A 48,428-nucleotide genomic window follows, 5' to 3' on the forward strand; every position below is an offset into this window, starting at 1 on the left:
GGCAAACAGCTGCTGCTGCTCACCGTGCTCGGCCCCGCCATCGCCTCCGCGTTCACCGTGGCCAGCCAGATCCCGAACATGATCGCCGAGCTCGTGCTCGGCGCGGTGCTCACCGCGATCGTGGTGCCGACGCTGGTGCGCGCGGAACAAGAGGACCCCGACCACGGGGAGGCCTTCGTCCGGCGACTAGTCACGGCCGCGTTCGTCGTGCTCGCCACCGCCGCGCTGCTGGCCACCGCCGCCGCGCCGCTGCTGACGACCTATGTCTTCCTGTCCGACGACGGCAAGGTCAACACCGGGCTGACCACCGCCCTGGCGTTCCTGCTGTTGCCCGCGATCCTCTTCTACGGCATGTCCGCGCTGCTGACGGCCATCCTGAACACGCGCCAGCAGTTCAAACCCGGTGCGTGGGCGCCGGTGCTGAACAACCTCGTGGTGCTCACCGTGCTCGGTCTCTATGTGCTGATGCCGGGGGAGATCAGCCTGAACCCGGTTCGAATGGGCGAGCCGAAACTGCTGGTGCTCGGCGGCGGCGTGACGCTCGGTGTGGTCGTGCAGGCGCTGAGCCTGGTACCGGCCATCCGCCGCGAGCACATCGACCTGCGCCCGCTCTGGGGAGTCGACGCGCGGCTCAAGCAGTTCGGCGGCATGGGCGCGGCCATCATCCTCTACGTCCTGATCAGCCAGGCCGGGTTCGTCTTCGCCACGCGCATCTCCTCGCACGCCGACGCCGCGGGCCCGGCGATCTACAACAACGCGTGGCTGCTGCTGCAACTGCCCTACGGCGTGCTCGGCGTGACCGTGCTGACCGCGATCATGCCGCGGCTGAGCCGCAACGCCGCCGCCGACGACACCCCGGCGGTGGTCGACGATCTGTCCGCCGCGACCCGGCTGACCATGATCGCCCTGCTGCCGGTGGTCACCTTCCTTACCCTGGCCGGTCCGCAAGTGGGGCAGGCGCTTTACGGCTACGGCAACTTCGGCGGCGACGACGCCTCCCGCCTGGGCCTCGCGGTCAGCTGGTCGGCCTTCTCGCTGATTCCCTACGCGCTGGTCCTTATTCATCTGCGCGTGTTCTACGCCAGGGAGCAAGCCTGGATCCCGACCTGGATCATCCTGGGGATCACCGCCGCCAAGATCCTGTTCTCGGCGATCGCGCCGATGGTCACCGACGCCGAGCACGTGGTGATCGCGCTCGGCGTCGCGAACGGCCTCGGCTTCGCGGTCGGCGCGGTGGTCGGCGGCTTCCTGCTGCATCGCAGCCTGGGCGATCTGCGCATGTCGAACGTGAGCAGGACGATCACCCGCGTGCTGTTCGCGTCGGTGGCCGGCGGCGCGGTCATGTGGATCGTGGATCGCGTGCTCGGACTCGACCGCCTGACCGCGACCTTCGGCGGGCCGGGCTCGCTCATCCGCGTCGCGATCACGGCGATCGTCATGTTCGCGGTGGCGTTCGGGCTGATGCGCCTGGCCGGTATCCCGGAGGTCGTCGCGATCACCGTCGCGATCTCCCGGCGCCTCGGCTGGACGCCGCCCGCGCCCGATCTCGATCTCGAAGGCCCGGTCGACGATCCCTATGCGACTCAGGTACTGCGCAGGCCAGGCCCCTATGTGGCCTACTCTGGGTACGACCCGTACATGGACGCGCAAACCATGGTCCTGCCCGTGATCCGAGCCGATGCCGTTGACATCACCGGCATGGGCGAGTTCCCGTACCCTGTTCGGCAGAGAAGCACAAGTGGCGAAATCGCCGGAACCTCGACATACCAGGGCGAAGGAGGACCGAGGGTGAGCGACGACGCGGTGGGCGGCGTCCCGGCCGCTGATTCTTCTGCGACCACGGCGGGCGGGCTGTCGACGGACGCTCCGCCGCCCGGTGGCGAGCCGGCGGATCCCGCGTACGCGAACCGCGAGACCGGCACCGGCCCACCGGATTCCGACGCGGTCGCGCCTGGTCAGGACGGGACACAGCAGGGACCGCAGGATCGTCAGGGCCCCGTGCCCGCCCGCGATCCGATGTACGACACCGGGATGATCCCGATCGGATCGCCCGAGATGCCGCCGCTCGGCGGCGAGAACCTCGGCTCGCGCCGCACGCCGCGCGGACCGAAGCTGATTCCCGGCGCGTCGGTGGCCGGCGGCCGTTACCGCCTGCTGGCCGGCCACGGCGGGGCGCGCGGCCTCAAGTTCTGGCAGGCGCTCGACATCAAGCTCGACCGCGAGGTCGCGCTGACGTTCGTCGACGCCGACCAGAAGGCGAGTGATAACTCCGGACACGATGGGCCGCAGGCCATTCTGTCCCGCACGCTGCGTCTCGGGCGGATCAACTCGCCGGGCCTGGCCCGCGTGCTCGACGTGGTGCGCGGCAGCTCCGGCGGCATCGTGGTCGCCGAGTGGACGCCGGGTCGCTCGCTGCGCGAGATGGCCGAGACGGTGCCGTCGCCGATCGGCGCCGCCCGCGCCATCCGCGCGCTGGCCTCGGCCGCCGAACTGGCCCACCGCGGCGGCGGATCGCTGTCCATCGACCACCCGGACCGGGTGCGCATCAGCGCGACCGGCGACGCGGTGCTCGCCTTCCCCGGCACGCTGTCCGACTCGGACGCGCAGTCCGACGTGCGCGGCCTCGGCGCCATGCTCTACGCGCTCATCACCGCCCGCTGGCCCATTCGCTCCGGTGGCGTCACCGGCACCGCCGCGACTGTCGGAGGATTGCGGCTCGCCGATTTCGGCCCGGACGGCACGCCGGTGGAGCCGCGCCAGATCAGGCCCGAGGTGCCCTTCGAGATCTCGGCGGTCGCGGTGCGGTCGCTGGAGTCGAACAAGGGTGTGCGCACCGCGGCGACCGTGCAGCACGTGCTCGAGCAGGCGTCGGTGGTCGACCAGAAGACCGACTTCATCCCGGTGCTGCGGCTCGGTCAGCGTCCGCAGGCGGCCCCCGACGAGTCGCTGGCCGACCCGGAACTGCTTGCGGCCGAACGGGAACGGTCCCACCGCATGATGTGGATCATGGTGGGCCTCGGCGTGCTGGCCGCGCTGGTGGTCGGCGTCGTGATCTGGTGGATGGTCAGCGTGTTCGCGCCCGGTGCCTCGGACGCGCCGCTCAACGAGCAGCGCAATATCGGCCTCACCACGAACAACAGCGCTCCGGCGACCCCGGGCGCCGCCGGGCCGACCGTCGCCTCGGGCGGCGTGCCGGTTCCGGTGACGGGCGTGACGGTGTTCTCGCCGGAGGGCACCCCCGACGGCGTCGGCAACGTGAACGCGGTGCTCGATCAGAATCCCGCCACGCAGTGGCGCACCGATCAGTACTACCAGCAGTTCCCGGCGCTCAAGCGCGGGGTCGGCCTGCTGACGACGCTGCCGAGCCCGGCCAAGCTGACGAACGTCTCGATCAACTCGCCGAGCCCGGGTACCGCGGTGGAGATCCGCACCTCGCCCACCGCGTCGCCCACGCTGGACCAGACCCAGCTGATCGGCTCGGGCAAGCTGGGCGACGGGATCACCGACATCCCGGTCCGCGCCGATCAAGCCGCTCGCTACGTGCTCGTCTGGATCACCGGACTCGGCAACTCCGGTGGTCAGTTCCAAACCTCGATTGCCGATATCCGTTTCGACGCCGCGCCTTAGCGCGATGTGATCTCGCGAGCTCATCGATGGCTCGCCGGGTACGGGCCGACCCCGACCCTCTCACCTGCCCGAAGCCGCCAATCCCCGTGCCGCGCGCCCGATTTCGGCCCGCCTCCGCGCACCGGCGGCGGAGCTTGCTGCGCGATCGCGAGTGACGATATGATCTCCTCGCGCTCTCAGCAGGGGAGCTTCCCGGGTTCTGGTTTTTTCGATCCTGGATGCTGCGAAATTTCGGTGACGGTCGTCCATGTCCGTCGCCACCGTGAGCGCTGTCCAAGGGGTTGGCATTGTCGTCGGAACTGAACGAGGATTTCCGCGGGGGGACATCGCGGCCTGTCGCGTACCGCGAACGCTCGTTCGTGGGCGAGGATCCCACCGATCTGGAGCTGCTGCAGGCGCACGTGCGCGGCCAGCGGCACGCGTTCGCCGAGCTGCTGCGCAGGCACAACGACCATCTGTGGCAGACCGCGCTGCGCACGTCCTATACGAGAGAAGACGCCGCCGACTCGCTGCAGGACGCGCTCCTCTCGGCGCACCGCACGGCCGCCAAGTTCCGCGGCGAGGCCGAGGTGCGCAGCTGGCTGCACGCGATCGTGGTGAACGCCTGCCTGGACCGCATCCGGCGCAACAAGATTCGCAAGACCGTCTCGCTCACGCCGGAGACGATGGCCGAGCCGCGCGACGACCGCGACGCGGTCGCGGAACTGGAGATGTCGCTGGTCGTCGACCAGGCGCTGTTCTCCCTGCCGCCCGATCAGCGGACCGCCCTCGTTGCCATCGATCTCGAGGGGTATAGCGTGGCCGAAGCCGCCGCTATGCTCGGAGTTCCGGAGGGCACGATCAAAAGCCGCTGTGCCCGCGGGCGGCAACGACTGCAAGAACGATTGGAATTTCTGCGTGATCCGGGGAACCGGAGGTAGTTGAGATGCGTCATTAATAGTGACGAGCCCGTAGACGATATCCATGCAGTCCCCACCCCTCGAGGGGATCCCGCGATGTCAGATGAGAACACTGGAGGTGCGATGGCAACCAGGTCCGTGCCGCAGCCTCCGTTCTCCGCGGAGCTGCTGGCCGACCTGCACGCCGACAACGTGTCGCCCGAACTGCGCGAGCAACTGTGGCCCGCGGTCCGGCGAGACGGCGACGCACTGCGTTTCGTCCACGCCCTGGACGATGTCAGCGCCGAACTGCGCGCCCTCGGCCGCAGCGACCGGATCATCCACGCGATGCCCGACGACATCGCCGCCCGCCTGGAAGAGTTCGTCGACGGTTTCGACCTGAACGAGGAGCCCACCGAGGCCGGCGCGACCATCTATCAGCTGCCGGTGTTCGCACAGCCCGAAAACGCCGAGGGCACCGCGGTTTCCAAGCCGCCTGCCGCCCCGATCTCGCTCGACGATCGCCGCCGCGGCAGGCTGCGCTACCTCACCGCCGCTGCCGCCGCGGTGGCGGTCGTCGCGTGCGCGTCGATCGCGCTCACCGCGGTCCGCGGCACCGACTCCGCCCCCGTCGCCCAACCGACCTCGGACGTCGCCCAATTCGGCGACGAGCTCAACGCCCCCGCGATGCTCAGCGCCCTCGGCCGCAACGACGCCACCGGCCTGCTCAGCAACCCGGCCGCCAGGGAACGCTGCGTGCGCGCCAACGGACTCGACCGAACCATCCTCGGCTCCAACAACATTCGCTACCAGGACCGGGACGCGGTGCTGATCCTGCTCACCGGCCCGCGCTCACCGAAGATCACCGCGCTGGTCGTCGGAACCGGCTGCACCACAGCGGATCCGCAACGCCTCACGGTGCAGGACATCGGCTGAGTGACCCACGTTACAACGGTTCCGACGCGCCCGGCACGAACCTGACGGTGGGGGAGCGAGCCCCACACGGGGCCCAGCAGCGCCAGGAACAATAGCCATTACCCTGTTGTTGACCGAGACGTCCAGTTGATTTCTCCCCGGAAGGGCCTCATGAGTGCGCCAGTTCGCGACCTGATCATCGTCGGCTCCGGACCCGCCGGCTACACGGCCGCCGTGTACGCGGCCAGGGCCGAGCTCCAGCCACTGGTGTTCGAAGGCACCCAGTTCGGCGGCGCCCTGATGACGACCACCGAGGTGGAGAACTTCCCCGGCTTCCGCGAGGGCATCATGGGCCCCGACCTGATGGAGGAGATGCGCGAGCAGGCCAAGCGCTTCGGGGCCGACATCCGCACCGAGGACGTGGACGCCCTCGACCTCAGCGGCCCGATCAAGACGGTCACCGTCGGCGACGAGACCTACCAGGCCTACGCCGTGATCCTCGCCATGGGCTCGGCCGCCCGCTACCTCGACGTGCCCGGTGAGCAGCGACTGCTCGGCCGCGGCGTCAGCGCCTGTGCCACCTGCGACGGCTTCTTCTTCAAGAACCAGGACATCGTCGTGGTCGGCGGCGGCGACTCCGCGATGGAGGAGGCCACGTTCCTCACCAAGTTCGCCGCCAGCGTCACCATCGTGCACCGCCGCGAGGAGTTCCGGGCCTCGCGCATCATGCTCGAGCGGGCCAAGGCCAACGAGAAGATCAAGTTCCGGCTCAACGCCGAGGTCGTCGAGGTCAAGGGCGACAGCAGCGTGACCAGCCTGGTGCTGCGCGACACCCGGACGGGGGAGACCTCCGAGCTGGCCGCGACCGGTCTGTTCGTCGCCATCGGCCACGATCCGCGCAGCGAACTGGTCCGCGACCAGGTCGAGCTGGACGACGAGGGCTACGTCCAGGTGGTGCATCCGTCGACCGCGACCAAGGTGCCCGGCGTCTTCGCCGCGGGCGACCTGGTCGACCACACCTACCGCCAGGCGATCACCGCGGCGGGCACCGGCTGCCGCGCGGCCATCGACGCCGAACGCTGGCTCGCCGAGCAGGGCGACATCAGCTCCAACACCTTGGATCACGCGGGCCACTCGGTCGCCGTGACCGCCAACTGAGTTCGTCACATCCCGTCGCGTGCGACGGGTCACGGGCCCGCGATCCATTCGCGGGCCCAGCAATTCAGCAAGGAGAACCCATGTCCGACAGTGCCAAGAACACGATCACCGTCACCGACGCGACCTTCGCCGACAACGTGCTGCTCAGCGAGAAGCCCGTCCTCGTCGACTTCTGGGCCACCTGGTGCGGCCCCTGCAAGATGGTCGCCCCGGTGCTGGAGGAGATCGCGGGCACCCACGCGGACAAGCTCACCGTCGCGAAGGTCGACGTCGACGCGAATCCCGAGACCGCCCGCGATTACAAGATCCTCTCGCTGCCAACTATGATGCTGTTCCGCGGCGGTAAGCCGGTGAAGCAGATCGTCGGCGCGAAGGGCAAAGCCGCCCTCCTGCGGGAACTCGACGGCGAGATCTGACACCTGTCGCGCTGATGCCATGGGCACCAAAGGACGTCGAGATCGATCGACGCGCCGTAGGATGCCTGGACCCGGGAATGCCGAATTCCCGTCCGGGTCTGAGACAATCGACCGACGCCGGTCGTGCGAAGGTGTATCCCATCGCATGAGTGGGTACCCGGATTGACGGAAGGAAAGGGCTCTCACGCATGCACCGACTTCGTCACGGCGATAGCGGTCCAGCCGTAGCAGAGGTTCGGAGCACCCTGGCAAGTCTCGGGTTCTTACACGCACACGTCGATACCGATCACGCCGACGCGCGCGAGTATTGGAAAGACACCGAGGCCACCTTCGACCACCGACTCGACTCGGCCGTCCGCGCGTTCCAGCAGCATCGCGGACTGCTCGTCGACGGCGTGGTCGGCCCGGCCACCTATCGGGCGCTGAAAGAGGCCTCCTACCGGCTCGGCGCGCGCACCCTGATCTATCAGCTCTCCGCGCCGCTGTACGGCGACGATGTCGCGACGCTGCAGCGCAAGCTGCAGGACCTCGGCTTCTACGTGCACCGCGTCGACGGCTACTTCGGCCCGCACACGCACGAGGGGCTCACCTCCTTCCAGCGGGAGATCGGCCTCTCCGCCGACGGCATCTGCGGGCCGGACACCCTGCGCTCGCTCGACCTGCTCGGGGCGCGCGTCACCGGCGGCAACCCGCACCGCATCGCCGAGGAGGAGGTGGTGCACCGGGCCGGGCCGCAGCTGACCGGCAAGCGCATCGTCATCGATCCCGGTCTCGGCGGCCCCGACAAGGGGCACCCCGTGCCGACCGAGTTCGGCGACGTGTACGAGTCGGAGATCCTGTGGGACTTGGCAAGTCGGCTCGAGGGCCGGATGGCCGCCACCGGCATGGAGACCTTCCTCTCGCGCCCATGGGGCGCCAACCCGACCGACGCCGAGCGCGCCGACACCTCCAACGCCTTCGACGCCGACCTGATGATCTCGCTGCGCTGCGCGACCAACCCGAGCCCGCTCGCCAACGGCGTCGCAGGCTTCTACTTCGGCAACTCGCACGGCTCGGCATCGATGATCGGCCAGGTGCTGGCCGGCTTCATCCAGCGCGAGGTCGTCGCGCGCACCTCGCTACAGGACTGCCGCACGCACGCGAGAACCTGGGATCTGTTGCGGCTCACCAAGATGCCGACCGTGCAGATCGACATCGGTTATCTGACAAACGATTACGACGCCGCCGTGCTCACCAACCCGCGGATGCGGGACGTGATCGCCGAGGCCATCCTGATCTCGGTCAAGCGGCTGTACCTGCTCGGGCAGGACGACCAGCCCACGGGCACATACACTTTCGCGGAACTGCTGGCGGAGGAACTCGCCGCCGCCGACCGTATGTAGCGCTGCATCTGTTCGACTGGAGATTCGAGCTCGCCTGCCGCCGACGTCATCGTCGGCGGCATCCGCAGACCTGGACAAGCCGACTCAGCGAACCCCGACCCGCGCCGGGGGAGTCATCGCCGCGGCCGCGAGCAGTTGATCCAGCGCACGCTCCACGTCTTCCTTCCACCCGTGATCGGAGTCGAGCTCCAGGCGCAGCCGCGGGAACCTATGGTGCGGTGCGATCACCTTGAACCCGACCTCCTCCAGGAAGTCGGCCTCGATCATGCAGGTCTCCGGCGAGCACTCGGTCGCCGAACCGGGCGCGTCGGCGCCGGGGTTCTTGGTCGGCGAGATGATCCGCTCCATCAACGTCATCGAGCCGAAGCGCTCCGAAAGGGCTTGGGAGGGCGGATCGGAACGGATCCCGAACGCCTCGAGCGCGCGCACGCCACGACGCACCAGATCGGCCACCACGGCCTGCATCAGCTGGTGGGCAACCTCGTTGTCCTGGTAAGGAAATTCGGCCTGCAGCGTGGTCAGCAGGACCGCGTCCGGGCTCACCGGTGAGGTGGGGAACAGCGACGCGCGCGGCACGGTGCTCGGCGGCGAATACAGCGCACACCCCGCCACATTGCCGTCGACGTTCGCCACCTGCCCGCAGGAGCCCCACTCCAGCAGCACCGTGGAGAGCCAGGCCTCCTTTTCGAAGACCGGATCGCTGAAGCCGCGGGAGTCCTCGGCGACGGCGGGGTCCATCTCCCAGAACACGCAGCGCCGAGAGTGCGCGGGGAGCTTGTCTAGCCCGCCGAGGGTAAGTGCTGTGACGCTGGTCGACACTGCTCTGCTCAGCCTCCAGCTGTCCGATTCGTCCACACTCATGTCCGTGCCTCGCCTGCGCTCGGCACGGGCCCGCACGGGGCGCCATGGCCTGCGGTTCGCTCGCTCATGATTGCACCTCGCTGAAGCTCGGCTTCGGCGCGACCGAGTAGTACTCGGCTGCGCCCATGGTCCGCTCGCTGCGCTCGCTCACACCGCATCACTATGTTCTTGCCAGCAAGAATAAGCGATCAAGAGAACCCGCCTCATTCCACGTCGCTGTGCTGTTGATTGAGAACTCGTGCCGGCCCGTCCGGGGAGATCATGCGCTCCGCTGATTCGCGGGAATCGCGCGTCCGTCACTGTGACGTTTCAGCCCCGGGGTCGTGCCTGTCGCCTTCACAAGTTTACTTTTGTCACTTCCGTCACAAACCGCGCTTGCTCTGCTCCATCAGGCCGACGATCCGCTCCAGATCATCCACCGAGCCGAACTCGACGACGATCCGGCCTTTTCGCTTACCCATGCTCACGATGACTCGGGTATCGAACGATCCGGACAGTCTGTCGGCCACATCTTGCAACCCCGGCATGTGGATCGGCTTGCGCTGCGGAGCCGGGGGAGCCGCCGGGTCCGTGGGCGGAGCGGACTCCTGGTTCGCCAGGATCACCGCCTCCTCCGTGCTGCGCACCGATAGCCCCTCGGCGACAACGCGCTTGGCCAACTCCTCCTGCGCCTCGGCGCCGCCGGTCAATCCCAGCAGTGCGCGCGCGTGTCCGGCCGACAACACACCCGCCGCCACCCGCCGCTGCACCGAGATCGGCAGCTTCAGCAGACGGATCATGTTGGTCACCGCGGACCGCGAACGACCGATGCGATCGGCGAGCACCTCATGCGTGACGCCGAACTCCTCCAGCAGCTGCTGATAGGCCGCCGCCTCTTCCAGCGGATTGAGCTGCACCCGGTGGATGTTCTCCAGCAGCGCATCGCGCAGCATCGACTCGTCGGCGGTGTCCCGAACTATCGCGGGGATCGCCGCGAGCCCGGCGAGTTGCGAAGCGCGCCACCGCCGCTCGCCCATGACGAGCTGATACTTGTCGACCCCCGGCTCGACCCGGCGCACCACGATCGGCTGCATCAGGCCGAATTCCTTGATCGAGTGCACCAGCTCGTCCAGCGCCTCGGCCTCGAACACCTGACGCGGCTGCTTCGGGTTCGGCTCGATCTGGTCCGGCGGAATCTCGCGGTACACCGCGCCGCCGACGGAGAGGTCGTCGTCCGTGGGGTCCGGAACCCGGTGCAGGTAGGCCGATGCGGGCTGCGGCCCGATCGGATCCAGACCGATGACGCTGGCCGCCTGACTGCTGAGCCCCGGCGCATCCGCCGGTCCCGTCGGGATCAACGCGGCGAGACCGCGTCCTAGCCCACCCTTCTTCGCCTGACTCATCGGTCCACAGACCCCTTCCTCGTTCCGCCACCACACCGGGTCTCGCCGACCCGGCACTCATCCAGCCAGATCACTCCGCGGCTTCGGCCGCGGCGTGTGCGAGCGCCGTTGCCTTGGCCGCCATTTCACGCCCGGCATCGAGGTAGCTCATCGCGCCTCGGGAGCCTGGATCATAATCGAGCACCGTCATGCCGTAGCCCGGCGCCTCCGACACCTTCACACTGCGCGGGATCACCGACCGCAGCACCACGTCGCCGAAGTGCCCGCGCACCTCCTCGGCCACCTGGTCGGCCAGCTTGGTCCGGCCGTCGTACATCGTGAGGATCACGGTCGACACGTGCAGGTCCGGATTCAGGTGCGCCTGCACCAGGCCGATATTGCGGAGCAGCTGCCCGACACCCTCCAGCGCGTAGTACTCGCACTGGATCGGGATCAGCACCTCCTTGGCCGCGACCATCGCGTTGACCGTCAGCAGGCCCAGCGATGGCGGGCAGTCGATCATCACGTAGTCGATGTCGTACCCGGCGATATTCGCCTCCTGGATGGCCGCTTTGAGCCGGCCCTCCCTGGCCACCATCGAGACCAGTTCGATCTCCGCGCCCGCCAGATCGATGGTCGCCGGGATGCACAGCAGCCGCTCATTGTGCGGGCTCTGCTGGATCGCGTCGCGGACCGACACCTCGCCGATGAGGAGTTCGTAGCTCGACGGAACACCCGAGTGGTGCTCGATGCCGAGCGCCGTGCTGGCGTTGCCCTGCGGGTCCAGATCGATCACGAGGACCGTCATCCCCTGATGCGCCAGGGCGGCCGCGAGATTCACCGCGGTGGTCGTCTTGCCGACGCCGCCCTTCTGATTGGCGATGGTGATGATGCGTTGCTCGTGCGGTTTCTGCACTGTCACCTTTCCTGGATGGAGGATCTGGCTGGCGCGTTGTGCCTCGGCCGCGATCGGAGTCTCGCTGGGGGAGATGTTCCCAAACGGTGTGCTTCCGAATGTCTCCGTGTCGAAATTGCTGGAGTCCAGCATTCCCGGCACGCGCGACGTAGTTTCCCGTGAAACATTCGCCGGACCGTTCGACATAGACAGCTCCTAACCCGAGAACTCAGATCACGTGCTCCCGACGAACGTCGGCGCCGTGTCATCAAACAGCTGGTGTCGGTACGAACATGATGCGCAACCGGGTTCGCGGCGCCCGATCGACCGAGCGGAGCTCTCGTCGCGACACCAATTCCACCGTGGCACCTACGCTCACGCCCGACGCCCACTAGCTTGCCAGCACCGAGCGCGATAAGAAAGCTGAATCGCGGCAACGCGCACAGGACACGCGAAACTGTTCACCTTCGCCGCGTTTGCGACCGATGTTTCACATGAAACCCGGGTCCGCGAAGGGGGTTCCGAGCATGCCTGCGACCCTTGATCCCCAAACACCCCACGGCTCAACGTTTCATGTGAAACCTCATGCGGAGATGTCTGGGGTGCACCCGATTCCCAGATCCTGACTCACACGTTTACGTCGCACGGCAGCACCGCATACTCGTCGGTCGGCGAATGTTTCACGGGAAACAAGACTTCCGCCACTCGCCGAGACTGGGCACCCTGGCGGCCCTACCGCGTACGTGCCCAATCCTCTGCAATTTCGGTTCCGCTCAGCAGCCCCACTACCGAATCGATCCGGCTTCGAGCGATTCAGTCGAAGCATCAAGCGGTGGAATCGAAGTCGGCTAAGGCGGGGGGCCTCACGGGGACCAGGAGAACGGAAGCGCCGTCCGCTCCGCTGAAACCAGAAGCCGTCAAATCGCGTCAGGGGAGCGACGACTAGAGACAGCCCGCGTTCCTATCGAGCGCCTGCGCAACGCGTCGTCCTCAACCGCGCGCCGAGATGGACCGCGTTGCGACGTCGTCGGCCGGTAGGGAGAGAGCGCTATCACTCCGCCCCCCGCTGGCAATGTTTCATGTGAAACAGCGGCCAGTGTCCGCGGTCGCGCGCTCCGCTCCAGAACTGTTCAGCCCTGCTTCGACAGCGGAGGGGTGGCCGGAACCATCCTTCGAGTCCACTGCAAAGCGAACCTACGTACGCCCCTGCGCTACTTCGACTTACGACCCCGCACGGACGCAGCCCCCGCACGCTTCGCCGCCTTGGCCTCCCGACGCGCGATCGCGTGCTCACTCCGCCGGCGGGGCGCGCGCTCAGCGCGCGGCAGCCGTTCGGCGCTGATGACCAGAGTGGGGGTGGGGACAAGGGTCGCACCGCATTCGACAACCATCGGGTTCCCCGCGCCGGCGCGTTCCAGCGCCTGGCCATCGCGCTCAAGTTCCTCGGCCGCGCTCACACCTTTGAGGGCGAGCATGCGGCCGTGGTCGCGTAGCAGGGGGAGGGACCACTGAGCGAGCTTGCCGAGCGGAGCCACGGCGCGAGAGGTGACCACATCCGCGCCGCCCGCCTCCTTCAGCACGCCGGACTGCTCCGCTCGCCCGCGCACGACGGTGACCTCGAGCCCGGCCGCGTCGATGAACTCGCTGAGGAAGATGGTGCGACGCAGCAGCGGCTCGACGAGGGTGATGCGGAGATCCGGGCGGGCGAGGGCGAGCGGGATTCCGGGGAGCCCCGCGCCGCTGCCGATGTCGACCACCGATGAGCCTTCGGCGATGAGTTCGCCGACGACCGCGCAGTTGAGAATGTGACGGTCCCAGAGCCGGGGGACTTCACGCGGCCCGATCAGTCCGCGCTCCACGCCGGCGGTGGCGAGCGCCATGCAGTACCGCCGGGCGAGATCCAGTCGATCGCCGAACACCGCCGAGGCCGCGGCCGGCGGTTCCAGCTCGGCGGGCAAAGCGGTGCTCTCACCCAGATCTCGTTCCACGTGAAACATCCTTCCGAACTCGAGTCGATCAGGAACCGGCGACATGCGGACAATCAGGTGCCGGACATGAACAAGGCCCCCGATCCGAAGACCAGAGGCCCTATCCAATCATTACCCGTCAGAGTGACGAAATACGCCGTGCCCCGACGAGGTTCGGTATTCGCTCAGGACGGAACGACCACGACGTGCCGGTTCGGCTCGACGCCCTCGCTCTCGCTGTTGACTCCGTCGATCGCCGCCACGGCGTCGTGCACGATCTTGCGCTCGAACGGCGTCATGGGGGACAGCGACTCCGGCGCACCCGACTCGAGCACCCGCTGCGCGGCGGCGGTGCCGAGCGCGCTCAAATCTTCCCGCCGCTTCGCGCGCCACCCGGCCACATCGAGCATCAGCCTGCTGCGCACGCCGGTGGCCTGCTGCACCGCCAGCCGGGTCAGTTCCTGGAGCGCGTCTAGCGTCTCGCCGTTGCGGCCCACCAGCTTCGACAGATCCCGCCCACCGTCGATGCTCACGATGGCGCGGTCGCCCTCGACGTCGAGGTCGATGTCGCCGTCGAAGTCCAGCACGTCGAGCAACTGCTCGAGGTAGTCGCCCGCGATCTCACCCTCTTCGATGAGGGCTTCTTCGGCATCGTTCACGACATCGTCGGCGTCCGTTTCGGCGTTCACCATCGTCGTCGCCACTGTGGCGTCCCCTCCGTCGGTCTCAACTGTCATTTGATTTCCTTCATCTGCTCATCGCGCTCGCCGTGCGCTGGCCGCCGGACGGTGCGCGATCAAGGGGTTGCTCAGCGTGGTGGCCGACCCCGGCCACCGGAATGCGATCAGCGGCGGCGCTTTTGGTTCGCTCGGCCTCGGTTGCCCGGTCGCTTCTGGCCACCCGGCCTGCGCTGCGCGGCGGCCTTGCCGGTGGTCTTGCCGGTCCCGTTCGTCGACGGGGGCGCGTCGACCGCGGCGTCCACCGCGTCGACCGCGCCGTCGACGGTGTCGCCCGCCGATTTCTTGCGCGTATTGACCGGCTTCGCACCGGGTTTCGGTGCGTTCTGCGCGCGCTGCTCGAGCTTGGCCTGCTTCTTCTCTTCCGCTTCGCGTTCCATGCGGCCGAAGACGAGATGCTGCTGCCCGTAGGTCCAGATGTTATTGGAAACCCAGTACAGGAGGATGGCGATCGGCAGGAACGGACCACCGACGAGCACGCCGAGCGGGAACACCCACAGCGCGAGCTTATTCATCATCGCGGCCTGCGGGTTGGCGGCCGCCTCGGGCGTCTGCCTGGCCACCGACGCCCGCGCGTTGAAGTGGGTCGCCAAGCCGGCGATGATCATCAGCGGGATCGCGACGGCGGCGATGCCCACCTTGCTCGGCAGGCCGAGGCCGTCGATGGCGAACGCCCGCAGCTCGGTGTCGGGGATGGTGATGAAGGCCGAGATCGGCGCGCCGAAGATACGAGCGCTCAGGAAGGACTGAACGTCGGCGGCGTTGAAGACGTAGTTCGGCGTGTTCGCGTTCTGCTCGATCGACAGGCCGAGCTGACCGAACCCGTGACCGGTCCGGTTGAACGAGCGCAGCACGTGGAACAGACCCAGGAACACCGGCACCTGCGCGAGGATCGGCAGGCAGCCCATGAGCGGGTTGAAGCCGTGATCCTTCTGCAGCTTCTGCATCTCGACCGCCATCTTCTGGCGATCGTTCTTGTACTTCTTCTGCAGCTCCTTGATCTGGGGCTGCAGCTCCTGCATCTGCTTGGTGGTGCGCACCTGCTTCACGAACGGCTTGTAGAGCAGCACGCGCAGCGTGAACACCAGGAACACGACGGCGAGCGCCCAGGCGATGCCGCTGTCTTTTCCGAGACCGGGCACCAGCGCGAACGCCCGGTGCCAGAACCACAAGATCCAGGACACCGGATAATAGATGAAGTCGAGCACGGCTCTATGCACTCCCGTCGTTCGTATCGCCGATCACCGCGCGCGGTGATCCTTTCCAAGCGTTCGGCTCCGACACCGGGTCGGCCTGCAGGTTGGCTTCCTGCGGCGCCGGATCGGTGGCTGCCACGGTCCCGGCCGCGGTGCGAACGGTGCTTCGCTTCCGCTCCGGAACGGGGTCCCACCCACCAGGGTGCCAGGGCGCGCATTTGGCCAGTCGCACGGCTGCCAATCCGAGGCCGACGAACAGCCCGCGCGTGCGCAATGCGGTGACCGCGTACTCGCTGCAGGTCGGGGTGAAACGGCACACCGGCATGCGGGTGGGGGAGACGTAGGTCCGATACAACTCGATCAGAAAGATCAGTGCGTTCGCCGGTAACCGACCGATCTGCGCGGTGCGGCTCATGCCGGTCCGACCGCTGCCGCGCCGACGCCGAGTTTGCGTAGGGCGGTGCGTAATTGGCGCAGCAGGTCCTCCGAGGAGGCGGCCGCGGCGCCGGGCAGGGCGCGGATCACGACGTCGACGTCGGCGGGCAGTTCGGGAACTATCTCTAGGCACATATGACGCAGGCGGCGGGCCACACGGTGTCGAATCACCGCGTTGCCCACCGCCTTGCTGACGATCAGCCCGAAGCGTGGCCCGCCTACGCGGACCAGCTTCTCGGCCGGATCACCATGTCGTCCATTCACGTCCACGATTCCGTCATACCCGTGGGTGAGCACGTGTACGACCAGATCTCGCCTCCCGATTCGCTGGCCGCGGCGCACCGTCCGGGAGAAGTCGGCACGATGATGCAACCGATACGGCTCAGGCAACACCCGAGCGTCCGCGAGCGAGGATCAGGCAGTGAGTTCGGCGCGGCCCTTGCGGCGACGCGCCGAAACGATGGCGCGACCCGCACGGGTACGCATCCGGAGACGGAAGCCGTGGACGCGCGCCCGACGACGGTTGTTCGGCTGGAACGTCCGCTTGCCCTTGGCCACGGTCAACACTCCTCGAGTCAGTGGGCACCGTCGGTGCCCGAAGTTGTTCGGTGAAACAGGTATTCGCGATGAATCGCAGGTCCGGTCATCATCGGCGCGTCGGTCTCGGCGCACAGTCGGTCAGGCTCGACGCTCCGTCGGTCTCGACACAACCCAGCCAGCACAGGACCGCCACCGCACCAAAGGGTGACTGTACGAGGGTACTGATCGCCTCGGAACGGGTCAAACTCGCCCCACCCGCGCGCCCCCGAACGCCCGACCAGCACGTTACCGGTTCGCCGATCCCGGAGCTGTGCACGTCACCGCGCGTGAGCTGTGCACATCACTGCCCAGGCCTGTGAGTATCGCAGTGAGTTCGTCCACACCCCTAGCCACGCCCGGGCGCATCGGCAACCTGCTTTGCCGAGGGGTTGCTGCACAACCGCAGGTCAGGGCGTTTTCGCGGGCGCGATCGAGCGTATTTCACAACTCCCCAGGGTTCTCCACATCTGTGGATAATTGTGTGGAAAGACCCCCGGAGTGGCATATTCGTAGGGCCGACGGTGCCATGTCGCCACCCGGAATGGGGATCCGGGCAGCGTCCGAACCGGTTACGGACGTACGCAGGATCACGGTACCGACCCGAGCACGGTCGTCACCGTCGCCTCCCCGCGTGCCCCGGCCGTCTGCTCCTATCGACCTACTTCCGGGGAGGAAACTGCATGGACGACGAGCAGAACGTGTTGGCCACGGTGTGGCCCGAGGTAGTCGCCGAGCTGACCACCGGCTCATCCGACGGCGCCATTCCGCCGGTGACCAGAGCACAGCAGGCCTGGCTGAAGCTGGTCAAGCCGCTGACGGTGGCCCAGGGGTTCGCCCTGCTGTCGGTGCCTTCCTCGTTGGCCCAGGAGGCCATCGAACGCGATCTGCGCGAGCCCATTCTGCGCTCCCTGGCCCGGCGGCTCGGTCCACAGGTGGAGGGACTCGGTGTGCGCATCGCCGCGCCGGCCGCCCCGGCCGCCGAGCGTTCCGGCAGTAACCCCCGGCACGCCCGGATGACGAGCAGGCCGGAGCGCCCGCGAGACAGCGGACCTCGAGACAACGGTCCCAGGGACAACGGTCCGCGCGACAACGGACGTGGCCAGGCCGGCTACCCCAGCGGGGAGTACCAGGACCGGGACGACTATCAGCAACCGCGCTACGCCCAGTCCGATGACTACCCGCCGTCCACCGACTACGCCCCGGCGCCGAGTTATAACGGCGGATCCGACTACACCGACACCGAGTACGCCCCGGAGTACGCCACCGGCGAGTACGACCGGCAGGACTACGCCCGCGACGAGTACTCCGGCCGCGACGAATTCCCCGCCCCGGCCGAACTGCAGCCCGTCCCGAGGCACGAACCGGCCCCCGCGCAGCGCCGTGAACAGGGCTTGTCCCCACGACGCGACTCGATTCCGCCGGGTCAGGAATCCTTGTTCACCCCCGACCCCGGCCCGGCGACCATGCGCGGCCCGGTCCGGGCGCCCGTCCGCGAGGCGGTCGAGCCCGACGACCAGGGCCTGGCGGCAGGCCACGAGGTCCGCGAGTCCGAAGGCCCGCGCACCGACCGCGACGACGAGCCCGTGGTCAACGCCCGCAACTCCTGGCCGACCTACTTCAGCAAGTCGCAGGAGACCTCGGCGCCGCCGAGCTCCTCGGCCAGCCTGAACGCGAAGTACACCTTCGAGACGTTCGTCATCGGCGCGTCCAACCGCTTCGCGCACGCCGCCGCGGTGGCCATCGCGGAGGCGCCCGCCCGCGCCTACAACCCGCTGTTCGTCTGGGGCGCTTCGGGTTTGGGAAAGACGCACCTGCTACACGCGGCGGGCCACTACGCCCAGCGGCTGTTTCCCGGCATGCGGGTGAAGTACGTCTCCACCGAGGAGTTCACCAACGACTTCATCAACAGCCTGCGCGACGACCGGAAGGTGGCGTTCAAACGCCGCTACCGCGAGACCGACATCCTGCTGGTCGACGACATCCAGTTCATCGAGGGTAAGGAAGGCATCCAGGAGGAGTTCTTCCACACCTTCAACACCCTGCACAACGCCAACAAACAGATCGTGGTCTCCTCCGATCGCCCGCCCAAGCAGCTCGCCACGCTGGAGGAGCGGTTGCGGACCCGGTTCGAGTGGGGCCTGATCACCGACGTGCAGCCGCCCGAGCTGGAGACGCGCATCGCCATCCTGCGCAAGAAGGCCAGGATGGACCGCCTCGACGTGCCGCACGACGTGATGGAGCTGATCGCCACCAGGGTCGAGCGCAATATCCGCGAGCTGGAGGGCGCGCTGATCCGGGTCACCGCGTTCGCGTCGCTGAACGGTCAGCCGCTGGATCTGCCGCTGGCCGAGGTGGTGCTGCGCGACCTCATGCCCGACACCGCCGCGCTGGAGATCAACGCGGCCACGATCATGGCCGTCACCGCCGAGTACTTCAACACCACGCTCGAGGAGCTGACCGGGCCGGGCAAGGCGCGGCCGCTGGCCCAAGCCAGGCAGATCGCCATGTACCTGTGCCGCGAGCTGACCGACCTGTCGCTGCCGAAGATCGGCCAGGCGTTCGGCCGCGACCACACCACGGTCATGTACGCGGAGAAAAAAGTCCGCAAAGAGATGACCGAGCGGCGCCGGGTCTACGACCAGGTTCAAGAACTCACAGCCCGAATCAAACAGCGCTCGCGCTGAGCTTTACTAACAGCCAAGCACCGCCCTGACCTGGGGCGGTGCTTTTTTCGGCCTGTGGATTCCTCGAGGAATTCATGTGGAGTCCTCGAGGAATCCACCGGTCTGTACACCGATTCGCTAACAGGTGTGGGGATGAAGGTGTGCAGCGTCCGCTAACAGGGCTTCATCCCCAGTTTCCCCAGGCGTGCTTGCGCACAGGCCGTGACCTGCACGCTCTCGGTCACCGGGGTGGGGATTCCTCGAGGAGTACATGTGGAGTCCTCGAGGAATCCTCGAGTTGTCCACGCATCGGTGCACAGGTGTGCACAACCCCGGGAAAACGGTGGAACAACTCGAGGAGCACTCGAGGATGGATGTTGAACAACTTCGGTACTCCACAGACGCCGCGCGTTCATCCTCGAGACACCCCGCGGTCATCCCCATGGCACCACGCCCCCTGAGCTGCGGATTCGGCGTCAGTACACAGATTCCACAGTGCCTACTACTACTTCAGTTCTTCTTCTAGAAGAACTCTCTTGAAAACAGGCTGTGTGGAAAGTCGGTCGGAGAGGTCACGCCGCGAACCGCTCCCGTCCACAGGCAAGGACACGAGCCGGAGTCGACGCGCATCGCCGACTCGAAGGCAACGCTCGTACGAACACCTGATCCGTCGATGACTCTGGGATGCGAATCCTCGAGGCCCCTACCTGGCCGCGCCTGGATGGCTCACGCCCCCAAGCCTTCTCGTGCCCGTCTAAGGGATCCGAACCGAATCTTCCGACTCGGACTCGAGACTCGGGGAGTCGGTCTAGCGGGTCGGGCTAGGCCACAGCCCTAGTCGCGGGTACGGTTTGGTGTCGGTCGCGTGTGCCACACTTTCCATGGCGGCCGATCCACTACCCTTCGCGAAACCAACGTTGAACGAGCCGACAGGCTTGGAGGACGAATGTCCGGCCACCGCATAACAGCTCACGGAACTGGGAGAGGACAGATCGGGCGATGGAGCTTGCAAGCATGAAGTTTCGGGTCGCCCGAGAGGACTTCGCGGAATCGGTTGCCTGGGTGGCGCGTAGCCTCCCGTCCCGGCCTCCCGTCCCGGTGCTCGGCGGCGTGCTGCTCGTCGCCGACGAGGGCGGGCTCACCGTCTCCGGCTTCGACTACGAGGTCTCCGCGCAGATGCGCGTGGCCGCCGAGGTCGCCGGCCCCGGCGAGGTGCTCGTCTCCGGCAGGCTGCTCGCCGACATCACCAAGTCGCTGTCGAACAAGCCGGTGGATGTGTCCGTCGACGGCACCCGCGTGCTGATCGCCTGCGGCAGTGCGAAGTTCTCCCTGCCGACCATGCCGGTCGAGGACTATCCCCAGCTGCCCGAGGTGCCGCAGCAGACCGGCGAGCTGAGCGTGGACGTGTTCGCCAACGCGGTCGGCCAGGTCGCCGTCGCGGCGGGCCGGGACGACACGCTGCCGATGCTCACCGGCATCCGCGTCGAGATCGAGGGCTCGAAGGTCGTGCTCGCGGCCACCGACCGTTTCCGCCTCGCGGTGCGCCACATCGAGTGGACCCCCGCCGACGCCGGCATCGAGACCGCCGTGCTCATCCCGGCCAGGACGCTGTCCGAGGCCGCCAAGACGCTCGGCGCCTCCGACGCTCCCGTGCAGCTCTCGCTCGGCACCGGCGCGGGCTCGGACGGCCTGCTCGGCATCGTGAACGCGGGCCGCAGGACCACCACCCGGCTGCTCGACGCCGAGTTCCCCAAGTTCCGTCAGCTGCTGCCGAAGGAACACACCTCGATCGCGACCCTTCAGGTGTCCGGGCTCACCGAGGCCATCAAGCGTGTGGCGCTGGTCGCCGAGCGCGGCGCCCAGGTGCGGCTGGAGTTCTCCACAGAGGGCCTGCAACTGTCCGCGGGCGGCGACGACGCGGGCCGGGCCGAGGAGTGGCTGGAGGCCGACTTCCGCGGCGAGTCGCTGACCATCGCGTTCAACCCCGGCTACCTGATCGACGGCCTGTCGGCGCTGCACGCCGACCGGGTCACCTTCGGGTTCACCACGCCGAGCCGCCCCGCCGTGTTGCTGCCCGCCGTCGACGACGAGCCGAAGGTGCTCGAGTCGGGTGCGTTCGCGGCGCTGGACAGCCCGTACACCTACCTGCTGATGCCGGTCCGGCTGCCGGGCTGAGCACCTGTGCACGACCGCGATCCGAGCTCGGCCCTCGCCTCGTTCGCCGCGAAATCGTCGGCGAGGCTGTGGTTTTCGGTGAAGAGGCCGCCGAGCTCGGGCGTACTTATGCACAGGTCTTCCACACGATGTGGGTTGATGCCGACCGGGCAGTCGGCGTGCACACAGCCTGGTATGGCAGAAGTCACGCAGGTAGGGGCCGGTTAGCGGATGTTCATCAGAACACTCTCGCTGCGTGACTTCCGCTCGTGGGAACACGCGGAGCTCGAGTTATCCCCAGGCCGAACGGTTTTCCTCGGCTCGAACGGCAACGGCAAGACCAACCTGCTCGAGGCGATCGGTTACCTCGCCACCCTCGGCTCGCACCGGGTCGCCTCCGACGCCCCGCTGATCAGGATCGGCGCCGACAAGGCGAGGATCGGCGCGTCGGTCGTCAACACCGGCCGCGAGTTACGGATCGACCTCGAGCTGAACCAGGGCAGCGCCAACCGCGCCCAGATCAATCGCTCCCCGGCGCGCAGGCCGCGGGAAATCCTCGGCATCCTGCAGACGGTGCTGTTCGCGCCGGAGGATCTCGCCCTGGTCCGCGGCGACCCGGGCGAGCGTCGCCGCTTCATGGACGAGTTGTGCACAGCCCGCCTGCCGCGACTCGCCGCCGTTCGCAGCGACTACGACCGCGTGCTGCGGCAGCGCTCTGCGTTGTTGAAATCCGCTGGGCGACAAGCCAGATCGAAGGCCGAGCTCGGCACGCTCGACGTATGGGATGGCCACCTGGCCACCCACGCGTCGGTGCTGCTGACCTACCGGCTGCGCCTGGTGCACGACCTGTACCCGTACCTGGCTCAGTCCTACGCCGCGATCGCACCCGAATCGCGGCCTGCCACCATCGCTTACCGCAGCGCGACGCTGCCGCCCGAATTCCTCGACCCCGCAAGGGAACCCCGGCCCGACGACACTGAGGCGCTCGAGGCCGTCATGCTGCGCGAACTCGCCGCGGCGCGGACCAAGGAGCTCGAGCGCGGCGTGTGCCTGGTCGGCCCGCACCGCGACGAACTCGAACTGAACCTCGGCGACGCGCCGGCCAAGGGCTTCGCCAGCCACGGTGAATCATGGTCCTTCGCCCTCGCGCTGCGCCTGGCTGCGTTCGAATTGTTGCGCGCCCACGGATCCGAGCCCGTGCTCTTGCTCGACGACGTCTTCGCCGAGCTGGACCGTCGTCGTCGCACCGCCCTCGCCGCCGTGGCCGCGGGCGCCGAACAGGTGCTGATCACCGCGGCCGTTCCGGAGGACGTCCCCGCCGAACTCGCCGCCGTCCCGCTGCGGGTGGAGACCAGTGGCGGCCCGGACGGCCGCACCTCGCGCATCGCCGAACCCGCCCAGCCTGCCTCCTGACGAATCGCGTTCGCACTGCGACGTATGCACAGAAAAGCATGGTTATCAACAGGACCTGTGGAGAACTGTCGCGTCATCGGCCGCGTGCGTGGCGGTCGTTCTGTCGGTGCGCTGTCGTAGAGTGACCCCCTGGCCGCGCGAGACGAGAGGAGCCTGGTGACCGATCAACAGGGCGCCGAACCGGCAGGAAAAGAGCCGGAACTGCGCGGTATCGATCTGGCCAGGCGGGCGCTCGAGGAGGCGCGCGCGGCGGCGAAGGCGAGCGGAAAGTCCGTGGGGCAGGGGCGATCCTCGCCGCAGCGCAAGGTGCGGACCGGGGCGCGTCGTCGCACCGGCTGGTCGGGCGCCGGGCCGGACGCGCGTGATCCGCAGCCGTTCGGAAAACTGACCGGGTCCCTCGCCAAGAGTCGCGGATGGTCGGCCAAAGTCGCCGAGGGGATGGTGTTCGGCCGCTGGGCCGGCGTCGTCGGCGAGGACATCGCCGCGCATGCCACGCCGTTGACCCTCAAGGACAACGTGCTGAGCATCGCCGCCGAATCCACCGCGTGGGCAACGCAATTGCGCATGCTGCAGAGCCAGATCCTGGCGAAGATCAACGCCGCGGTCGGGCCCGGCATCGTCACCTCGCTGAAGATCACCGGCCCGGCGGCGCCCAGCTGGCGCAAGGGCGAGCGGCACATCCGCGGCCGCGGTCCGCGCGACACCTACGGATAGGCCGGGGTTCCACGTGAAACCCGAAGCCGAGTCGCAGGATTCGTTCGTCGTTTACCGCCACCGCGGGGGTATGGGTAATTCATCGGCTACGCCGCCGACTCGGAAATGCGGGCATATCACCCGCGGCTGCGCGCGCCCGGAAGCGCCCCGCGATCCGTACCGCCCGATTCCTTCCAGAGGTGAGCTAAAGCCTCGGAGGGCAGAACAGACTCGTCGCGATCCGATTTCTCGCATTCACGGAGCCGTCAGGGGTGTCGTAGGTGCACTGTAAGTTGGGTGTACCAGTAGGATGGTGACGTAACTAGCGGCGATCACCTTCGGCGCGTTCCGTACAGCCCGCGTGGCCCGGTATCTCTCCAGCAGTCATGGGCAGGGATCAACGCGTGCTGTGCAGTGCCCCGCCAGGAGGATCAGCAAGTAAGGAGAGCTACCGACCAGTGGCTGCCAACGACTCCAACGCATCGGGCTCGACCAACGCTACCTCGGGCAAGGCGGACTACGGCGCTTCGTCCATCACGGTCCTCGAGGGGCTCGAGGCGGTCCGCAAGCGTCCCGGCATGTACATCGGTTCGACCGGTGAGCGTGGCCTGCACCACCTGATCTGGGAGGTCGTCGACAACTCCGTCGACGAGGCGATGGCCGGGTACGCGTCCAAGGTCGAGGTCACCCTGCTCGCCGACGGCGGCGTCGAGGTGGTCGACGACGGCCGCGGCATCCCGGTGGCCATGCACGCGCAGGGCATGCCGACCATCGAGGTCGTCATGACCCAGCTGCACGCGGGCGGCAAGTTCGACTCCGACTCCTACGCGGTGTCCGGCGGCCTGCACGGCGTCGGCATCTCCGTGGTGAACGCGCTGTCCTCCCAGCTGGAGGCGGAGGTCTACCGCGACGGCTACCACTGGACGCAGACCTACAAGGACTCGGTGCCCGGCAAGCTGATCCAGGGCGACCCCTCCAAGCAGACCGGCACCACGATCCGCTTCTGGGCCGATCCGAACATCTTCGAGACCACCACCTACAACTTCGAGACGGTGGCCCGCAGGCTGCAGGAGATGGCGTTCCTCAACAAGGGGCTCACCATCACCCTCACCGACGAGCGCGTCACCGAGGCCGAGGTCACCGACGAGGTGGTCAGCGAGACGGCCGACGCGCCGAAGCACGCGGAGGACGAGGCCGAGGCCGCGCCGGCCGAGCACAAGGTCAAGCAGCGCACCTACTACTACCCGGGTGGTCTGGAGGACTTCGTCCGCCACATCAACCGGACCAAGCAGCCGATCCACAACTCGGTCGTCGGATTCACCGGCAAGGGCCCCGGCCACGAGCTCGAGGTCGCGATGCAGTGGAACTCCGGCTACTCCGAGTCGGTGCACACCTTCGCCAACACCATCAACACCCACGAGGGCGGCACCCATGAGGAGGGCTTCCGCGCGGCGTTGACCACGGTGGTCAACAAGTACGCCAAGGACAAGAAGCTCCTCAAGGAGAAGGACGGCAACCTCACCGGTGACGACATCCGCGAGGGTCTGGCCGCCATCGTGAGCGTGAAGGTCTCCGAGCCGCAGTTCGAGGGCCAGACCAAGACCAAGCTGGGCAATACCGAGGTCAAGTCCTTCGTGCAGAAGGCCTGCAACGAACACCTCTCGCACTGGTTCGAGGCCAACCCGGCCGACGCGAAAACCATTGTGAACAAGGCGGTCTCCTCGGCGCAGGCCCGCGTCGCCGCGCGTAAGGCGCGAGAGTTGGTGCGGCGCAAGAGCGCGACCGACCTGGGCGGGCTGCCGGGCAAGCTGGCCGACTGCCGGTCCAAGGATCCGAGCAAGTCCGAGATCTACATCGTCGAGGGCGATTCGGCCGGCGGCTCGGCCAAGTCCGGCCGCGACTCGATGTACCAGGCGATCCTGCCGCTGCGCGGAAAGATCATCAACGTCGAGAAGGCGCGCATCGACCGAGTCCTCAAGAACAACGAGGTCCAGTCGATCATCACCGCGTTCGGCACCGGCATCCACGACGAGTTCGATATCGCCAAGTTGCGCTATCACAAGATCGTGTTGATGGCCGACGCCGACGTCGACGGCCAGCACATCGCGACGCTGCTGCTCACGCTGCTGTTCCGGTTCATGCGCCCGCTGGTCGAGCAGGGGCACGTGTATCTGGCCCAGCCGCCGTTGTACAAGCTCAAGTGGCAGCGCAGCGACCCGGAGTTCGCCTATTCCGACCGCGAACGCGACGGTCTGCTCGAGGCAGGCCTGGCCGCGGGCAAGAAGATCAACAAGGAAGACGGCGTCCAGCGCTACAAGGGTCTCGGCGAGATGAACGCCAAGGAACTGTGGGAGACCACCATGGACCCGACGGTGCGCGTGCTCAAGCTGGTCACCCTGGACGACGCCGCCGCGGCCGACGAGCTGTTCAGCGTGCTGATGGGCGAGGACGTCGAAGCCCGCCGCAGCTTCATCACCCGTAATGCCAAGGACGTTCGCTTCCTCGACGTATAAGCCGGTGCGCGTGCCACGTCACCGCCACCGCACCAGGCCCGCTAAGGAGAAGACTTCATGACCGACACGACGCTGCCTCCGTACGGAGGCACCGGCGGCGACCGGATCGACCCGGTCGACATCCAGCAGGAGATGCAGAACAGCTACATCGATTACGCGATGAGCGTGATCGTCGGCCGCGCGCTGCCCGAGGTGCGCGACGGCCTCAAGCCGGTGCACCGGCGCGTGCTGTACGCGATGTACGACAACGGCTACCGGCCCGACCGCGGTTACGTGAAGTCCGCGCGCCCGGTCGCCGAGACCATGGGTAACTACCACCCGCACGGCGACGCGTCGATCTACGACACCCTCGTGCGCATGGCGCAGCCGTGGTCGCTGCGCTACCCGCTGGTCGACGGTCAGGGCAACTTCGGCTCGCGAGGCAACGACGGCGCGGCCGCCATGCGCTACACCGAGTGCAGGCTGACCCCGCTCGCGATGGAGATGCTGCGCGAGATCGACCACGAGACGGTCGATTTCATCGCGAACTACGACGGTCGCTCGCAGGAGCCGACCGTGCTGCCGAGCCGGGTGCCCGCGCTGCTGATGAACGGCAGCAACGGCATCGCGGTCGGCATGGCGACCAACATCCCGCCGCACAACCTGCGCGAGCTGGCCGAGGCGATCTACTGGGCGCTGGACAATTTCGACGCGGACGAAGAGTCCACGCTGGCCGCCTGCATGGAGCGGGTCAAGGGCCCGGACTTCCCGACCTACGGCCTCATCGTCGGCAGCCAGGGCATCCAGGACGCCTACTCCACCGGCCGCGGCTCGGTCCGCATGCGCGGCGTCGTCGAGATCGAGGAAGACAACAAGGGCCGGACCACCCTGGTCATCACCGAGCTGCCCTACCAGGTCAACACCGACAACTTCATCAACTCGATCGCCGAGCAGGTGCGCGACGGCAAGATCGCGGGCATCTCCGACATCCACGACGAGTCCTCCGACCGCGCGGGCATGCGGATCGTCGTCACCGTCAAGCGTGACGCCGTCGCCAAGGTCGTGCTGAACAACCTGTACAAGCACACCCAGCTGCAGACCAGTTTCGGCTGCAACATGCTCTCGATCGTCGACGGCGTGCCGCGCACCCTGCGGCTCGACCAGATGATCCGGCTCTACGTCAAACACCAGTTGGACGTCATCGTCCGGCGCACCAGGTACCTGCTGCGCAAGGCCGAGGAGCGGGCCCACATCCTGCGCGGCCTGGTCAAGGCGCTCGACGCGCTCGACGAGGTCATCGCGCTGATCCGGCGCTCGGCCAACACCGACACCGCGCGCACCGGCCTGATGCAGCTGCTCGACATCGACGAGATCCAGGCGACCGCGATCCTCGACATGCAGCTGCGCCGCCTCTCGGCGCTGGAGCGGCAGAAGATCATCGACGAGTTGGCCAAGATCGAACTCGAGATCGCCGACCTGAAGGACATTCTCGCCAAGCCGGAGCGTCAGCGCGCCATCGTGCGCGACGAGCTGGCCGAGATCGTCGACAAGTACGGCGACGACCGGCGCACCAGGATCATCGCCGCCGACGGCGACGTCGCCGACGAGGACCTGATCGCCCGCGAGGACGTGGTCGTCACCATCACCGAGACCGGTTACGCCAAGCGCACCAAGACCGACCTCTACCGCAGCCAGAAGCGCGGCGGCAAGGGCGTGCAGGGCGCCGGGCTCAAGCAGGACGACCTGGTCAAGCACTTCTTCATCTCGTCGACGCACGACTGGCTGCTGTTCTTCACCAACAAGGGCCGCGTCTACCGCGCCAAGGCCTACGAGCTGCCGGAGGCCAGCCGTACCGCGCGCGGTCAGCACGTGGCGAACCTGCTCGCCTTCCAGCCGGACGAGAAGATCGCCCAGATCATCCAGCTGAAGTCCTACGAGGACTCGCCGTACCTGGTGCTGGCCACCAAGAACGGCCTGGTGAAGAAGTCGAAGCTGACCGACTTCGACTCCAACCGCACCGGCGGCATCGTCGCGGTGAACCTGCGCGACGAGGACGAACTGGTCGGCGCCGTGCTGTGCTCGGCCGACGACGATCTGCTGCTGGTTTCCGCGCTCGGCCAGTCGATCCGGTTCTCCGCGACCGACGAGGCGCTGCGCCCGATGGGCCGCGCCACCTCCGGTGTGCAGGGCATGCGGTTCAACGCCTCGGATGAACTCTTGTCGCTCAATGTCGTTCGGCCGGATACATATCTGCTGGTGGCCACGGCGGGCGGCTACGCTAAGCGGACTGCGATCGAGGAGTACACGCCGCAGGGCCGGGGCGGTAAAGGCGTATTGACCGTCCAATACGACCCCAAGCGTGGCACCCTTGTCGGTGCGCTCATCGTTGAGGACGACGATGAGCTGTATGCGATCACATCCGGTGGTGGTGTCATCCGGACGGTGGCCAAGCAGGTGCGTAAGGCTGGACGGCAGACCAAGGGCGTGCGATTGATGAACCTCGGCGAGGGCGATACGTTGCTAGCTATCGCGCGCAATGCCGACGAGCCCGATCCCGACCTGCTCGCCGGCGAAAGCAGCGACACCGGTTCCTCCCAGTAGTAACCCAACAGCGGCGGCAACGAACGGATCTAAGGATTCCCATTGACCACTCCGAATCAGCCGAATGACGAGCGGCACCCAACGAACGGTGTGACCGAGCGGATCGCACCGTCACCGATTCCGCCGCGGCCGATCCCGCGGCCCGCGTCGTCGGCCGATAACGGCCAGCAGGGTGGGCAGCCCGGTGGCGGCCAGCCCAACGGTGGTCAATCGGGTGGCGCCCAGTCCGCCGGTGGCCAGCGCGGTGGCCAACCGGGCGGCGGGCAGCAAGGCCAGCAACGCGAAATGCAAGACAAGCAAGGCGATTTCGCGGGCAAGCCGAAGGGGCCGGAGCAGGCTCCCGGTCACAGCGGGCAAGATCCGTTCGATCAGACTGTGCGCATGAACAACTCAGAGCCCGGCGCACCCGAGTCGGGGGATCAGTCCGGCGGCAACGGCGGCGGCCAGTCGCCGTTCCAGGACGGCTGGGCACAGCTGCCGCAGCGGGAACCACAGTCCAACCTGTACCGCCCCGGCCAGGCGCCGGTCACCGGACGCCCGAGCGGCTCCGGCGCCTCGTCCGGCGGCGGGCTGGGCGGCGGCATGACCAACGCCCGCACCACCGCCGACCTCGCGGCCAAGGCGGCCCGCAAGGAAGCCGCCATGGTGAAGTCCGTCGGCATCGACGGACCCACCCGCAGCATCGCGCGGCCAGAACTGATCAAGGACATGCCGGACCTTTCGGAGATCCGGCACCCGCTGCCGCCCTCGGTCGAGCACACCGGCCCGCAGACGCCCGTCTCACCCGCCGCGCCCGTCGCGGTGGCCGCGGCCGTCGCCGGCGAGCCGCTGCGGGCCACCGTGCAGATCCGCCGCATCGACCCCTGGTCGACGCTGAAGATCTCGCTGGTGATCAGCGTCGCCATGTTCTTCGTGTGGATGCTGGCCGTCGGCCTGCTCTACATCGTGCTCGAAGGCATGGGCGTGTGGGAACGACTGAACAACACCTTCACCGACATGGTGTCCCAGGACAGCGGGTCGGTCGGGCTCATCGACGCGGGCACCGTCTTCGGCTACGCGGGCGTCATCGGCCTGATCAACGTGGTCCTGTTCACCGCCCTCGGCACCGTCGGCACATTCATCTACAACCAGTGCTGCGATCTCGTCGGCGGCATCCAGGTCACCCTGGCCGACCCCGACTAGACCTCGGCCTCCCACGGCCGGCGTCGCCCCACCCCGGGCGACGCCGGCCGTTTTCGATGGGCGCGGCCACCCTGAACGACCAGACGGCAAGCCTGTCAGCAGCGTCACTACCAGCCGTTTTGGAGGTAGCGCGAAAGGTCGGGTAATCTCTAGCCTCGGCTCAGGTGGAAGAACACAAGAGTCATACGGGCCTATAGCTCAGGCGGTTAGAGCGCTTCGCTGATAACGAAGAGGTCGGAGGTTCAAGTCCTCCTAGGCCCACTCCCGAACATCACAGTAGGGTGGGAACCATGAAACTCATTGTCACGGTCGGTGCCGTGGTCGCGGTTCTCATCGGCATCTCCAAACTGCGCCAGCGCAACGACGCGGACATGTGGCACGAGGTCACCACCCGCTGACACGGGGCCTTAGCTCAATTGGCAGAGCACTGCCTTTGCAAGGCAGGGGTTAGGGGTTCGATTCCCCTAGGCTCCACTCGATCGGTTAACCATGCCCATGGAACGCAGGGGCCTTTTCTCGTTCCGCGTGTTTTGTGGGGGCGCAGCCCCCACGCCCCGCCCGGAGGGGCTTCGCCCCCCGGACCCCCTTGGATGGTTACCTTTTTGGGGATGTGTACAGCGCGATGGTTGACGCCTCGCTTCGCATCGGGGGTGGCTCTAGGTGGGCGTTTTCTTTCGAAGTTGCTTTTTGCTGGAACAATTGGGGCTGGGCTGGGCTGGGAGGGCTTGGCGGGGTGTTGGGCTTGTTCTATGCCTGAGAGTTGGGCTTGTTGAGCTGGGGCTTGTTCTTTGCCGGTTTGTGGAAGGGAGTGCACCCCAAGCTGTTTGGGCTGTGGGGTACCTTCCTTTTTCTTTTAGTCCTTCTCCCTCAATCTTTTCTGGTTGCTGTGCTTGCTAGGTGGGTTAGGTCCTCTTGGGTGGGCCAGGTGCGGACCTCGTAGCGGCGGGGGGTCATTTGGGGGATGGGGGTTAGGTTCAGGTGGGCTGCTACTGCTTCGAAGGGGGCCTCTAGGAGGGGGGTCATTTCTCCGTTTTCCTCTGTGCAGAACAGGATTCGGTCTGCTTCGGGGAGTAGGTATTCGACGTCTTTGCCCCAGACTGCGAGGGTGTAGGGGCCGGGGTCGGCGGCTACGTAGATGACCGAGGCTACGAAGGCGGGGGGTAGGTCGGGGTGGTGGGGGAAGGTGAGGTCGCGTTCCAGGGACTCGTTGAAGGTTGTTGTCTGGGCGTCGTATTCGGTGATGGCCAGGCCGCAGCGGGCGCGTAGGGCCTGGGGCTGGTGGCGGTGGTGGGGGATTCGGTCGAGGGGGACTACCTTGCCCTCGTCGTCGATTGTGTAGGCCTGGGGGGAGATTGGGCGTACTGCGTTGCGGTAACGCTGTTCTACCTCGGCGAAGAGGGGGGTCAGGTCGCCGGTGTCGGGGACTATGAGCAAGGTGTCTACGTCGGGCATGAAGGCCAGGGGGCGGTGGGTGCCGTCGCCGGTGCCTGCCAGCCAGCCGGGGATCAGGGGCCAGGAGGTGCAGTAGCCGTCGCCGGTGTCGGAGAAGTGGAGCAGGCCCGAGCCGGTGATGCCGTGGGAACCCGCTAGGGCCGTGAGGTTTTCGCGAGCCGCGGCGAAGACCTCGTCGGCGTCTACACCCCAGTTCTCCAAGGTGGTCGCGGAGACGATCGAGCGGGAGTGGGGTCGGTCGATCGCGACCAGTTCGTCCAGGAACGGGAACGCGGGGCGGGTGAGCGGCGGGGCGGCGTCGGCGGGGGTGTTGAGGCCGAAACCGTTGGGGCGCAGGATTGGTCGCAGCAGGGGGCGGACGTCGGGCCAGGTGTCCGGCGCGTCGGCCTCCCGGACGCCGGCGACGAAGTTGGCGATGCGCCGGTCGCGTTCGGCGGCGGGCAGCTCGGCGGCCTCCCGGAAGACGTTGCCCAGGTACAGATGCAGGTCGCCGACGACGATCTCGAAGCCGTCGGGGTGATACTCCGCGTCGGGCTCACCGATGGCGCTCAGCTGCTGCAGGACGAGCGCCGCGAACTGGTCGGCGTCGACCCCGAAATTCTCCTCCACGCGGTCACCGTAACCGGCCGGCGGAACGAGCGCACGGAGTCATCGGTCCGACAGCGGTCCGTGCCGATCGAGATGCAGGTAGGTGTAGCCGGTGACGATGAGGCAGACGACCGTCGCGGTGATGAGCATGGCCCAGCCGGCGACGAGCATGCTCAGCAGGCCACCGAGCAGGGCGCCGAGCGCGAAACTCAGATAGAGCAGGAAGTAGCCGAGCCAGTCCGCGTAGTCGCCGCCGCTGATGTGCCGTTCGATGCCCTGCGCCAGCTTGACCAGGGTGCCGGTGACGTAGCTCAGCGGCACCGACACCTCGCCGTCCTTCACGAACGAGGTGTTCAGCGCGCCGACGCCGAACGCGACGAACAGGATCGGCACGAAGTCGATGCTGGCGGTTTCGGGGTCCTGGAATCGGACGATGTCGATGATCGACGCCGTGGCCAGGCTGAAAGTGGTCAGCAGGGTCGGACCGTGGGGATGCCCGGACCAGTAGTGTCTGCGGCACCAGGAGGCGACCACGACGCCGGCGACGAACGACGCGAGCAACCCGGCCGCGGCTGCGGCGGTGTCGTTCTGGTCGTGGAAGTGGCCGAGGATGGCGCGCTCGGTATTGCCGGTCATGAAGGTGACGAAGTAGCCGGCGGTATGCATGAACGCCGCGGCGCCGATCAAACCGGCCAGTGCGGCCAATACCCAGGACAGTCTCGCTTCGTTGTCGAAAAGCGCCCTCTTGCGTGCTTCGTCTGGTTTCGGCACAGGTCAGGCTCCTTTCGAGGCGGATGTGACTCTTCAGTGTTACCGCTCGCCCCTGAGACGCGCATGTGCAGCGCCGTGGGTTGCCGGACGGTCACCAATACTCCGGGAAGTGAAGGCGAGGCTCGCCCGGCGAAAGAGCTCGGGTTGTTCGAGTGACGAGAGAGCGGCGTCCTGCGTGGTCAGTATCGGTGCGGCACGATGCCGTCGGCCACCGAGTGACTCGGGAATCGACGCGCGGGTGTGCCGCTCGAGCGGCCGCGGTGTTGTGACCGGTCGCACGAGAGAAGCGGTACGGGTCGATGTGTGACCATGCGTCGGGACCGCGCCCGTTACCGTGCAGGAGTGGACTCCGTGCTCGACTACCTACTGACCGAACACGTCGCCGCGACCCCGCTCGACGATGTCGCCGCGGCGTGGACGCGGCATCGCGTGGCCGCGAACCGGTTCGACAAGCCGGTCGACGTCGCCCTCGCCGGCGGGTTCGGCGCCGACCGGCTGGGTTACGCGTTCCTCTCCGGATACCAGGAGGCGTTGCGCGCGCTCATCCCCGATCTGCCCGCCGACGAGCTGGTCGCCCTGTGCGCGACCGAGGCGGGCGGTGGCCATCCGTCGGCGATCGAGACGACGCTGCGCGAGGACCTCGGCGGCCCCCGCCTCAACGGCACCAAAACCTTTGCCACACTGGGCATGCTGGCGCAGCGGCTGGTGGTGATCGCCAGCGTCGGAGCGGACGCGTCCGGCCGGAATCGATTGCGCGCCGGCATGGTCGCGGCGGGTGAGGCCGGAGTGCAGGTGACGAGTCTGCCCGCGACCGCGTTCGCGCCGGAGATCCCGCACGCCGTGGTGACGCTGACAGATGTCGCCGCGGTGGTGTTGCCGGGCGACGGGTATGTGGAGTACCTCAAGCCGTTCCGCACGATCGAGGACGTGCACGTGCTCGCGGCGGCGCTCGGCTGGCTCGTCCGGGTCGCGCGCGCGTCGAGCTGGCCGCGGCCGGTGGTGCAGCAACTGCTCACCGCGGTGGCGGCGGTGCGTGGGCTGGACATCGATGCGCCGAGTTCGCCGGGCGTGCATGTGGCGCTGGGCGGCGCGTTCGCGTACTTCGGCCAGCTGCTGGCGGAGGTGGATTCCCTGTGGCCGTCGGTGGATTCGGTGACGCGGCAGCGGTGGGAGCGGGATCGTCCGCTGCTCGCGGTCGCCGGGCGGGTGCGCGATCAGCGGCTGGCTACGGCCTGGCGATCGGTGCTGCCCGGTCTCGATCAGGCGGATTGACCTGGTCCGGAAATGGGGAGCGGGCCTCGGCGAAGGGGGGGAGTTAGCCGAGGCCCGCGTAAGGTCGGCCCGGGGGGAGGGGCCGACCTGAATGATCCTACGCGATGAACGGCGTTTGTGTACGCGTGGGGAGGGCCACTTTTCGAAGATTTTTTGGGTGGGCTTACTTTCTGCTAGTTCGTGACCGTTTCGGGTACCCCGATGGGCCACGCGGTCGCTCCCCGGCGGTGGCCTGGAGTTTGCCAAAACCGCTGTTACGCAGGCAGATACCTGGTTTCGGGCGATGCCGGAAGCGGGTGTGGAAGCCGCGTAATAAACATGCCGACCGGTCTTTGTGTGGTGCGAATCGCTCTCGAAATCGAATGATGCGGCGGGAGCGGCAGGCGTGTACCGCGTGTCGTCTCGTCGGGGTGTCCTGACGGCCCGAACCTGTCGTACCCCGATGCGAACATGTGTTCGTGTGCACAGTGGATGCCGGTGGCCGTCGTGGCCGAGCGATGAAGGCGCTCGGTAGTTTTCGGCTCGCTGGGCCCGGGACCGAGTACCGTGCGCCGGCTATTCGGGTAGTCCGCTACCCGCGACGCGCAGGGGTGTCTGGCGGGAGTATGGAACCGGTCGCACTTCGATCCGGCACCCCCGAGCACCGCCTGGATCGAGGTGCGGCCTTCCGCTTTCTTCGGGCGGCCACGCGGCGGAAATGTGGGGGCTGGCAGGCTCGCCAAAACTCTGTACATTGTAGAGAGATGTCGCCGCGTAGAAGGATTCGAGCGATTGCCCACCTCAACGCCTCCACGGGTGTTCCCGACCGTGGTCGAGCCGCCGCTGCGCCTGATCGACCACCTCGCGGCCCACGGACTCGTCTCGCTGCCCAGCGGATGGTTTCCATGATCGAAATGCCGAACAAATCGGAGGAAATCATCGGCGGTCAGGACAATACTGACTCGTACCGCCCTTGCTCCGATCGAAAATTCGCAGACAGCCGACGTCCATTGAATACATCCCAGGAAAACTCACGATCAGGAGAAATATGCCCGACGCAATAGTCGCCGAGGGACTGGTCAAACGATACGGCGCTCTGGTCGCCCTCGACGGGCTCGACCTCCGGGTGCCGCAGGGGTCCGTCACCGCGCTGCTCGGACCCAACGGCGCAGGTAAAACCACCACGGTCCGGGTGCTCAGCACCCTGCTCATCCCCGACGCGGGTCGCGCCACCGTCGCGGGCATCGACGTGCTGCGCGACCCACGGGCGCTACGTTCGCGGATCGGGGCCTCCGGCCAGTACGCCGCGGTGGACGAATACCTCACCGGTTCGGAAAACCTCGAAATGGTCGGCCGGTTGTATCACATGGGCGTGCGGCGCAGTAAAGAACGAGCGCGTGAACTACTCGAACGGTTCCGGCTCAGCGACGCCGCCGACCGGCCGGTGCGCACGTACTCCGGCGGTATGCGCAGGCGGCTCGACCTGGCGGGCGCGCTGGTGGCCAACCCGCCCGTGCTGTTCCTCGACGAGCCGACCACCGGCCTCGACCCGCGCGCGCGGCTCGACCTCTGGGACGTCATCGAGGAGTTGGTGGCCGGCGGCACAACCCTCCTGCTCACCACGCAGTACATGGACGAGGCCGACCGGCTGGCCGACGCGATCGCGGTGATCGACCACGGCAGGGTGATCGCCCGCGGCACCGCCGACGAGCTGAAAACGCTGGTCGGTGGCGACCGGATCGAGCTCACCGTCGACCACGCCGACAATATCGGCGTCGCGACGCAGGCGCTGAAAAGCCTGGCGGACGGCGAGATTCGCGTCGAGCCGGGGCTGCGCCGCATCATCGTCCCGGTGTCGGACGGCTCGCAGGCGCTGGTCGCGGCGATCGGCAAGCTGGCCGAGCTCGACGTGCGGCTGCACGATGTCGGCCTGCGCAGGCCCTCGCTCGACGATGTGTTCCTCTCCCTCACCGGCCACGAGGCGGAGGAACTGGTCAACGGCGGCGGCGCGGCGGCCGAGTTCGAGACGGCGGAAGGGAAGTCCCGATGACAACGACGGCTTCGGTAGTCGATCGATCCTCGTTGGCGGGGAAGCTGTCGATGGTGGTCAGCGACAGCATGACCATCGCGAAGCGCGGGATCATCAAGATCAAGCGCGTGCCGGACGTGCTGGTCTTCTCGACGCTCTCGCCGATCATGTTCGTGCTGCTGTTCGCCTACATCTTCGGCTCGGCGATCGATGTGCCCGGCGTCAGCTACCGCGAGTTCCTGATCGCGGGCATCTTCGCGCAGACCGTGGTGTTCGGCGCGTCGTTCACCGGCGCCGCGCTGGCCGAGGACATGCAGAAGGGCATCATCGACCGATTCCGCTCGCTGCCCATGGCGCCGTCGGCCGTGCTGATCGGCCGGACGCTCAGCGATGTGGTGATCAACGTGGTGAGTCTGACGGTGATGTCGCTGACCGGGCTGGCGGTCGGCTGGCGGATTCGCGGTTCGTTCCTGGACGCGGTGCTGGCCTATGTGCTGCTGTTGCTCTTCGCCTACGCGGTGTCCTGGATCATGGCCTTCGTCGGCCTGCTGGTTCGCACGCCGGAGGTCTTCAACAACGCCAGCTTCATCGTGGTCTTTCCGCTGACCTTCATCGGGAACACATTCGTGCCCAGCGAGAAGCTGCCGTCGGTGCTGCGGGTGATCGCCGAGTGGAACCCCGTCTCCGCCCTCACCCAGGCCTCACGCGACCTGTTCGGCAACACCGACCCGCTGGCCGCCCCGCCGACCGCGTGGGCACTGCGCAACCCCGAGCTGACGACCTTGATCTGGGTCGTGGTCATCATGGTGATCTTCGTGCCCTTGTCGATCCGGCAATACAAGAAGACCGTCAGTCGCTAGCCGACGCTCCTCCGCGACGCTGGACTCAGCGACCGTTCTCCGCGCTCGCACCCGCCACCGGGGCGGGCGCGGAGCCGTTGCGGGAGTAGCCGATGCGCGGGGGCGCCGGGGCCGGGGCGGGCGGCTGCGGGCGCCTGCTGCGGATCAGCCACGCGACGCTGCCCGCCAGCGCGACGACGACCGCGACGATGAACCGGTTACGAGTACGTGCGGATACATGTAGTGGCCCCAAGGTCATTGGCCCATGCTGGCACAACCGGGCCGTTCATGCAGTAGCGCCAGCTCAACGCCGCTCGCGGCGGCGCGACGCACCGGTACTCGACCGCCTCTGCGCGCCCCGACACGGGCGACGCCCGCCCGGTGCGCTGAAGTTCCGGCGCGGCGGGACCGTAGCATTGCGGCGTGACCTCACCGAATCAGACCGCTGTGGCGACGCTCCACACGAATCATGGCGACATCAAGATCTCGCTCTTCGGTAACCACGCGCCCAAGACGGTCCGCAACTTCATCGGCCTCGCCGACGGTTCCGCGCCGTACACCACCGATAACGCCAGCGGCGGCCGCACCGGCCCGTTCTACGACGGCGCGGTGTTCCATCGCGTGATGGCCGGCTTCATGATTCAGGGCGGCGATCCCACCGGCACCGGGCGCGGCGGCCCCGGCTACGAGTTCGGCGACGAGTTCCACCCGGAACTGCGCTTCGACCGCGGTTACCTGCTGGCGATGGCCAACGCGGGGCCGGGGACCAACGGCTCGCAGTTTTTCATCACCGTGCGCCCACAGCCGCACCTCAACCGCAAACACACCATCTTCGGTGAGGTCATCGACCCAGAGTCGCGCAACGTCGTCGACGCGATCGCGACGACGGCCACCGACCGCAACGACCGCCCACTGCAACCTGTGGAAATCACCAAGATCACGATCGAATGAGCTCATGACCGCCCAGCCGCCCGCACCGACGTGCGTTCGCCATCCCCAACGTCCCACCGGCCTGGCGTGCACGCGCTGCGGACGGCCCGCCTGCCCGGAATGCCTGCGCCCCGCCGCGGTCGGCCAGCACTGCGTCGACTGCCTGCGGCAGGAGCGCCGTGATGTGGCCCCCGTGCGCACCGTGGCGGGCGCGCCGGTGGCCAGGGCGTCGCTGCCGTACGTGACGTACACGCTGATCGCGATCAATGTCGCGGTCTTCGCGATCACCGCCGCGCAGTCCAAGAGCCTGGTGGCGAACCGGACGTCCGCCCTCTTCCTGGACTGGGTGCTGGCTCCGCCGTGGGTCGGCGCCGGTGAGTGGTTCCGGGTGATCGGGTCCGGCTTCCTGCACTACGGCCCGATCCACCTGCTGCTCAACATGTTCGCGCTGTACGTGATCGGGCGCGATACCGAGTTGGTGCTCGGGCGGCTGCGCTACCTCGCGGTCTATCTCGTGTCGTTGCTCGGTGGCTCGGCCGGTGTGATGGTGTTCGCGCAGAACACCCAGACGGCCGGCGCGTCGGGTGCGGTGTACGGACTGTTCGGCGCGATCACCGTCATCCTGATCCGGCTGCGGCAGAACCCGAATCAGATGTTGATCTTGATCGGCATCAACGTCTTCATCAGCTTCTCCCTGCCGGGCATCTCGCTGTGGGGGCACCTCGGGGGCTTGGCCGCAGGCACGCTCGCGACGCTGGGCATTCTGTTCCTGCCCACCTGGCTGCGCGCGAAGTCACAGGAGACCGCTCGCCTCATCGGCTGGATCGCCGTCGCGGTCGTCGGCTTGGTGGCGATCGGGGTGATCGGCGCTACCGCTATGTCGCTGGCCTGATGTCGGGGCGCGGCTTCACGTGAAACACGTCTGACCGACCTCCGTCACGATGTTCTGCCTGTGTATAACTTGTGGACAACCGGGCTCAGCGAGTGGTCTCACCCGACAGCCGGAGCTCCCGAACGAGGATGTCGTATACGTCGTCGGGCCTGGTGCCGAGGTCCCAGCGGCCGAAGATGAGCAGCCGTTCGGTGCCGTCGTGGTCGACGTCGATCTCCAGCATCGGCATCTTGCGGCCGAGGCGGCGGTAGTCCACCACCCGGGCGCGGACGATCTGCTCGCGGCCGTATTCGTCGGCCCCGAGCAGCGTGCGTACGACCATGCGCGGGTCGGCCCCGGGGACGACGGCCAGCCGGGGGCGTTGCCGGAAACCCAGTCCTGCCAGCGCCAATAGCCCGAGCGCGGCCAGTCCGACGAGCAGGCGACTGGCGGGCTCGTTCGCGAGGATCGCGGCGACGGCCAGCACGAGGCCGCCGCCGGTCACCGCGATCAGGGCAGGCGTCGGCGTGGCCCAGGCGAGGCGCGGGGTGGCGTCGCGCGGCTCGGACTCCGGCTGTGGATCGGGAGAATCAGGCGTCACGCGGTCACTTTCCCCAATCGCTCCTCGAGTTGTCCACAGATTCATCCACAGGTGTGTATGAATGACACGTCTGTAATCCAGATATGGTGTCCGTGTCGGCCGGAACAACCCAGATGTGGTGTCAGCGCCACCGCATGGTCATGATCAGGCCGACCACCATGAGGCCGAAACCGATCAGGAAGTTCCAGGCGTTGAGGTCGTTCATCCAGCCGATGTGGTCGGCGGCGAGGTAGTAGACGAGCAGCCACGCCAGCCCGGCGAGCATGAACCCGAGCATGATGGCGACGTACCAGACCGGCGACGGCCCGCCCTTCACCTTCACCGGCGTCCGGCTGGCGGGATTGATCGTGTAGTCGGTCTTCTTCCGGACCTTCGACTTGGGCATGACGTCCTCGTATTTCGGCGTGCAGGTCGGTACCGGCGGGGCAGGCGCGGGTGGGTCGTGCGGAGCTCGCTCGCCACGGTGGACGAGGCTCTGGCGCCCTCCGGTGTGCCTCTAGGCTATCCCAACTGGTATTGGATGCGACGCTGTGGCGTGCGGGCACGTAATCTCGGACCATGCGTGTTCTCGTCGTCGACAATTACGACAGCTTCGTGTTCAACCTGGTCCAGTACCTCGGACAGTTGGGTGTCGAGGCCGTGGTCTGGCGCAACGACGACGCGAACCTCGCCGACGTCGACGCCGTCGTGGCCGAGTTCGACGGCATCCTGATCAGCCCCGGCCCCGGCACGCCCGATCGCGCGGGCGCCAGCATCGGCCTGGTGCGCGCCTGCGCCGAGCAGTCCGTGCCGCTGCTCGGGGTGTGCCTCGGCCATCAGGCCATCGGCGAGGCGTTCGGCGCGACGGTGACCCGCGCCCCCGAACTGCTGCACGGCAAGACCAGCTCCGTCTTCCACGTCGGCGCGGGCGTGCTGGCCGGGCTGCCCGACCCGTTCACCGCGACGCGCTACCACTCGCTCACCGTGCTGGAGGACACCCTGCCCGAGGAGATCGAGGTACTCGGCCGCACCGAGACCGGCATCGTGATGGCCATGCGCCACCGCACCCTGCCGATCCACGGCGTGCAGTTCCATCCCGAATCGGTGCTGACCCAGGGCGGTCATCGGATGCTGGCCAACTGGCTCGGCGTCTGCGGTGAGCGTCCGGCCGAGGGCCTGGTGGAGATGCTGGAGGCGGAGGTCGCCGCGTTGGTGCTCCAGTGAGCGGCACCGGCGAAGGCGCACGGCGGTGAGGCCGGCCGCGGCCGAGCCGACCCGGCCGCACGTGCTGCTGTCGGTGGCGATGAGCGTCGACGGGTACATCGATGACGCGAGCCCCGAGCGCCTGCGGCTGTCGGACGCGGCGGATTTCGATCGGGTCGACCAGGTGCGCGCGGACTCCGACGCGATCCTGGTCGGCGCGGAGACGCTGCGCCGCGACAATCCCCGGCTGCTCGTCGACGGCGCCGAGCGCCGCGCGGCGCGGATCGCGGCGGGAAAGCCGGAGTTCCCGCTGAAGGTCACCGTCACCGCGAGCGGTGACCTGGCGGCCGGGCTGAGGTTCTGGCACCACGGCGGCGCGAAACTCGTCTACACCACCGAAGCGGGCGCGGCCCGGCTCGGCGACGCGCTGTCCGGTCTGGCCGAGATCGTCTCGCTCGGAACTGAACTCGACTTCGGTCGCCTGCTGGACGATCTGGGCCGCCGCGGCGTCGCGCGGCTCATGGTCGAGGGCGGCACCCGCGTCCACACGACCTTCCTCGCCGGCGATCTCGCGGACGAACTGCACCTGGCCGTCGCGCCCCTGCTGGTCGGCGACCCCGCGGCACCGCGATTCCTCGACGCGGCGAGCTACCCGGGCGCGCCGCATCGGCGCATGCGGCTGGCCGGGATCGCCCAGGCCGGTGACGTCGCGGTCCTGCGCTATCTGCCGAAGCCACAGGCCGTGGCGGAGCGCGACATTCGGTTCATGCAGCGGGCGATCGAGCTCGCGCGGCTGTGCCCACCGAGCGAGACGGCGTTCTCCGTCGGCGCGGTGATCGTGGCCGACGGAGCGGAGATCGCCACCGGATATTCGCGCGAGACCGACGCGAAGGTGCACGCCGAGGAGTCCGCACTGGACAAGCTCGGCGCGCACGATCCGCGGCTGGCGCGGGCGACGATCTACACGACGCTCGAGCCGTGTTCCCGGCGCGGCACCGCGACGCGGCTGCCGTGCACCGACCGGATCCTGCGGGCGGGGATCGGCCGGGTCGTGCTGGCCTGGCGCGAGCCCGCGACCTTCGTGACCAACTGTGTCGGTGTGGAGAAGCTACGGCAGCACGGCGTCGAGGTGGTCGAACTTCCCGAGCTGGCGGACGAGGCGATGTCGATGAACCGCCACCTCGATCTGTCGTAAGGGTCTAGGGCCGCCCGTAGATCGCGGTCACGAACTCACTGAGCTGATTGTCGTCGAGGTGCCGAGCCAGGTCGGCCTCGCTGATCATGCCGACGAGGCGCTTGTTGTCGATCACCGGCATGCGCTTGACCCGGTAACTCTGCATCCGGTCGAGCACGTCCTCGACGTCGGCGTCGGCCGCGACCCAGCGCGGCGTCGACTCACAGAGCTCGGCGGCCAGCGTGGTCTCCGGCGAACAGTCCTGCGCAACGCATTTCACGACGATGTCGCGGTCGGTGATGATCCCGCACATGCGATCGTTGTCGTCGGCGATGACCAGCGATCCGACACCGAGCGCGGCCATCAGCCTGGCGGCATGGCCCACGGTTTCGTCCTTGGAGATCCACTGCGCACCGGGCTTCATGATGTCCCTGGCGGTAGTCATAGTGCTTCCTCCTCAATACTCAGCACGGCTGATTTGGATGGAGCAAGCACCATTCTGCCCGCGATCACACCGACCGGTCGGTGTTTCGGGTCGATCGGCTCACGGGGGACCGAGTACGCCCACCCCGACCGACACGGTCCCGTTCTTCCCGATCGAACCGCCGGCGGAGGGCTGCTGGCTCAGGATGCGCCCCACTCCGGTCGTGTCGAATGTGCCCTGCGGCGACTGGCTGATCTGGCTCTGCGTGCCGGTCCAACCCTCCGCGCGCAGCTTGTCGACCGCCTGCGCGACCGTGAGCCCGACCAGCGACGGCATCTTGATCTGGTCGCTGGACACCTGAACGGTGACGGTCGAACCCTTCTCGGCCGTCGCGCCGCCCGCGGGGCTGGTCGAGAGCACCTCGCCCTTGGGCCGGGAGGAGGGCACCTCCTGGATCGTGATCTTGAATCCGGCGCTGTCCACCAGGTTCGGCCGGGCGACCTCGATGTCCTGGCCGACCACGTTGGGCACCCGGACCGACTCGGGCCCGGTGCCGATGGTGATGACGATGGCCTGGTCTACGTCTACCCGGGAGCCCGCCGAGGGATTCTGCGCGATGACCTTGTCGTTGTCCTGCGTGCTCGACGGCTTGCGCAGCACATTGGGGTCGATCCGCAGGTTGCTGTTGCGCAGCGCGACCTCGGCCTCCTGCTGGCTCATCCCGTCGAGCTTGGGCACCTGCACCTGGGCCGGGCCGGTGGACACCTGCAGCGTGATCGTGCTGCCCTTGTCCTGCCGGGAGCCGCCGAGCGGCGCGGTGGAGATGACATTGCCGGTCGCGACCTTGCTGTCCGGCTTCTGCTGGATGGCGACCTTGAAGCCGGCCTGCTGCAGCGCGTCCGTCGCCTGCTGCGAGGGTTTGCCCGAAAGGTCGGGCACCGCAACCTGTTCCGGCTTGCTGCCCGGCCCGATCAACACCCAGAACAGGGCGAGCAGGACGGCGACGCCTGCGGCCGCGGCGACCGCGATATAGACGGTGCGGCGTGGGCCGCTCTCCTCCGGCGGCCCCTGCTCGGCGGTGTCGTCGTTGCGTTCGATGGTGCGGTAGCTGCGCGGGGCGGGCTCGTTCGAGCCGAAGACGGTGGTGCGGTCCTCGTCGGTCATCACCATGGGGGCGATGGGCTTCTGCCCGCCGAGCACCCGGATCAGGTCGGCGCGCATCTCGGCCGCGCTCTGATAGCGGTTGGCCGGGTTCTTGCTCATCGCCTTGAGGATCACCGAGTCGAGCTCGCGCGGCACGCCGGGATGCACGTGCGACGGCAGCCGCGGATCCTCCCTGACGTGCTGGTAGGCCACCGCGACCGGCGAGTCGCCGGTGAAAGGCGGCTCGCCCGTGAGGATTTCGAACAGCACACAGCCGACGGAGTAGACGTCCGAGCGCGCGTCGACCGTCTCGCCGCGCGCCTGCTCGGGCGAGAGGTATTGCGCCGTACCGATCACCGCGGCGGTCTGGGTCATCGGGTTGGAGCTGTCGGCGAGCGCGCGGGCGATGCCGAAGTCCATCACCTTCACCGCGCCGGCCCGGTTGATCATGATGTTGGCCGGCTTCATGTCGCGGTGCACGATGCCGGCCTTGTGGCTGAAATCCAGTGCGGCACAGACGTCCGCGACGACCTCCATGGCGCGGCGCGGCGGCAGCGGACCCTGGCCGCGCACGATGTCGCGCAGGGTGTCGCCGTCGACGTACTCCATCACGATGTAGGGCAGCGGGCCGTCGTCGACCTTGGCCTCGCCGGTGTCGTACACCGCGACGATGGCCGGATGGTTCAGCGCGGCGGCGTTCTGGGCCTCGCGCTTGAACCGCAGGTAGAAGGTGGGGTCGCGGGCCAGGTCGGCCCGGAGCACCTTGATCGCCACGTCTCGGCTGAGCCGCAGATCGCGCGCCTTGTGGACCTCGGACATGCCGCCGAACCCGATGATCTCGCCCAGCTCATAGCGGGAGGAGAGATTCTTCGGGGTCGTCATCGTTGTCCTTGCGAATAGGTATTTGGCGCGCTCGCAGTGCCCGAGGGGCCTCGGGCACCGTTCCCCGGAAATGGTATGTCGATGGTGGGAATTCGGGGCAGCGTGGTGGCCGGTGTCGTCGTCGGCGCCTTGGTACTGCTCGGCGGCGTCGTCGTGCTCGGCGGCGGCGTTGTCGTCGTCGGCTCCGGGGTGGTGGTCGTCGGCTCGGTGGTGGTCGGCTCGGTCGTGATCACCGGCGGCGGAGCGGGTTTGGCCGTCGTCGTGGTCGTCACCGGCGGCGGGGGCGGCTTGGGCGCGGGCGTGGACGAGGTGACCGGCGGCACCTTCGAGTCGGGGTTCGTGTCGCCGCCGAACATCAGGTACAGGACGGCGGCGAGCAGCAGCACCGCGCCCGCGCCGAGCGCGGCCATCCACTTCTGCGTCGTGGTGAACCGCTTGTCCTCGCCCGCGGCGGCGTGGTTGCCGCCGGTGCCCGCGTTGTTGAGCATGGTCGCGGGGGCGCCGGTGCCGCTCGCGTAGCCCGCGGTGCCGAGCGCCGCGCCGGCGGGCGTGGAGTAGTGCACCGTCGCGCCGTCGAAATCGGTTGGCGTGGAAGGAATCGCGACGGTCGGCCCGGGCGGCAGCACCCTGGTGGCGCCGGTCATCGGGATCGACGGGTTGGCCCCGGCCGGGGGCGGAGGCCGGCGGCCCGCGCGCACCGCGGCCACCGCGTCGGCGAATTCGCCGCCGCGCGAGTAACGGGCCTTGGGGTCCTTGCCCATGGTGATCTCGATCAGCTCCCGCACGTTCGGGGGCAGATCGCTGGGCATCGGCGGCGGCGTCTCACGGACGTGCTTCATCGCGACGGTGATCGCGCCGTCGCCGCTGAACGGGCGGGTGCCCGCGAGCGCCTCGTAGCCGACGACGCCGAGGGAGTACACGTCGCTCGCGGCGGTGGCGTCCTCGCCGACCGCCTGCTCCGGCGCGATGTACTGCGCGGTGCCCATCACCATGCCGGTCTTGGTCACCGGCGAGGCGTCCACGGCCTTGGCGATGCCGAAATCGGTGATCTTCACCTGCCCGGTCGGCGTCACCAGGATGTTGCCCGGCTTCACGTCGCGGTGCACCACCCCGGCGCGGTGCGCCACGTCCAGCGCCCGGCCGGTCTGCTCGAGCATGTCGAGGCCCTGGCCGACGGAGAGCCGGCCGAGCCGGTTCAGCACCGTGTTCAGCGGCTCGCCCTGGACCAATTCCATGACCAGATAAGCGGTTTCGCTGCCCTGCGGGTCGGTGGTCTCGCCGTAGTCGTAGATCCCGGCGATCCCAGGGTGATTCAGCTGGGCGGTGGTCCTGGCCTCGGTGCGGAACCGATGCCGGAACGTCGGGTCGGCGGAGAACTCCGATTTGAGCACCTTGACCGCCACCCGGCGATCGAGCCGGGTGTCCAGCGCCTCCCAGACCTGGCCCATGCCGCCGGTCGCGATCAGGCGCTGCAGGCGATAGCGGTCGGCGATCATCGCACCGTTGTTCAGCATCCCCGTACCTTCACTCGCACATCCATATCGTTCAGCCGCCTCGCAGACCGGCGTCCAAGACCGCCCGCGCGATCGGCGCGGCCACCTTGCCGCCGGTGGCGCCCAGCGCGCGGTCTCCGCCGTTCTCCACGATCACCGCGATGGCGATCTTCGGATTCTGCGCGGGCGCGAAGGCGATGTACCAGGCGTGCGGAGGGGTGTTGCGCGGATCGCTGCCGTGTTCGGCGGTGCCGGTCTTGGACGCGATCTGATAGCGGGAAGACTTGCCGCCGCCGGCGGTGTTCTCCTCCGACGCGATCATCAGATTCGTCAGCGACGACGCTACCTGTGCGTTGAACGCTTGGCCGAGCGAGACCGGCTTGGTCTTGGACAACTCGCTGAGGTCGGGCCCCTGCAGTTGGTCGATCAGGTGCGGCTCCATCCGGACGCCGCCGTTGGCGACGGTCGCCGCGATCACCGCGTTGTCCAGCGGCGTCAGCGCCACGTCGCGCTGTCCGATGCTGCTCTGCGCCAGCGCGGCGTTGTCCGGGATGGTGCCGACGGTGCTCTCGGCGACCGGAATCGGGATGGCCCGGTTCTCGCCGATGCCGAGGGCGGCGGCCTGGTCCTTCAGCCGCGCGGCACCGACCTTGACGCCGAGCTCGGCGAACGCGGTGTTGCAGGAGAGCCGGAACGCCTCGTACAGCGAGGCGCTCTGGCCCGAGCCGCAGTTCGAGCCGTTGTAGTTCTCCAGCGTGGTGGCCGTGCCCGGCAGGGTGATGTTCGGCGCCGCGGTGAACTGGTCCTCCGGCGTCGCGACGTTGTTCGCCAGCGCCGCGGCGGTGACCACCACCTTGAACGTGGAGCCGGGCGGATAGGTCTGCGAGACAGCGCGATTCAGCATCGGCTGGCGCGGGTCGGCGTTCAGCGCCTCCCAGGTCTGGGTGCCGTGCGCGCCGTCGTGGCTGGACAGCTGGTTCGGGTCGTAGCTCGGCGTGGACACCATGGTGAGGATCCGGCCGGTGCTCGGCTCGATGGCCACCACCGACCCCGTGTAGCCCTTGCTGGTCAGCTGGTCGTAGGCGACCTGCTGCATGGCCGGGTCGAGGGTGGTGAGCACGTTGCCGCCGCGCGGATCGCGCCCGGAGACCATGTCGACGAGTCGCTGCCCGAACAGGTGGCTGTCGGAGCCGTTGAGCACCGAGTCCTCGGCCCGCTCCAGTCCGGTCGTGCGGTACTGCATCGAGTAGAAGCCGGTGACCGGCGCGTAGGCCTCGGGCGAGCTCGGGTAGGTGCGCAGGTACTTGTAGCGGTCCTCGGTGGCGACCGAGTTGGCCAGCACGGTGCCGCCCGCGGAGATCTGCCCGCGCTGGCGGGAGTACTCGTCGAGCAGCACCCGGGAGTTGCGCGGGTCGGTGCGCAGGTCGTCGGCCTTGATCACCTGCACGTAGGTGGCGTTGAGCAGCAGCGCGACGATCATCAGCATCACCGCGATGGCGACCCGGCGTAGGGGAGTGTTCACGTCGCGGGCCCCGCTTCCGGTCGGCCTGATTCGGGCTTGCGCAACAGTTCGGTGGTCGCGTCCGCGATGGGGGCCGCGGGCACGGCTTTGCGTGCCGGGGCGGGCGCGCGGGCCGCGTCCGAGACCTTGATGAGCAAGGCCAGCAGCGCGTAGTTGGCCAGCAGCGACGAACCGCCGTAGGACATGAACGGCGTGGTGAGCCCGGTCAGCGGAATCAGCTTGGTGACGCCGCCGACCACGACGAACAGCTGGATCGCGACGGTGAACGCCAGGCCCGCCGCGAGCAGCTTGCCGAAGCTGTCGCGCACGGCCAGCGCGGTGCGCAGGCCGCGCACGATGAGCACCAGGAACAGCACGAGCACCGCGGTGAGCCCGATCAGGCCGAGCTCCTCGCCGATCGTGGTGATGATGAAGTCGGTCTTGGCGAAGGGCACCTTGTTCGGCCTGCCGCCGCCGAGGCCGGTGCCGGCGAGGCCGCCGGTGGCGAGGCCGAACAGCGACTGCGAGATCTGGTAGCCGGTGTTGTTGTAGTCGTCGAACGGGTGCAGCCAGGTTTCGGTGCGGATCTTGACGTGGCCGAAAGTCTTGTAGGCGAAGAAGAATCCGAGGGTCAGCAGCGCGCCGCCGATGATCAGCCAGCCGACCCGCTCGGTCGCGATGTAGAGCATCACCAGCACGGTGCTGAATATCAGCAGCGAGGTGCCGAGGTCCTTCTCGAAGACGAGCACGCCGACGCAGACGATCCAGACCACCACGATTGGTCCGAGGTCGCGGCCGCGCGGGAACTCCATGCCGAGCAGGTGCCGCCCGGCGGCGGTGAACAGGTCACGCTTGGCCACCAGCACCGACGCGAAGAAGATGATCAGCAGGATCTTCGCGAACTCGGCGGGCTGGATACTGAATCCGGTGATCTTGATCCAGTTCTTCGAGCCGTTGATCTCGGAGAACCGGCTCGGCAGCACCGCGGGCAACGCCAGCGCGATCAGCCCGACCAGGCCGAGGGTGTAGCCGTAGCGGGCCAGGGTGCGGTAGTCGCGCAGCACGATCAGCAGCACGATGAACACCACCATGCCGAGGCCGGTCCAGAGGATCTGCTGGTTGGCGTCGGGGGAGGGCATCGGCGTGTCGTTGTAGGCCGCCTCCTGCTGATCGGCCAGGTCCAGCCGGTGGATCAGCACCAGCCCGAGCCCGTTGAGCAGCGCGACTATCGGCAGCAACAGCGGATCGGCGAACGGCGCGAACCGGCGCACCGCGAGGTGAGCCACCCCGAACAGCGCCAGAAAGGCCAGCCCGTACTTGGCGATGTCCCAGGTGACCGACTGCTCCTGGCCGGCCTCGACCAGGAACAGCGAGACCGTCGTGATCCCCGCCGCCCCCGCGAGCAACAGCAGCTCGATATTGCGTCGGGTGCTCGGCGGTGGCGCGGGAGCGAAGCCGCCGGGAGGACTGGGAAAGGCCCCAGCGGACGGCGGTGCCGGCGCGGACATCAGTCCGTCACCCGGCAGTTCTCCCCCGCGATCTGGGGGTTCGGCGACGCGGACGACGGCGGAACCGGAATCTCCGACTTCGTCGGCGTCTTGAGCTCGGTGCCCTTGGCGTCACCGTTGGCGGGCGGCGCGGGCGGCGGCTCAGCGGTCGGGACGGCGGCCGTGCTGGGCGCCGGCGGGGCGG

The 48,428-nt window shown here is 67.9% G+C and carries 41 protein-coding genes, 2 tRNA genes and 1 pseudogene; 23 read left to right on the forward strand and 21 right to left on the reverse strand.

Going from position 1 to position 48,428, the window contains the following annotated elements:
- The 6 genes from ON39_RS33615 to ON39_RS33640 form a co-directional block, all read left to right on the forward strand.
- The coding region (locus tag ON39_RS33615) for a lipid II flippase MurJ (RefSeq protein ID WP_040740243.1) at positions 1–3,627 on the forward strand (3,627 nt) is incomplete at its 5' end.
- Positions 3,628–3,986: 359 nt separating this feature from the next.
- Positions 3,987–4,547, forward strand: a complete 561-nt coding sequence (gene sigM, locus ON39_RS33620; protein WP_040740290.1) for an RNA polymerase sigma factor SigM — start codon at positions 3,987–3,989, stop codon at positions 4,545–4,547.
- 102 nt (positions 4,548–4,649) lie between these two features.
- On the forward strand, positions 4,650–5,441 hold the full coding sequence (locus tag ON39_RS46295) for an RsmA family anti-sigma factor (protein WP_110293590.1): 792 nt from the start codon (positions 4,650–4,652) through the stop codon (positions 5,439–5,441).
- A gap of 150 nt (positions 5,442–5,591) precedes the next feature.
- On the forward strand, positions 5,592–6,578 hold the full coding sequence (gene trxB / locus ON39_RS33630) for a thioredoxin-disulfide reductase (protein ID WP_040740244.1): 987 nt from the start codon (positions 5,592–5,594) through the stop codon (positions 6,576–6,578).
- Between the two features lie 80 nt (positions 6,579–6,658).
- The gene (trxA, locus tag ON39_RS33635) at positions 6,659–6,994 is read left to right on the forward strand and encodes a thioredoxin (protein ID WP_040740245.1); all 336 of its coding nucleotides are present in this window, start codon (positions 6,659–6,661) and stop codon (positions 6,992–6,994) included.
- 188 nt (positions 6,995–7,182) lie between these two features.
- The gene (locus ON39_RS33640; protein WP_040740246.1) at positions 7,183–8,376 is read left to right on the forward strand and encodes an N-acetylmuramoyl-L-alanine amidase; all 1,194 of its coding nucleotides are present in this window, start codon (positions 7,183–7,185) and stop codon (positions 8,374–8,376) included.
- A gap of 84 nt (positions 8,377–8,460) precedes the next feature.
- On the opposite strand, the gene ON39_RS33645 is transcribed toward ON39_RS33640, so the two are convergent.
- The 9 genes from ON39_RS33645 to rpmH all read right to left on the reverse strand — a co-directional run bounded on the left by ON39_RS33645 (position 8,461) and on the right by rpmH (position 16,386).
- Complete coding sequence (locus ON39_RS33645) at positions 8,461–9,195, reverse strand: GNAT family N-acetyltransferase (protein WP_040740248.1); 735 nt, start codon at positions 9,193–9,195, stop codon at positions 8,461–8,463.
- Positions 9,196–9,599: 404 nt separating this feature from the next.
- Positions 9,600–10,619, reverse strand: a complete 1,020-nt coding sequence (locus tag ON39_RS33650) for a ParB/RepB/Spo0J family partition protein (protein WP_040740249.1) — start codon at positions 10,617–10,619, stop codon at positions 9,600–9,602.
- A gap of 70 nt (positions 10,620–10,689) precedes the next feature.
- Positions 10,690–11,646: a ParA family protein gene (locus ON39_RS33655; RefSeq protein WP_246002919.1), complete on the reverse strand. Its 957-nt coding sequence runs from the start codon at positions 11,644–11,646 to the stop codon at positions 10,690–10,692.
- A gap of 1,058 nt (positions 11,647–12,704) precedes the next feature.
- The gene (gene rsmG / locus ON39_RS33660; protein WP_083894843.1) at positions 12,705–13,490 is read right to left on the reverse strand and encodes a 16S rRNA (guanine(527)-N(7))-methyltransferase RsmG; all 786 of its coding nucleotides are present in this window, start codon (positions 13,488–13,490) and stop codon (positions 12,705–12,707) included.
- 155 nt (positions 13,491–13,645) lie between these two features.
- Entirely contained in the window at positions 13,646–14,152 is a 507-nt protein-coding gene (locus tag ON39_RS33665; RefSeq protein WP_083894850.1) for a Jag family protein, read from the reverse strand.
- Positions 14,153–14,304: 152 nt separating this feature from the next.
- Positions 14,305–15,405 (reverse strand): membrane protein insertase YidC, encoded by a 1,101-nt coding sequence (yidC, locus tag ON39_RS33670; RefSeq protein ID WP_040740254.1) that lies wholly within the window; start codon positions 15,403–15,405, stop codon positions 14,305–14,307.
- Positions 15,406–15,409: 4 nt separating this feature from the next.
- The gene (gene yidD / locus ON39_RS33675; protein WP_040740255.1) at positions 15,410–15,808 is read right to left on the reverse strand and encodes a membrane protein insertion efficiency factor YidD; all 399 of its coding nucleotides are present in this window, start codon (positions 15,806–15,808) and stop codon (positions 15,410–15,412) included.
- Complete coding sequence (rnpA, locus tag ON39_RS33680; protein ID WP_040740257.1) at positions 15,805–16,221, reverse strand: ribonuclease P protein component; 417 nt, start codon at positions 16,219–16,221, stop codon at positions 15,805–15,807. Before rnpA ends, yidD begins: the two co-directional genes overlap by 4 nt.
- Before the next feature lie 21 nt (positions 16,222–16,242).
- A complete protein-coding gene (gene rpmH / locus ON39_RS47705) occupies positions 16,243–16,386 on the reverse strand; it encodes a 50S ribosomal protein L34 (protein WP_005516618.1) in 144 nt (47 codons plus the stop codon).
- A 701-nt stretch (positions 16,387–17,087) separates the two neighbouring features.
- On the opposite strand from rpmH, the gene dnaA reads away from it, so the two are divergent.
- From dnaA to gyrA, 6 genes are all read left to right on the forward strand, one after another.
- The gene (gene dnaA, locus ON39_RS33685; protein ID WP_040740259.1) at positions 17,088–19,091 is read left to right on the forward strand and encodes a chromosomal replication initiator protein DnaA; all 2,004 of its coding nucleotides are present in this window, start codon (positions 17,088–17,090) and stop codon (positions 19,089–19,091) included.
- A gap of 978 nt (positions 19,092–20,069) precedes the next feature.
- Positions 20,070–21,245 (forward strand): DNA polymerase III subunit beta, encoded by a 1,176-nt coding sequence (gene dnaN / locus ON39_RS33690; RefSeq protein WP_040740260.1) that lies wholly within the window; start codon positions 20,070–20,072, stop codon positions 21,243–21,245.
- Positions 21,246–21,455: 210 nt separating this feature from the next.
- A complete protein-coding gene (recF, locus tag ON39_RS33700) occupies positions 21,456–22,637 on the forward strand; it encodes a DNA replication/repair protein RecF (RefSeq protein WP_040740263.1) in 1,182 nt (393 codons plus the stop codon).
- A gap of 153 nt (positions 22,638–22,790) precedes the next feature.
- Positions 22,791–23,351, forward strand: coding sequence for a DUF721 family protein (locus ON39_RS33705; protein WP_085998309.1), 561 nt, complete (start codon positions 22,791–22,793; stop codon positions 23,349–23,351).
- Positions 23,352–23,788: 437 nt separating this feature from the next.
- A complete protein-coding gene (gene gyrB, locus ON39_RS33710) occupies positions 23,789–25,843 on the forward strand; it encodes a DNA topoisomerase (ATP-hydrolyzing) subunit B (RefSeq protein ID WP_051187451.1) in 2,055 nt (684 codons plus the stop codon).
- 57 nt (positions 25,844–25,900) lie between these two features.
- On the forward strand, positions 25,901–28,423 hold the full coding sequence (gene gyrA, locus ON39_RS33715; protein WP_040740266.1) for a DNA gyrase subunit A: 2,523 nt from the start codon (positions 25,901–25,903) through the stop codon (positions 28,421–28,423).
- Between the two features lie 111 nt (positions 28,424–28,534).
- Here the strand turns inward: gyrA and ON39_RS51555 are convergent, their stop codons facing one another.
- Positions 28,535–28,771, reverse strand: a complete 237-nt coding sequence (locus ON39_RS51555) for a hypothetical protein (RefSeq protein WP_373283758.1) — start codon at positions 28,769–28,771, stop codon at positions 28,535–28,537.
- A 33-nt stretch (positions 28,772–28,804) separates the two neighbouring features.
- On the opposite strand from ON39_RS51555, the gene ON39_RS33720 reads away from it, so the two are divergent.
- The 4 genes from ON39_RS33720 to ON39_RS33730 all read left to right on the forward strand — a co-directional run bounded on the left by ON39_RS33720 (position 28,805) and on the right by ON39_RS33730 (position 30,079).
- Positions 28,805–29,605: a DUF3566 domain-containing protein gene (locus tag ON39_RS33720; protein WP_373283759.1), complete on the forward strand. Its 801-nt coding sequence runs from the start codon at positions 28,805–28,807 to the stop codon at positions 29,603–29,605.
- 187 nt (positions 29,606–29,792) lie between these two features.
- Positions 29,793–29,866 (forward strand) — tRNA-Ile (locus ON39_RS33725).
- A gap of 29 nt (positions 29,867–29,895) precedes the next feature.
- A complete protein-coding gene (locus ON39_RS50205) occupies positions 29,896–30,003 on the forward strand; it encodes a DLW-39 family protein (protein ID WP_211336347.1) in 108 nt (35 codons plus the stop codon).
- A gap of 3 nt (positions 30,004–30,006) precedes the next feature.
- Positions 30,007–30,079 (forward strand) — tRNA-Ala (locus ON39_RS33730).
- 393 nt (positions 30,080–30,472) lie between these two features.
- Here ON39_RS33730 and ON39_RS33735 read toward each other — a convergent pair.
- Both ON39_RS33735 and ON39_RS33740 read right to left on the reverse strand, forming a co-directional pair.
- Positions 30,473–31,666, reverse strand: coding sequence for a DUF1444 domain-containing protein (locus ON39_RS33735; protein ID WP_051187452.1), 1,194 nt, complete (start codon positions 31,664–31,666; stop codon positions 30,473–30,475).
- 39 nt (positions 31,667–31,705) lie between these two features.
- Positions 31,706–32,416 carry a YoaK family protein gene (locus tag ON39_RS33740; RefSeq protein WP_040740270.1) on the reverse strand — a complete coding sequence of 237 codons (711 nt, stop codon included), beginning with the start codon at positions 32,414–32,416 and terminating at the stop codon, positions 31,706–31,708.
- Positions 32,417–32,758: 342 nt separating this feature from the next.
- Here ON39_RS33740 and ON39_RS33745 point away from each other — a divergent pair, with 342 nt between their 5' ends.
- The 3 genes from ON39_RS33745 (at position 32,759) to ON39_RS33755 (ending at position 36,556) form a co-directional block, all read left to right on the forward strand.
- Positions 32,759–33,688, forward strand: a complete 930-nt coding sequence (locus tag ON39_RS33745) for an acyl-CoA dehydrogenase family protein (RefSeq protein ID WP_040740272.1) — start codon at positions 32,759–32,761, stop codon at positions 33,686–33,688.
- A gap of 1,027 nt (positions 33,689–34,715) precedes the next feature.
- On the forward strand, positions 34,716–35,717 hold the full coding sequence (locus ON39_RS33750) for a daunorubicin resistance protein DrrA family ABC transporter ATP-binding protein (protein WP_040740274.1): 1,002 nt from the start codon (positions 34,716–34,718) through the stop codon (positions 35,715–35,717).
- Positions 35,714–36,556, forward strand: coding sequence for an ABC transporter permease (locus ON39_RS33755; RefSeq protein ID WP_083894846.1), 843 nt, complete (start codon positions 35,714–35,716; stop codon positions 36,554–36,556). The genes ON39_RS33750 and ON39_RS33755 overlap by 4 nt, the downstream gene beginning before the upstream one ends.
- Positions 36,557–36,581: 25 nt before the next feature.
- Here the strand turns inward: ON39_RS33755 and ON39_RS47715 are convergent, their stop codons facing one another.
- A complete protein-coding gene (locus ON39_RS47715) occupies positions 36,582–36,794 on the reverse strand; it encodes a hypothetical protein (RefSeq protein ID WP_083894847.1) in 213 nt (70 codons plus the stop codon).
- Positions 36,795–36,958: 164 nt separating this feature from the next.
- Here ON39_RS47715 and ON39_RS33760 point away from each other — a divergent pair, with 164 nt between their 5' ends.
- Positions 36,959–37,486 carry a peptidylprolyl isomerase gene (locus tag ON39_RS33760; protein WP_040740278.1) on the forward strand — a complete coding sequence of 176 codons (528 nt, stop codon included), beginning with the start codon at positions 36,959–36,961 and terminating at the stop codon, positions 37,484–37,486.
- A 4-nt stretch (positions 37,487–37,490) separates the two neighbouring features.
- Positions 37,491–38,357, forward strand: coding sequence for a rhomboid family intramembrane serine protease (locus tag ON39_RS33765; RefSeq protein ID WP_040740280.1), 867 nt, complete (start codon positions 37,491–37,493; stop codon positions 38,355–38,357).
- A gap of 85 nt (positions 38,358–38,442) precedes the next feature.
- On the opposite strand, the gene ON39_RS33770 is transcribed toward ON39_RS33765, so the two are convergent.
- Positions 38,443–38,937, reverse strand: a complete 495-nt coding sequence (locus ON39_RS33770; RefSeq protein WP_040740281.1) for a PH domain-containing protein — start codon at positions 38,935–38,937, stop codon at positions 38,443–38,445.
- Between the two features lie 121 nt (positions 38,938–39,058).
- Complete coding sequence (crgA, locus tag ON39_RS33775) at positions 39,059–39,322, reverse strand: cell division protein CrgA (protein ID WP_040740282.1); 264 nt, start codon at positions 39,320–39,322, stop codon at positions 39,059–39,061.
- A gap of 173 nt (positions 39,323–39,495) precedes the next feature.
- On the opposite strand from crgA, the gene ON39_RS33780 reads away from it, so the two are divergent.
- Positions 39,496–40,140: an aminodeoxychorismate/anthranilate synthase component II gene (locus ON39_RS33780; RefSeq protein WP_040740283.1), complete on the forward strand. Its 645-nt coding sequence runs from the start codon at positions 39,496–39,498 to the stop codon at positions 40,138–40,140.
- Positions 40,141–40,165: 25 nt separating this feature from the next.
- Complete coding sequence (locus ON39_RS33785) at positions 40,166–41,314, forward strand: dihydrofolate reductase family protein (protein ID WP_246002957.1); 1,149 nt, start codon at positions 40,166–40,168, stop codon at positions 41,312–41,314.
- A gap of 4 nt (positions 41,315–41,318) precedes the next feature.
- Here the strand turns inward: ON39_RS33785 and ON39_RS33790 are convergent, their stop codons facing one another.
- From ON39_RS33790 to ON39_RS33815, 6 genes and pseudogenes are all read right to left on the reverse strand, one after another.
- Positions 41,319–41,738: a CBS domain-containing protein gene (locus tag ON39_RS33790; RefSeq protein ID WP_040740284.1), complete on the reverse strand. Its 420-nt coding sequence runs from the start codon at positions 41,736–41,738 to the stop codon at positions 41,319–41,321.
- 99 nt (positions 41,739–41,837) lie between these two features.
- Positions 41,838–43,742, reverse strand: a complete 1,905-nt coding sequence (gene pknB, locus ON39_RS33795; RefSeq protein ID WP_040740285.1) for a Stk1 family PASTA domain-containing Ser/Thr kinase — start codon at positions 43,740–43,742, stop codon at positions 41,838–41,840.
- Positions 43,739–45,256 (reverse strand): serine/threonine-protein kinase, encoded by a 1,518-nt coding sequence (locus tag ON39_RS33800; protein WP_040740286.1) that lies wholly within the window; start codon positions 45,254–45,256, stop codon positions 43,739–43,741. Before ON39_RS33800 ends, pknB begins: the two co-directional genes overlap by 4 nt.
- A 31-nt stretch (positions 45,257–45,287) precedes the next feature.
- Positions 45,288–46,757: a peptidoglycan D,D-transpeptidase FtsI family protein gene (locus ON39_RS33805; RefSeq protein ID WP_040740287.1), complete on the reverse strand. Its 1,470-nt coding sequence runs from the start codon at positions 46,755–46,757 to the stop codon at positions 45,288–45,290.
- Positions 46,754–48,244, reverse strand: a complete 1,491-nt coding sequence (locus ON39_RS33810) for an FtsW/RodA/SpoVE family cell cycle protein (RefSeq protein ID WP_040740288.1) — start codon at positions 48,242–48,244, stop codon at positions 46,754–46,756. The genes ON39_RS33805 and ON39_RS33810 overlap by 4 nt, the downstream gene beginning before the upstream one ends.
- A pseudogene (locus tag ON39_RS33815) lies at positions 48,244–48,428 on the reverse strand (serine/threonine protein phosphatase); the annotation flags it as partial. The pseudogene ON39_RS33815 and the gene ON39_RS33810, both read right to left, overlap by 1 nt.

This window comes from Nocardia tenerifensis NBRC 101015, from assembly GCF_000308715.1.
In the GTDB taxonomy this organism is placed as follows: domain Bacteria; phylum Actinomycetota; class Actinomycetes; order Mycobacteriales; family Mycobacteriaceae; genus Nocardia; species Nocardia tenerifensis.

Bases quoted from the DNA above. Each gene is read 5' to 3' on its own strand.
- ON39_RS33800 (WP_040740286.1), bottom strand. From the start codon at position 45,256: ATGCTGAACAACGGTGCGATGATCGCCGACCGCTATCGCCTGCAGCGC.
- rsmG (WP_083894843.1), bottom strand. From the start codon at position 13,490: ATGTTTCACGTGGAACGAGATCTGGGTGAGAGCACCGCTTTGCCCGCC.
- ON39_RS33665 (WP_083894850.1), bottom strand. From the start codon at position 14,152: ATGGTGAACGCCGAAACGGACGCCGACGATGTCGTGAACGATGCCGAA.
- ON39_RS50205 (WP_211336347.1), top strand. From the start codon at position 29,896: ATGAAACTCATTGTCACGGTCGGTGCCGTGGTCGCGGTTCTCATCGGC.
- ON39_RS46295 (WP_110293590.1), top strand. From the start codon at position 4,650: ATGGCAACCAGGTCCGTGCCGCAGCCTCCGTTCTCCGCGGAGCTGCTG.
- ON39_RS33720 (WP_373283759.1), top strand. From the start codon at position 28,805: ATGAACAACTCAGAGCCCGGCGCACCCGAGTCGGGGGATCAGTCCGGC.
- ON39_RS47715 (WP_083894847.1), bottom strand. From the start codon at position 36,794: ATGACCTTGGGGCCACTACATGTATCCGCACGTACTCGTAACCGGTTC.
- ON39_RS33765 (WP_040740280.1), top strand. From the start codon at position 37,491: ATGACCGCCCAGCCGCCCGCACCGACGTGCGTTCGCCATCCCCAACGT.
- pknB (WP_040740285.1), bottom strand. From the start codon at position 43,742: ATGACGACCCCGAAGAATCTCTCCTCCCGCTATGAGCTGGGCGAGATC.
- ON39_RS33780 (WP_040740283.1), top strand. From the start codon at position 39,496: ATGCGTGTTCTCGTCGTCGACAATTACGACAGCTTCGTGTTCAACCTG.
- ON39_RS33655 (WP_246002919.1), bottom strand. From the start codon at position 11,646: ATGCTGGACTCCAGCAATTTCGACACGGAGACATTCGGAAGCACACCG.
- crgA (WP_040740282.1), bottom strand. From the start codon at position 39,322: ATGCCCAAGTCGAAGGTCCGGAAGAAGACCGACTACACGATCAATCCC.
- ON39_RS33640 (WP_040740246.1), top strand. From the start codon at position 7,183: ATGCACCGACTTCGTCACGGCGATAGCGGTCCAGCCGTAGCAGAGGTT.
- dnaA (WP_040740259.1), top strand. From the start codon at position 17,088: ATGGACGACGAGCAGAACGTGTTGGCCACGGTGTGGCCCGAGGTAGTC.
- ON39_RS33750 (WP_040740274.1), top strand. From the start codon at position 34,716: ATGCCCGACGCAATAGTCGCCGAGGGACTGGTCAAACGATACGGCGCT.
- ON39_RS33790 (WP_040740284.1), bottom strand. From the start codon at position 41,738: ATGACTACCGCCAGGGACATCATGAAGCCCGGTGCGCAGTGGATCTCC.
- trxA (WP_040740245.1), top strand. From the start codon at position 6,659: ATGTCCGACAGTGCCAAGAACACGATCACCGTCACCGACGCGACCTTC.
- gyrA (WP_040740266.1), top strand. From the start codon at position 25,901: ATGACCGACACGACGCTGCCTCCGTACGGAGGCACCGGCGGCGACCGG.
- ON39_RS33810 (WP_040740288.1), bottom strand. From the start codon at position 48,244: ATGTCCGCGCCGGCACCGCCGTCCGCTGGGGCCTTTCCCAGTCCTCCC.
- dnaN (WP_040740260.1), top strand. From the start codon at position 20,070: ATGGAGCTTGCAAGCATGAAGTTTCGGGTCGCCCGAGAGGACTTCGCG.
- ON39_RS33650 (WP_040740249.1), bottom strand. From the start codon at position 10,619: ATGAGTCAGGCGAAGAAGGGTGGGCTAGGACGCGGTCTCGCCGCGTTG.
- ON39_RS33755 (WP_083894846.1), top strand. From the start codon at position 35,714: ATGACAACGACGGCTTCGGTAGTCGATCGATCCTCGTTGGCGGGGAAG.
- recF (WP_040740263.1), top strand. From the start codon at position 21,456: ATGTTCATCAGAACACTCTCGCTGCGTGACTTCCGCTCGTGGGAACAC.
- trxB (WP_040740244.1), top strand. From the start codon at position 5,592: ATGAGTGCGCCAGTTCGCGACCTGATCATCGTCGGCTCCGGACCCGCC.
- yidD (WP_040740255.1), bottom strand. From the start codon at position 15,808: ATGAGCCGCACCGCGCAGATCGGTCGGTTACCGGCGAACGCACTGATC.